Below are 57,671 nucleotides of genomic sequence, written 5' to 3'. Positions count from 1 at the left end.
GGAAATCCATTTTACTTAATTATGCCTGACTGGTTTCAACCAATAGGAATTGTAATCGCAACTCTTGCTGCAGTAATTGCTTCACAAGCATTAATTAGTGGATCTTTTACATTGATCAATGAGGCGATGCGACTGAATTTTTGGCCAAAAGTCAAAATTAAATACCCAACAGAATTAAAGGGACAATTATACATTCCTTCCATCAACTGGCTGCTCTTTATTGGCTGTGTTGGAATTGTACTGCACTTTGAAGAATCAAGTAATATGGAACATGCCTATGGTTTAGCTATCATTTTATGCATGATTATGACCACTATTTTACTTAATTTTTATTTGATAATGAAAAGAGTGAAATTATATTTTATTGTGCCTTTAATCACTATTTATTTAATTATCGAATTTAGTTTTCTTGCTGCACTCATTACGAAGTTCGCTGAAGGCGGTTATGTAACGCTATTTATTGCATTATCGCTGATATCAGTGATGACAATTTGGTATTTAGCCAAGAAGATTAATAAAAGTTACACCAAAATTGTTAAAATTGAAGACTATAAAAAAGTACTTGTTGAGTTGAGTGCTGATCTATCTATACCAAAATATGCGACGCACCTAGTATACATGACTAATGCAAGTAGAACAGATGAAATCGAGGAAAAAGTAATGTATTCTATACTGCAAAAAAGACCAAAGAGAGCCGATATATATTGGTTTGTTCACGTAAATATTTTGACTGAACCCTACAAAACAGAATATAAAGTGACAGAAATTGTTAAAGATGACTTGTACCGAGTAGACTTTAATTTAGGATTTAGAGAACCTACAAAAATCAACTTGATGTTCAAGGAAGTTATCAAAGACATGGTACAAAAAGGTGAAATGGATATTACCAGTAGGTATGAATCTTTAAATAAAAACAATATTATAGGAGATTTTAAATTTGTGTTATCCGAAAAATTCCTTTCAAACGATAGTGACTTAAGATGGCATGAAAAAATAATTATGAACTCTTATTTCTTAATCAAAAAATTAAGTTTATCCGAAGAAAGAGCGTTTGGTTTGGATAGTAGCTCTGTAAAAATTGAGAAATTCCCAATGGTGCTCCATGCCCCTGAAAAAATTGGTTTGACCAGAGTAAAATAAAAATCGGATGATTAAAAACTAAAAACATTGTATTTATACAGTGTTTTTTTTTACTTATAAAATTTAAAAACAACATTCATTATTTAAAATATAGCATTCAAATCAATTAATAGTACCTTTGCACCTCAATTATTTAAAATGAGATTACACAGAAATTTAGTTTACACCACAATAGACGCATTAAATGCCATTTTTAACGAAGGTGAATATGCAGATAAAGTTGTTGCCCGATCCTTAAAAAAAGACAAACGCTGGGGAAGCTCAGACAGAAAGTTTGTTGCCGAAACCATCTACGAAATTGTTCGTTGGAAAAGATTATATGCAGAAATAGCCGAAGTAAAAGAACCTTTTGACAGAGATAATCTTTGGAGAATGTTTTCTGTTTGGGCAGTATTAAGAGGATACCCAATTCCTGATTGGCGCCAGTTAGAAGGAACACCGGAACGAAAAATAAAAGGTCGTTTTGATGAACTTTCTAAAGTAAGAGCTTTGAAAGAATCTATTCCAGACTGGATGGATGAATTAGGAGTTAAAGAATTAGGAGAAAAAATTTGGGCAACTGAAATAGCAGCTCAAAACCAACCAGCACGCGTAATTCTGAGAGTAAATACGCTTAAGACAACCAGAGAAGCGTTACGTGCTATTTTAATGGACTTAAATATTGAAACCGAAACCTTAAAAAACCAGCCGGATGCTTTGGTTTTAAAAGAAAGAGCTAATGTTTTCTTGACCGATGCTTTTAAACAAGGTTTCTTTGAAGTTCAAGATGCAAATTCACAACTAGTTGCCGCTTTCCTTGATGTTAAACCCGGGATGCGTGTAGTAGATACCTGCGCAGGTGCAGGGGGGAAAACCTTGCATATTGCTTCTTTAATGGAAAATAAAGGACAATTGATTGCTATGGATTTATACGAAAGTAAATTAAAGCAATTAAAAATAAGAGCTAAAAGAGACGGTGCTTTCAACATTGAATACCGCATTATAGACTCTACAAAAGTGATTAAAAAACTTCATGAAAGAGCCGATAGAGTTTTGATTGATGCACCATGTAGTGGATTGGGAGTTCTAAAAAGAAACCCTGATGCTAAGTGGAAATTAAAGCCTGAATTTATTGACAACATTCGTAAAGTACAATCGGAAGTCTTAGAAAGTTATTCTAAAATTGTAAAACCAGGTGGGAAATTAGTGTACGCAACTTGTTCTATATTACCCTCCGAAAATCAAGAACAAGTACAGCGATTTTTAACAACTGAAATTGGTCAACAATTCAATTTTATTAAAGATCAAAAGATTTTGGCTTCAGAAAGTGGTTTTGATGGATTTTATATGGCTTTGCTCGAGAGAAAAGAATAGTTATAAATTCAATTAGAAAAAATAATTCCAATTGATAAACACAAAAAACTCGAATTTTCATATTGAAAATTGGAGTTTTTTATGTTTTTAACCAAATCAAAAAATTGATTTTTGGAATTTAAATTGCTATTTCATTAATCATTCATAGAAATCAAGAACTCCTCATTAGTTCTCGTTTGTTTGAAACGATCATTTATTAAAGTCATTGCCTCTACTGGATTCATATCCGAAAGCATTTTACGCATAATCCACATGCGTTGCAAGGTTTTCTGATCCAATAACATATCATCACGTCTAGTACTTGAAGAAGTTAAATCAATAGCAGGGAAAATACGTTTGTTTGCAATTTTTCTGTCTAATTGCAATTCCATATTACCAGTACCTTTGAATTCCTCAAAAATAACTTCATCCATTTTAGAACCTGTTTCTGTCAATGCAGTAGCAATAATACTTAATGAACCGCCATTTTCTACATTACGAGCAGCTCCAAAGAAACGTTTTGGTTTTTGCAAAGCATTGGCATCCACACCTCCACTTAATACTTTCCCAGAAGCTGGCTGAACGGTGTTGTACGCTCTGGCCAAACGTGTAATTGAATCGAGTAAGATCACTACATCATGACCACATTCAACCAAACGTTTTGCTTTTTCAAGAACGATATTCGCAATTTTCACATGCTCTTGTGGTTCTCTATCAAAAGTAGAAGCGATTACTTCGCCACGCACACTGCGTTGCATATCAGTAACTTCCTCTGGACGTTCGTCAATCAATAAAACAATTAAATACACTTCAGGATGGTTGGCAGCAATTGCATTTGCAATTTCCTTCAGCAACATCGTTTTACCTGTTTTTGGTTGTGCCACAATCATTCCGCGCTGTCCTTTTCCTATTGGTGAGAACAAATCGATGATTCTGGTGGAAATAGTACTTTGTTTTTCGGCTAATCTAAATTTTTCAGAAGGAAAAACAGGAGTCAAATGCTCGAATGAAACTCTATCACGTACCACTTGAGGATCGTGTCCGTTTATTTTTAAAACTCTAACTAATGGAAAAAATTTCTCTCCTTCTTTTGGTGGACGAACCACTCCTTTAACGGTGTCTCCAGTTTTAAGACCAAATAATCTAATTTGAGATGTCGATAAGTAAATATCATCTGGAGATGCCAAATAATTATAATCCGAAGAACGCAAGAAACCATAACCATCAGGCATCATTTCAAGAACACCTTCACTTTCTATAATTCCGTCAAATTCAAAATCAGAAGCTGCAAAATTACTTTTCTTATTTTTAAAATTTGGATTTTGATTCCCGTTACCATTTCCGTTTTGATTTGGATTTGGATTTTGGTTCGGATTCTGATTTGGATTTTGCTTGTGTAATTGGTTTGGATTTATCTTTTTTACTGGAGCTGCAGGAGCCTCAGTTTTTTCTTCAGTTGCTATGTCTGCAACAATCACAGTATCCGTGTTTGCTTCATTCACCTCTTCTTTATCCTTTTTTAAAGCAATTTTCTTCTCATAAGCTGATTTATTAAACTTAATAACTTTGCCTACTTTCTTTTCATTTACATTCGATTCCGCTTTTGGAGCAGCTTCTTCATTTGAAATAGGCTCAATTACAGCATTATTTTCAACTAAATCAGTTGTTTCGATTTCGTCTTTTTCAAAAAGAGTATTTGTTGTTTTTTTCTGAATCAATGCTTTTTTGACGGGAACTATTCTAACTCTTTTGGGCTTGTCGTCATCAAGACTCTCGTCCTTTTTTGTATTTGATGCAGCATCGACGGCAACCACTTGATGTTCTAAAATTTGACTAATTAAAGTCTCTTTTTTTACACCATTAAATTTTATGGTTTTAGCGGACTTAGCTATTTCTTGAAGCTCAGAAAGCTTCATTTCTTTTAATGCAGAAATATCAAACATGAATGTTCTATGAGTTTAATTAATTTTTGGGAAATAATGTAAAGATGGGTAGTGAACTTTATTTTGAATCAACCGCAGTATGAAGTGCTTACGGTATTGTGATGCAATAATACGAATAAAATTTTATCAGACAATAGTATTTATTAAAAAGAAAATATATTTTTGTAAAAGATATTTAACAAATGATACAACGAATTCAGACCCTATATTTATTACTTGCTTTTGTTTCAACTAGCATTTTACTTTTTTTTATTCCGCTTTGGATTTTAAAAGATGGTACAGAATTCTATTTCATGCAAAGCCAAGTGTATACCATAATATTAGGTTTAAGTACTGCATTGACCTTGTTAAGTGTTGTTTCCTATAAAAAAAGACAAAATCAGTTTGTCGTTGGCAGATTGAATATCATATTAAATTTGATTTTATTAGGATTGTTTGTATATCGTTCACTAAATCTATCTGGAGAGACACCTGCTGTTTCGGAGAAAGGTATTGGGATGTTTCTACCTGTACTTGCTATCGTATTTTTAGTCTTGGCTAACAAAGCGATCAAAAAGGATGAAGATCTTGTAAAATCTGTGGACAGATTGAGGTAAACCTATAAACTTTAGTTTATTAGTGCGAAGGAAACCCGAATGTAAAAATTCGGGTTTTTTTGTGTTTATTTTTTATTTTTTTTAAACAGAATAAAAATCTTATAAAATGTTATTATTCAATTTTTTTCATAACTTTGAATGACGAACAATGATATGCTACAAAAAACTAGAATTCACCTTGCCGATGATCATCAAATACTTATTGATGGCATTCGTACACTTCTAAACACCGTCACCGATTTTGAAGTAGTAGGCCACTCTCTCAACGGAAGCACTATTTTTAAAGAAGTCACACAAAACAAATCGGATATATTAATTTTGGATATAAACATGCCAGAAAAAGATGGTATTGAAGTGATCAAGGAATTTGTAGCAAAGGGATTTCCTTGTAAAGTCCTGATTTTATCCAGTCATGATGATTTAAGAATCATAAAGGAAGTCATGAAATTAGGTTGCAGTGGCTATTTGACAAAAAAATGCGCTGGTGAAAACATCGTTGAAGCCATACATGCTGTTTCCCGAGGTGAAGAATATTTTTGTAAAGCGGTTCGAGAAAAAATATTTAATTCCGTTACAAAAGACAACTCAAAATTAATTAAAAATATTACAACAGCGCATCCAATTTTAACGGATCGAGAGCTGGAAATCATTAAACTAATAGCACTTGAATACAGCGGTAAAGAAATAAGTGACCAACTGTTTATAAGCATGAATACCGTAGAAACGCACCGTAAAAATATAATGAAAAAGCTTGATGCAAAAAACTCAATTAGTTTGGTTAAATACGCACTAAAAAACAAATTAATAAAATCATAAACATACTATTATGAAATGCTTTAAAATGCTAACCTTATCAAGACATAACTAGCAAAAAATTACAGTATTTATGCCATACAAATCTATTTTTATAGTTTTAATTTTAGTGCTTAATTTATTTGGAACTGTCGTTCTAAAATCAGAAAAACTGCCTAAAAAAGCTGCAGCAGTTCTACTTGCCAAAGAGGCCAATGAGCTTATGAAAGTAGGTGATTATGAAAAATCACTAATTAAATCAAGACTTGCCCTACAGCAAGCTATCGAATTAAAAGACGATAATTTAATAGCAGGAACTTACAATACTATTGCAGCAAATTTTGACCAACTAGCTGAATGTGATAAAGCGTATTTTTATTATTTAAAAGCATTAACGTACTGCAACAAAACCAATAACAATGTTTTAAAAAATTGGATTAATAATAATCTGGGAAACATCTATTGTTTTGATAAAAAACAATACGAAAAGGGCATTTACCACTACAAAAAATCACTAGAGTACAGCACAAAAATTCATGATTCCATCCAAATAGTTTTTACAAAACTAAATATAACTTGGGCTTACTTTGATATTGGTCGCTACGATGAAGGATATCCGTATTTACAGTACGTTAATAAATATCATGAAAAATACGGAGATAAATCTACCATTGTAGCACTAAACATGCTAAATGGCATGTACCACAATCACAAAAATAACATACAAAAAGCATCTTTTTTTTTCCAAAATGCAATCAAACTAGGAAAAGAAGGAGATGAAAAATCAGACTTATCATATTCGTACTACGAATATTCAAAATTTTTACAAAAAAATAAAGTCTATAAAGATGCGTATCAAAATCTTGCACTTTTCAACGAGTTAACCACTGCGTTAAACATCGAGGAAAAGTTAAATAAGGCAAAAGTAGCAGGAATAAATCTTGAAATAGATGAATATAAAAGAGAAATAGATAAAATAGGAAACGAGTACAAAACTAAAGAATCTTTGCTACTACGGGAGCAATCAAAAAATAAAAAAATTTTAATATTGTTAATTGTTATTTTATTCTTTTTCTTTTTCCTTTTTTATATATTCTCAGAGAACTTAAAGCTTAAACAAAAAAACAAGATTAAAAATATACAGAATCAATTACAGCAACATACGATTAATGCCTCCATCAACGGGCAAGAATTAGAGCGAAAAAAAATTGCATCATTTTTACATGACAACATAAGTGCATTGCTGTCCTCTGCAGGACTACATCTAAATGCGTTTACCTCTACTCATAAGACTGATGCTGAGGAAATTACAAAAACTAAATCTATTTTAAAAGAAGCACACGATCAAATTAGAGATTTATCACATGAATTAATGCCAACGCTTTTATCTCGTTTTGGTTTATTTTATGCTTTACAAGATTTATGCGAAAAAAATTCTAATTCTGTACTTCAATTTAAATGTACGATGGTAGTGCCTGCAACAACGCGCTACAATGAAAATTTTGAGATGAAAATGTATTTTATTACTATGGAACTTATCAATAACATCCTAAAACATAGTGGTGCAACTCAAGGATGTTTAACGATTCAAGAAAACAATAAAATACTCCAAATCACTATTGAGGATAACGGAAAAGGATTCGACACTGCTACGTTTTATATTTTAGAAGGTTTTGGAATTAACCAAATTAAAGCTCGCATCAAAGCGTTAAAAGGAACTATTAAAATCAATTCCCAAATCAATTTAGGAACAACTGTTGTTCTTAATGTGCCAATCAATTATCAGCAAAAAAGAACTACGTCCGCTTTTCCATCTCAATAATTTCCATATCCTTTATTTTGTCGCCATCAATTACAAATCGGAGCATCGTACGCACTTGGTGAAAACCACTTTTACCTGCCGCTCCAGGATTCATATGCAACAAATTATGCTTTTTATCAAACATCACTTTCAAGATGTGCGAATGCCCGCAAATAAATAACTTGGGAGGATTTGTCTCCATCTCTGTCCTAATATTTGGATTGTATTTCCCCGGATAACCGCCAATATGAGTAATCCAAACATCGACTCCTTCACACATAAAACGATTGTGCAACGGAAATTCCATTCGGGCCGTAGCATCGTCAATATTCCCATACACACAACGCAACGGTTTTAGCTTTTTTATCGCATCGGTCACGGCCAAATTGCCAATATCACCTGCATGCCAAACCTCATCAGCTTGAGCTACATATTTCAAAATCGTTTCGTCAATATGACTGTGCGTATCAGAAAGCAGAAGTATTTTTTTCAAAGTGTTTTTTTTAGGAGCAATTTCCAGCTATCCGTTTCAATCTGTATTGTTTTTAAAATAAAAACAATACAGGATTTCCACTGCTATCTGGGCTAGGGTTTTGCGGTAAAAATAAACATTCGAATTCCAAATAAAAAATGAAATCGAAACTTAACAAAGTTTGCACCTGCGCGACTTCGTGGCAAAAAAATTAATAAGTATCTTTGTGACTTCAAAAAAAGACAGTTGAGATATTTCATAAAATTAGCATACAACGGGACCCAATATCACGGTTGGCAATACCAGCCAAACGCTGCGTCTATTCAGGAAACAATGAACAAAGCGTTTTCGGTGCTATTAAATACAACTATCAACCTTATGGGAGCCGGTAGAACCGATACCGGAGTTCATGCAAAGGAAATGTATGCCCATTTTGATTTTAAAAAGTCTATCGACTTGGCACGTTTAGTACATAAACTAAACTCCTACTTGCCAAAAGACATTGTGGTTTATGACATTATTCCAGTTCATGACCAAGCACACTCCCGTTTTGATGCAACCAAAAGAACCTACGAATATCATATCAATACTTTTAAGGATACTTTCAGACAGGAACACAGTTGGTATTTCCATCAACCATTAGATATGAATTTAATGAATGAAGCGGCCCAACTATTATTTAAACACACTGATTTTCAGTGTTTCTCTAAAGTAAACACCGATGTCAATACTTTTGACTGTACTATCTTTGAGGCCTATTGGAAGCGAGATAACGGTAATTTGATTTTTACCATTTCGGCCAATCGTTTTTTGCGCAATATGGTACGTGCCATTGTCGGAACTTTAGTCAACATAGGATTACACAAGATTACATTAGAAGATTTTTCAGCAATTATAGAAAGTAAAAACAGAGATAAAGCAGGTTTTTCGGTACCGGCACATGGTTTATATTTAACCAAAATAGAATACGATTATTTATAGCCGCAGGCTGTAAGCTTAACGCATTATGCCTAAAGCATAAGGCTTAAAGAAAAAATATGAAAGCAAAAGCATTTGATACACGATTATTCAAACGAATTTTAAAATTCACAAAACCCTATAAATGGCGTTTTAATGGTGTGATTATTTTCGCCATTTCATTGTCAATATTTGCTGCTTTACGTCCTTATTTATTGAAACAAACTGTAGATGGATACATTGCCACCGAAGATAAACAAGGATTGTTATTGTACGTGGTTTTGATGGGAATCGTACTTTTATTCGAGGTATTTTCTCAATTTTACTTTGTGTTTTGGGCAAACTGGCTCGGTCAGGATATTGTAAAGGACATACGAACGAAACTGTTTCAGCACATTTTAAGTTTCCGAATGAAATATTTTGATCACGTTCCGGTGGGTCAACTTGTAACACGATCGGTTTCGGATATCGAATCTATTGCTCGAATTTTCAGTCAAGGTTTATTCATGATTATTAGTGATTTGATGAAAATGGTTGTGGTTCTGGCATTCATGTTTTATATGAACTGGACCTTAACCTGGATTGTAATTGTGGCTATGCCTATCCTGGTCTTTTTCACCCGAATCTTTCAAAAGAAAATGCAAGTTGCTTTTGAGGAAGTGCGTACGCAAATTGCCAATATGAACTCCTTTGTGCAGGAACGAGTAACCGGAATGAAGATTGTGCAACTCTTTAATCGTGAAAAAATTGAATACGAAAAGTTCAAACAAATCAACAATAAACACAAAACTGCTTGGATTAAAACAATTCTTTATAACTCCATATTTTTTCCTATTGCTGATATTATTTCGTCTTTAACACTTGGTTTTATAGTGCTTTATGGTGGAATAAAAATATTAAACGGAGATACTTTTACCACTTTTGGAGATTTATTTTCGTACACCATGTTCATCGGAATGTTGTTCAACCCTTTGCGTCAAATTGCAGATAAGTTCAACGAAATGCAACTGGGCATGATTGCAGCAAACCGCGTTTTTGATATTTTAGACACCGAAGATCAAATTCAAGATACAGGAATTATTGAAGCACCTATCTTTAAAGGAGATATCCGATTTGAAAAAGTCCGTTTTGGATATATTCCGGATGAAGAGGTAATAAAAGGAATTGATTTAGAGGTAAATGCTGGTCAAACAATTGCCATTGTAGGTTCGACAGGTGCTGGTAAATCAACAATTATAAACTTACTAAACCGTTTTTATGAAATTAACAGTGGGTCTATTTTTATTGACAATCAAAATATTGAGAATTATACATTAAGTTCCTTACGAAAACAAATTGCAGTTGTCCTGCAGGATGTTTTCCTTTTTGCAGACACCATTTTTAACAATATTACTTTAAATAATAATGAAATTAGTAGAGAACAAGTCTTGGCTGCAGCCAAAAAAATAGGCGTGCACGATTTCATCATGAGCTTACCTGATAATTATGATTTTGATGTAAAAGAACGCGGAGTTATGCTCTCATCTGGGCAACGCCAGTTGATCGCTTTTTTGAGAGCGTATGTAAGCAATCCAAGTATTTTAATTTTAGATGAAGCCACTTCATCAATTGATACCTATTCTGAGGAATTAATTCAACGTGCAACCGAAACAATTACTAAAGGCAGGACATCGATTGTAATTGCGCATCGATTGGCAACTATTGTGAATGCTGATAAAATTGTGGTAATGGATAAGGGCCTTGTCGTAGAACAAGGAACGCATCAAGAATTGATAAACCGTGAAAACGGGTATTATAAGAATTTATATGACTCTCAGTTTTCGGTAGCGAACTAAAAATTAATTAAACGAACCTATTAATACAATCAAATTAACTTTTCCGTTTATGAAAAAAATTTGTTTTTGTCTATTAATCCTGATGGCTCACTCTTGCATTCCAGTAAAAATTGCGCCGATTATCAAAGGAGAAAAAATAGCAAATGCAAAAAAATTTAAAAAGGATCTTCCAAATTGTAATGGATTCATTTTTGAAGACACAAAAAATGCTGCTGAGTTTTACAATTTTATGAATGCAAAATATGATTTGAATCATACAAATGTTGAGTCGAATATTCCAATTACTATCAATAATAGAATCTACTATTTATCCTTTTTTGAACGAGAGAGAACCACAAAAACAGTAAATTTAATACCCTTTGCAGTTGATGCAGCATTAAGCGCCAAGGGCAATAATCCTATCCTTGATGGCCTTTATACCTCCAGAAATGGCTATTGGTACATCATTATGAGCGTTAGAGACGCCGAGCTTAAAGATTGTTTGGATTCTAATTATCCGCAGCAACAAGATGTATTTCTTCATTTAAAAAAATTAAAAGAGGAGTATTTTTCAACTAGCAATTATATCGAAGCTTATTTAAAAATGAAATAATACTTCAGCACAACTTATGCTTTCTAATAAACTAGACAAACGGCATTTTTTTTTAAAATAAATCCTTAATTTTGCTACAGAAAAACTAAAAATAACAACCTCTAAAATAACAATAATAGGATTAATTGCATTTTACTAAAAATAAAAAACAAATAAAATTAAAAAATGAAATACGACATTATAGTTTTAGGAAGTGGTCCAGGCGGATATGTTACAGCGATTAGAGCATCACAATTAGGCTTTAAAGTAGCCGTAATAGAGAAAGAAAACTTAGGAGGTGTATGCTTAAATTGGGGATGTATCCCAACGAAAGCGTTACTAAAATCAGCTCAAGTTTTTGATTATTTAAAACACGCTTCTGATTATGGATTGACTGTTTCATCATTTGACAAAGATTTCTCAGCTGTAGTACAACGCAGTCGTTCTGTTGCTGATGGAATGAGCAAAGGAGTTCAGTTCCTAATGAAAAAAAATAAAATTGACGTAATTGATGGTTTTGGAAAACTAAAACCAGGAAAGAAAATTGATGTTACTGCCAAAGACAATACCGTTACAGAATATAGTGCAGACCATATTATAATTGCTACTGGAGCTCGTTCTCGTGAATTGCCAAATTTACCTCAAGATGATGTAAAAGTGATTGGTTATAGAAAAGCAATGACACTGGCAACCCAACCAAAATCAATGATTATTGTAGGTTCTGGCGCTATTGGAGTTGAGTTTGCACACTTCTACAATTCTATGGGAACTGAAGTAACCATTGTAGAATTTATGCCAAATATAGTTCCCGTTGAAGACGAAGACATTTCGAAACAAATGGAGCGTTCTTTGAAAAAAGCAGGTATCAAAATTATGACAAACTCGTCTGTTGAGAGAATTGATACTGCAGGAGCAGGTGTAAAAGCATTTGTGAAAACGGCAAAAGGAGAAGAAGTTCTAGAAGCAGAGATCTTACTTTCGGCTGTTGGAATCAAAACCAACATTGAAAACATTGGATTAGAAGAAGTAGGAATCGCTACTGATAAAGATAAAATTTTGGTAAATGCCTACAACCAAACAAACATTCCAGGATATTACGCTATTGGTGATGTTACGCCAGGACAAGCGCTAGCACACGTAGCATCTGCAGAAGGAATTAATTGTGTAGAAAAAATCGCGGGACTTCATGTAGAACCTATCGACTACGGAAACGTACCCGGTTGTACGTATGCAACTCCAGAAATTGCATCAGTTGGTTTGACTGAAAAACAAGCTAAAGAAAAAGGATACGAATTAAAGATTGGTAAATTCCCATTCTCGGCATCTGGAAAAGCAAAAGCCTCAGGAACACCTGATGGTTTTGTAAAAGTAATTTTTGATGCAAAATATGGTGAATGGTTGGGTTGTCACATGATTGGAGCAGGAGTTACAGATATGATTGCTGAAGCAGTTGTAGCGCGTAAACTGGAAACTACAGGACATGAAATCCTAAAATCAATTCACCCACACCCTACCATGAGCGAAGCAGTTATGGAAGCTGTTGCGGATGCGTATGGCGAAGTTATACATTTATAGATTTCAACTTTTGGATTACTTGGCCAATTCTATCTTTTAGGCTCAGTAAATATTTTTGATTTCAGATTTATTAATCCGATTGGTGTACACCAATCGGATTTTTTTATGGCATTTAAATAAGAATACAGTATTTATTCTTTTCAAATCCAATATGGCGAAGTATCAATACTTAGTATATTATTAAGCTTTAATTCTTAATTTAAGTATTGATTTTCAAACTGTTAATCTAAAAATTATGTAACTTTTTTACAGAATTACATAACAACATAAGTCCTTATAATTCAGTAATTTGACTAAATGAAAATAGTAAAACAAACACAGAAAAATTTCTTTATCTAACTATTTAAATAAAAGTCTATGAAAAATATTTATTTGAATGCTGAAACAATTAGCGATGTTTTTAACGGACTTGAAAATTCATTTAGTGCTATTTTAAATTCAACTGATAACGATTTTAAACTAAACTTAAATACTAATTTAATAAAAGGGCAAATTCAAGGAATTACTTTTATAAATGGCATTACTGCTGTTCAGGTTGAGATGACATTTTTTGATGATGTAATGCTAAGCATGGAATCTTTAGGCACTTCATCAATTGTATTTGCTTACTGTGATGGCGATCATTTCAAACACAGTTTTGGCAGTTCAGGTCAGCATATAAGCATTAGAAAACACCATTCTGCTGTAATCAATAGCAATCGAAGTATCAATACGGTCTTCCATTTTCATAAAAATTCAACTGTTCAGTTCTCACTAATTAAAGTTGAAATTGGAAATGTTGGAAAAACAGTCAAAGATTCTTTACTTTATAATTTGAAAAAAACTTTTTTGAATAAACAAACCAATTACTGCTATAATGGACTACAAAACATTAAAATTGCAGAAAAATTAAGATTTTTAAAAACTATTACAGCTCCAGGAATGGTGGGACATATTCTAAAAAAAGACTGTATTCAATCGATATTAGAAATGGAAATAAATGACAATACTGCTGCGTTGCAAAAGTTATCAATTTCCATCAATCGTTCGGCTTTGAACCAAATTAATGAAATAAAAAAAATATATAATTTTATCAAACCCTATGCTATTGGTTCTGTATATCATAAACTAATGCCATCTAAAAATAAAATTTTGATCAAATCCATTTTAGAAGAAAATTAGATACTTGGTTCACCTTTTGTCAATAAAAAAAATCTACTTGTAATATTTTATTCTCCAACCTATATTGATTAGTTTCTCATCACGATATCTAAATAAAAATTTATTTTAAACACAAAGAACTCATTTTGTGGGAATTTAACATATTAACATTTATTTACAAATCAGGGTTTTGAACGTATTCAATTCTACTCTATCTTTGTTTTTAAGTGATTTTACTAGTTTAATTCTGAATTTATTTTACCATCAATGAATATTGAATCCAACCGTTTTTCGAATATATTACATAAAAACCAAAATGAAAATTGGGTACGAGCGATTGACTCTTCAAAAATTATCAATTGGATTGATGATTTGTTCAAAATATTATTTCCCGAGAAGGCTCTTGAAACTATCCATATCGAATTACTATTGGATCAAAATAAAGCCAACTTTATTGCAATTCTTTCAGAAATTGTAAAAGATAAAACGGCTAATGAAATTTTAGATGATGCCGACGCTTTTTACACAAGGTTACCCAGTTTGTATAATGCTATGCAAAAAGATGCGCAAGCGATTCTAGATACTGATCCTGCAGCAGACTGTATTCAGGAAATAATCAACTCCTATCCTGGTTTTTTTGCTATAGAAGTCTATCGCATTGCCAATGCTATTGCATCTCGAACAGCATGCCTGCTACCGCGAATACTTACAGAATACGCACATAGCAAAACTGGAATTGACATTCACCCCAGTGCAACCATTGATGTTCCGTTCATGATAGATCATGGGACCGGAATTGTTATTGGTGAAACCACAATTATTGGGAAGTATGTCAGTATTTATCAAGGTGTTACTTTGGGAGCTTTGCAAGTAGAAAAGAGCATGCAGGAGAAAAAACGCCATCCTACAGTTGAGGATCATGTTATTATTTATGCCAATGCAACGATTTTAGGCGGAAGTACCATTATAGGCAATCACAGTATTGTAGGCGGAAATACGTTTATTACCAAGAGTGTCAATCCGTACTCCTTTGTGATGCAATCCAATAAAAATACGGTTTTGAATCAACAAGAAATTAAAGACATCAATTTTTTCTCAATATAAATACTATGAAATACAACAACATACTCGAAACAATTGGCAATACGCCACATGTAAAAATTAATCGCTTATTTGGGGCCAACCATAATGTGTGGATTAAGCTCGAACGTGCTAATCCTGGCGCTAGTATCAAGGATAGAATTGCTCTAGCCATGATCGAAGATGCCGAAGAAAAAGGGCTACTAAAAAAAGGTGGAACCATCATTGAAGCTACTTCAGGGAATACAGGAATTGGACTAGCAATGGTAGCGGCAGTAAAAGGATATACCTTAATACTAGTTATGCCAGAATCGATGTCTATTGAACGTCGCCGACTCATGAGTTTGTACGGTGCAGAATTTGTTTTGACACCCCGAGAAAAAGGAATGAAAGGTGCTTTAGAAAAAGCTAAAGAATTAGTAAGCGATATGCCTAATGCGTGGTCTCCGCTACAATTTGAAAATCCTGTCAATATCGAAATTCATAAAAAAACAACCGCATTAGAAATTATAAAAGCATTTCCAGACGGTTTAGATTATATGATTACTGGCGTAGGAACTGGAGGTCATATTACGGGTTGTGCTGCAATTTTGAAACAACATTACCCCAACTTAAAAGTATTTGCAGTAGAACCTGAAGCGTCACCAGTTATTAGTGGTGGTGATCCCGCTCCACACCAAATACAGGGAATTGGCGCTGGATTTATACCTGTAAACCTGCATATAGATTTACTTGATGGAACCATACAAGTGAGCAAGGACGAAGCCTTTGCCTATGCACAAAGAGCAGCTAAAGAGGAAGGAATGTTTATTGGAATCTCATCTGGGGCATCACTGGCTGCCGTGGCTAAAAAACTACCAGAAATCCCAGAAAATGCTAAGGTATTAACCTTTTGTTACGATACTGGAGAACATTATTTAAGCATTGAAGGTTTGTTTGTTTAAACGAAGAATTTATTAAACACCAATAACTAGCTTGTAATTTAATTCATCTCGCTAAATGTTACTAAATTACCCTAATTAAAAGCAATTTTATGTGAACCTAAAGGATTTATAATCCTGTAAAGTCAAATTATTAAAAATTACAATATTACTATTTGTTTAATTTATTGTTAAAAAAATTAAACAAATTAAATTTATGTTTATATTTGATAATCTTAATTTAAACAAAAATAATATTATGAAATTAGTAAAAACAATTAGCGCATTTGTACTTTTAGGAGCAATCGCAACTTCTTGTGGAGAGAAGAAACAAGCTGAATCAACAGAAATGGCAGACACTACTGCTGTCGCAGTAGACACAACAGTTGTTGAAGAAACTCCAAACATCGTAGGTGTCGCAGCTGGAAATGCTGATTTTTCAACACTTGTGGCAGCAGTTAAAGCAGCTGGATTGGTAGAAACTTTAAGCAGCGAAGGGCCTTTCACAGTATTTGCACCGAATAATGCAGCATTCGACAAACTACCTGCTGGAACTGTAGATGGTTTATTGAAACCAGAGAGTCTTGAAAAATTAAAAGCAGTTTTAACGTATCACGTAGTATCTGGTAAATTTGACGCTGCAACTGTAATTGATGCTATCAACAAAAACAACGGAAAATATACCGTTACTACTGTACAAGGTGGTAAAATTGTTTTAAGTTTGATGGATGGTAAAGTAATGCTAACGGATGCTAATGGTGGATCTGCAATGGTAGTACTTGCTGATGTAGCTGCTTCAAACGGAGTAATACATGCTATTGATACAGTGGTTATGCCTAAATAATTTATTGCTTAATCGAAAAACGCCGTTGCTTGATAGCAACGGCGTTTTTTTTTACAATTATGTCCCGTCCTGAAATAACGATACACAATAAGTATCCTATTAGAAAACGACTTTGAAACAATTATTTTAAATGCTTTTCAAAGCCTCAATCAGCACATCAATATCCTCTTTTGTGTTGAAATGACTAAACGAAATGCGTAAACTTGGCTTTTTTAAATCATCGTCAGAAAGCATTTCGGCTAGAACATGTGATGGTTTTATGCTACCGGACTGACAAGCACTTCCGCGAGAAACCGCAATTCCTTTCATGTCTAAATGAAACAGTAGCATCGCTGTTTTTGCTGGAGCAAAAGGTAATAGAACATTCAATACAGTATAAAATCCGTTTGGAGTTCCATTGATTTTGAAATCAGGAAATTCAGTTTTGAGTTGGATGATCAAATAATTTTTTAACTCTGTAATATGATTCTGCTCCACTTCTAAGTTGGCATAGGAAAGTTCCAATGCTTTTGCCATACCCGCAATTTGGTGTAAGGCTTCGGTTCCAGCTCGCAGTCCTTTTTCTTGTTCCCCACCAAAAAACAACGGTTGTAAACCGGAATTTTTTCGAATGTAAGCAAAACCAACTCCTTTTGGTCCATGAAATTTATGGGCGCTCGCCACAATAAAATCAACGGAAATCGATTGCAAATCAATACTCATTTTACCAATAGATTGAACGGTATCTGAATGAAACAAAACCTTATGCTCTTGACAAATACGACCAATTCGCTCTAAATCTAAGATAGTGCCAGTTTCATTATTAACGTGCATCAGACTTACAAGGGTTTTTATATCCTTTGAAAGTAACTCTACTAAATGCGTAATGTCTATTTCGCCATTGGGTTTGACATTCACATAATCAATCTGGATCCCAAAGTCTTTCTCTAAAACTAACGCCGCGTATAAAACCGCATGATGTTCTATTTTACTGGTAATAATTCGTTTTACCTGTAAATCTTTTACAGCAGAACGAAGAATCCAATTGTTGGCTTCTGTTCCACATGAAGTAAAAATAATCTCCTGAGCAGTCGCATTGAGATTCTTTGCTATCGATTTTCTAGAAAGTTCCAATATATTTTTAGCGGCACGACCTAAACTATGAGTCGAAGATGGATTACCATACTCCTCTGTCATAACTTTGCTCATTTCTTGGATCACTTCGGCACGAATAGCAGTTGTTGAAGCGTTATCGAGATATACTTTTTTCATACTTTTAAAATTAAAAAATTACTTTAAGACCTCTATTTCTGAAGAGACGACCTTAGACTTCCTGTGGAAAATAAACTTCTCATTAAAGATAATTATCGAAATGATTATCAGCCCATAGGAAAACAACTGAAGTGAAGTTACATCTTCATGATAATAAAATAGCGCTAATAGAAATCCAATAATGGGATTAATATAAATCATAATACCAACTGCAGACGAATTTATTCCCTTTAATGCGTACAAATTCAAAAACAATGGAATGATTGTAAAAAAGACTACAATTACTAATAAACAGCCATAAAATAATGGCTCTACAGGCAACAAGCCACTATGACTAGGATAAAATGGCAGCAAAATGACCGCAGTAAAAACCAATTGAATCGTTAGAACTAGAAATTTATCCAACGCCGTATTTTTTCTTTGGCTTACTAAATAAAGTGCATAAGTAGTTGCCGTAATCAAGCTGTAAAATAGATCTTCGAAATGATTGATAGACGATAAAATACAGCTAAAAAAGCTAATTAATACCGCAAACCATTGCCATTTACTCAATTTTTCTTTCAAAATGACAAAAGCAAATATAGTTGTCAAAATTGGACAAATCATGTAAGCCAGCGAAGCTGCTTTCACACTTATATGATTCATGACATAAATAAAAACAAACCAGTTTGAAGACAGTAGCACACCACCCCCAAGCGTTAAAAAGACAACACTTTGTTTTTGTTTGATAGACAAACTCTTGAAATGATTCCAATTTTGCAACATTACACTACTCCTAAAAACTCCATTGATGAATACCATGAGTGCAACACTAAAAAAAACACGGTAAAATAAAATATCCAACGAAGCGTAATTATGTAGCGGTTTTAACGCTAAACTAAAAAAACCCCAGATAAAAAAAGCAGAAAAGGCAGCAAGATAATATTTGTTTATTCTCATTTAATATTAAAATTTATGCAAAGATAATGATTTATATGCGCTTTGAATTCGACCAATCGCTACAAAACAAGAACGCTAACGCTATTTTTTTTAACATTTTAAAAAAAATTAAAAACCCAAAATCCTGTTAAAAAATCTAATTTTAAAGTAGAATTCAATTGGAACAAATTAAAAATTCTATTTTTGTTACAAATAGTATAAAAATGAAAAGAGTTGTAAGTATATTAATTTTGGCCATGTTTCTAAATGGTTGTGATGATGGAGATTTAATTCAAGAAGACATAAATTTTGAAAATGCAACCGCACAAAAATGCTCCGCCAATAACATAATTTATAAACTTAAAGATAGTGAAGCCCTTATTCTTGATGCCACAGGAATTATTTTTCCCGCTGAGACTACAATTCAAGAATTAGACATTAGCACAACCAACCGCGTGATCTATCGTTTTTATAACGGGACAGTTACGGCAGCTACACTTTGTGAATCAATACCACCAGCAACTCCAGTAGTTAGCAATCAATGGTCAGCTGTTAGCGGAAAAATAGTAATCACAACCACTGCTGTAAAAACCACGAATCAAACTGATAACAGTACTAAAATTACTGGTTACAATCATAATATCACCTTTAAAAACATCACGTTCGATAAAGGGAATGGCACCCAAGTGTATGAGACATTTGCTTTTGGCGACTACGCAACCAGTACTAATTCATTGCCATTTGCTTTTACCAAAGTGCTAAAGCAATGTGCTACTTCCAAACAATTGTATGACAAGAACAGTAGTGAAGCGCTTATTCTTGACATTGAACCCAACCTAATTGTGAATGAAGCAACACCACTAAATACCCCAAGAACAGGTTTAATAGGCGAAACTAAAAACAAACTTACCTACCGATTATTTTCTGGTTTATTGACTGATGATTACTTTTGCAAGACTACTTATCCTGCAACTCCAGCAATAACAGAAGAATGGATTGGAGTAACGGGTGTGGCAAATACGAGCGGAATAATTGAAGTTACAACTACTACTTTTGGAACAGGATTTAAGCATACCGTTGTACTTAAAAAAGTAAAAATGAAGAAAGGAAATAGCGATTTTATTTTAGGAGACAACTACATTTATGGCGAATTATTGACCACAAATTAACCTAAAAAAAAAGCCAAATTTTTAATCCAAAATCAACAGATTTTTGTGCAAAAAAAAGGTCTAATTTTTAAGTGATTTAATCCATTAAATCACTTAAAAATTAGACCTTTTTTTGTGTTGTAAAGACGTTAAATTTGATTTACATCGCACTTTGTTTGATAAAAACTTCTGTTGCACCTTGACCATATTTTTGATAATTACCTTCTTGAAAAGCGATATTATCATAACGGCCTAATAAGAAATCCAACTCTGCTTTCAGAATTCCTTCCCCCACACCGTGGATAAAAACAATCTTTGGAATGCGATTGCGAATGGCAAATTCTATATGTCGTTTGGCCGTTTCCGTTTGTAATGTTAGAATATCATAATTCGACATTCCGCGTTTGTTGGGCACTAACTTTTCGATGTGTAAATCAAACTCTGGGGCTGCAATTTCGTGCTTTGATTTCTTTTCTTTGACAAAATTACGTGGTTTTGGAATCTCTTTTTCTTTTGCAATTTCATCTACATTGATTCTTCTAATAGAATCTAGTAAGTTACTGGAATCGTTTATTTTAATTAACTCGTTGACAAGAAATGTCATCGTAAATCCATCTTCTGTTTCTACGGTAACATGCTTGTCATTGACTGACAACACTACTCCATTTATTGCTTCGTCAAGCACAGATACTTTATCTCCTTTATTAAACATTTTCGTCTTCTTTATCTTGATTTTTACTCGGTGTTTTGGCACTCAATTGCATCATTCCCATCATGAAAACAACAATAGCAATTACCATAATGAACACATTTTTTTTGGCACTCACCTGCTCATATAAAGCAATTGTAATCGCCACAACCATTATTGGAATTATAAACTTTCTCATCTTTTTACTTATCAGTTTTCAAAAGTAATGAATTTAAAATTGCATCAATTAGTATAGCAACCGTTTCTTATTTTTTTTGTAAAATTGTAAAAAGAAAAACCATTGAATTTAGATAAATACATGTTGCCCTGTTTAAGCAAAACGCTTTTCGGAATAGAGTGTTTGGGTTGTGGTTTTCAAAGAAGTTTTTTGCTCCTCATACAAGGAGATTTTGAAGGAGCTTTCAAGATGTATCCTGCCATTTTTACCACGCTTTTTTTTCTAGGAATTTTGGCTTTGAATTGGATTGATTCCAACCGAAATTACAAAAAATTGATTATCGGTTCAGCACTACTAAATAGTGTTATAATGATTGTGGGGTATTATTTTAAACACTACTATTCCTAACTTTTTTTACAAACGTATTTATTTGATACGTGATAAAATATCATTCATCTTTTCGATTTGTACTTTTTGAATTTCAATTAATTCTTCTTGTTGGCGCATAATTAAATGATCCAGTTTTTCATGAAGCATTCTAATTTCAAGTTCTGATTTCAAATTTATCATATAATCTTTTTTGGCTCTTTCCCTATCTTTTTCTTCCTGACGATTTTGACTCATCATAATCACCGGAGCCTGCAATGCAGCAAGACATGATAATATCAAATTCAATAAAATAAAAGGATACGGATCAAACCCTTTATTCAGCAGTAAATAAATATTAGCCAAAATCCACAAAAAGATAAAAACACCAAAAAGGATTATGAATTTCCAGCTTCCGCCAAAAGCAGCTACCTGATCTGCTACTTTTTGACCTACAGTTCGAACACCAATTTCATCTTCAACTGTATTTACTAGAGACTTGTCCTCGTTTAGCGATCCAATTACTTTGGCTTCAAAATTAGACAACTCCCCTATTTCGACAACGAGGTAATTCGAAATATACTTTTCACGAAACATATTCAATTCTGAGATGGATAAAAACTTACTTTCATCAAAATCAGGATACTCATTTTGAATTAGTGTCAAAATTGGATTTCGTATCGATTTTGCTGTAATTCTATCCACTAAAGGAAATTCTTTTTTTGAAATGTCGCTGATGAAGGAAGTTTTGGATTTCATGAGATATGTTTACGGCTAAAGTAAAAAAACAGTTTCATCCAAACTAATTATCGGCTCCTACATATTGAAAATAAAACAGATACAACTTTACTTTCAAATTTCAATGGTATATAAGCTGTATCTCAAATCTTTTTTCTAATTCATTTATTTAACAAAAATGTCAAAAAATGCCCAATAGCTTTTAGAAGAAGATCTAAATATTTAGAAATACTTCAATACCTTTGCATTTCGTTTTAAAGCTCTAAAAATGTTATTTTATTTCCAAAATATTCACTGCTATTATTGTTGTTGCTGTTTTTAAAATACGCGCTTCATCAAACAATCTTGAATCTTGAATATCAATTGTAAACCTAAAATCTGAGGTTTGCGCCTTAAGTTACTATACCGCATGAAATCACAAAAAATATTAGACCTAATTGGCAATACACCACTAGTAGAAGCTACTAACTTGGTACAAAACAAGCATGTAAAACTTTTATTAAAGCTCGAAGGCAACAACCCAGGAGGTAGTGTAAAAGATCGTGCCGCATACAACATGATCGCTGCTGCCATAGAACGAGGGGATATCAAAAAAGGAGACAAGCTAATTGAGGCCACAAGTGGCAATACCGGAATTGCTTTGGCAATGATTGCACAATTGTTCCATATCGAAATTGAATTGGTTTTACCAGAAGATTCTACTAAAGAACGTACGCAAACAATGCGTGCATATGGAGCTACTGTGATTTTAACTCCTGCGGCAACGGGAATTATTGGATCACGAGATTATGCCGACAAAAAAGTAGCCGAAGGCGGTTACGTGATGCTCAATCAGTTTGCAAATGAAGACAACTGGAAAGCGCATTACAAAACAACTGGACCAGAAATCTGGAACGATACCGAAGGAACTGTAACGCACTTTATTGCAGCTATGGGAACCACGGGAACCATAATCGGCACTTCAAGTTATTTAAAAGAAAAGAATCCAGCCATTCAGATTGTGGGCGCTCAACCCAGCGATGGATCTCAAATACCGGGAATTAGAAAATGGCCACAGGAATATTTACCAAAAATATTTGATGCTGATAAAGTTGATCGAATCATTGAAGTTTCAGAAGAAGAAGCAAGAGCCATGACCAAACGTTTGGCGCTAGAGGAAGGAATTTTTGCGGGAATGAGTAGCGGTGGTTCAGTTGCAACTGCGGTTAAAATTGCCGAAGAATTAGATTCTGGTGTAATTGTAGCCATTATTTGTGACCGAGGCGATCGGTATTTATCTTCGGATTTATTCGATTAGTGTTAATAGGATTGTACAAACAACTTTATCTTTATTTCAATTTTAGAAAAAGTGTCTTGACTCAGGAAGACAATTCTTTATGTGATTACTATGGGAAGACAATTAGCTCAAGATTGGCCAAATTTAAAAAAATACCAAAACGAAAATACGACACTGCAAAAAGCAACTTCTAGCAAAGAAAGAGTAGTTTTTATGGGTGATTCAATAACCGAATTTTGGAGTATTTCGGATCCTCATTTTTTTACTAAAAATCTTTATATCAATCGCGGCATCAGCGGTCAAACAACACCTCAAATGCTTGTTCGTTTTAGAGCGGATGTTGTTGCGTTGCAGCCAGCCGTTGTGCATATTCTGGCAGGAATCAATGACATTGCTGGTAATACAGGCCCCACGGCTTTAGAAATGATAGCCAACAATATCTTTTCGATGGCTGAATTGGCAAAAGCAAACCAAATTAAAGTGATTTTATGTTCTGTTTTACCAGCGTATGATTTCCCTTGGAATCCCAATCAAAATCCAGCTGAAAAAGTAGTTGCTTTAAATAAAATGATAAAAAATTATGCTGACGCCAATGACATTCTTTATCTCGATTATTTTTCGGCTATGAAAGATAAACACAACGGATTGCGTGCAGACTATTCCGGAGACGGCGTACATCCCAACAAATTAGGGTATCAAATAATGGCACCTCTTGCTGAAAAAGCAATCGTGGAAATCTTGGGACAAAATAATTAGATTAATAGGAGAGAAATTCATAATTTCTAAGCACAAAATAAAAAGGCTCGATTTGCATTAAATCGAGCCTTTTTACAATGTAAAATTTTGATTATCCTAAAGTGGCTGTACTTGAAATTGCTGCATTCAATACTTTAGAAATAGGACAATTTTTCTCAGCTTTAGTGACCAATTGCTGAAAAGCATCATCAGTTATTCCAGTGACTTTTGCCTGAACCGTTAAATGTGACGTTAAAATTGTTCCGTCGACCAAATCAATATCGCATTTGGTTTCGATACTTTCAATTTCAAAACCAGCTTCGGTAATGTATGCCGAAAGTTGCATTGTAAAACAACCTGAATGAGCCGCTGCAATCAGTTCTTCGGGATTTGTCCCTACGCCTTCTTCAAAACGAGATTTAAAGGAATATTGCGTATCGTTTAGAGTGGTACTTTGTGTGGTTAATTTTCCGGTTCCTTCTTTGAGTGAACCATTCCAGACTGCTGTTGCGTTTCTTTTCATAATATCTATTTTTTATATACTCAAATTTAAGCTTTTTAAAAAAGAAACCCTTTCAAGAGCTTGACATTTAACGTTAATTTAAAAAATCATTAAACGAAACGACATCAATAGCATGCGGATTCGGTATATTGACTTTAAAAGTTTCTAGAAGTGTCCACATAAACTATAATCCTTTCGTTTTAAACTGCATTACAAATAAATTTACATATGCGAGTAGATCTATTTTATAAAATTACGAAGTTGTACTACAGTTATAAATAAAATAAGTATAAACTGCAAAAGAATAATACAACAGTATTTGGTTTGGTATGAATAAATAAAAAATCGGTAAGAATTAAACCACTATTAGGTCAATATATACCGATTTGATATTCAATTCAATACTATGTGATGTGTTTTTTAGTTACTGCTTTTACCTCTTAATAGCGCAACTATAATAATTATGAAAACGGCAGCGCCTACAACTAAAACCCATGGTTCTGCATACCAATCATTTCCTCCATCGTTTAAATTCAAATTTACATCTACTTCTTTATCTTGCGCCTGTGCGATCCCTTGAAATAAGAAAAGTGAAGCTATTGCTAAAGTTTTTTTAAAATTTGTGCTGCTGTTTTGTATTTGTTTCATGTTAATTGTTTTTAAATTAATGACAAAAATTATGTTAATAATGATATTAAAACAAATTTATTAATACAACTGAATGGAATTGTTATTCAATTAAATTAAAACATTACATAATTTACATAATCTACTTGAGAACCTACACCGCTGCATATTAATAAAATGTTGATAAGTATTGAAAGGCGTTCGTGAATCTGGGTTGTAAAAAAACGAACCATAGTTGAATCTATAGCATGTTTTGCCAGTCAAAATTTATAGTGAAAAACAACAAAAAAAGTAGCGCCTTGATTGATTCCACTAGTCACACGCTGCCCCTGATTGTAGTGAAAATCTCGAAGCAGCGGGAGCGTAAAAAACCGTGCGAGAAAAGAGCGACCGCAGCAAGCTCCTTTTACCGCCGGTTTTGAGCTCCTAAAACGAGGATTTGCAACGAAAAGCAGGAAAAGGCACAAATAAAACTAGGTGAATTTAAAAAAAATTCTCAATTTGAATTTATAAAACCATTCAAACGCTTATTTTTGCGCTATGGCTAAGAAAAATACAGACAAAGTTGTCTTTCATCAAATAAAAGTCCTTGATGCTGGTGCAAAAGGCGTATCGGTAGCAAAGGCGCCGGATGGTAAAGTAATTTTTATACCAAATGTCGTTCCTGGAGATGTGGTTGATGTGCAAACGTTCAAGAAACGTAAGGCGTACTACGAAGGAAAAGCAGTTCACTTTCATGAATTTTCTGAACATAGAATTGAACCAATTTGCGAGCATTTTGGTGTTTGTGGTGGTTGTAAATGGCAGAATATGAAGTACAGCCAACAGTTGTATTACAAGCAAAATGAGGTGCTGAATCATTTACAACGCATTGGAAAAGTGGAACTTCCAGAATTTGAATCGATTCTAGGTTCAGAGAAACAGTTTTTTTACAGAAACAAAATGGAATTTTCGTTTTCTAACAGTCGCTGGTTGACCGAAAAGGAAATTAGTAGCACTGAAGATTTAGGAAACAGAAACGCACTTGGTTTCCATATTCCGAAAATGTGGGATAAAATTCTGGATATTAACAAATGTCATTTGCAAGAAGATCCATCAAATGCGATTAGAAACGAAGTAAGGGATTTTGCAAATGAAAACGGATTGACGTTTTTTAACCCGAGAGAACATTCTGGATTATTGCGAACGCTGATGTTGCGTACGGCATCAACAGGAGAAATTATGGTTTTGATTCAGTTTTTTGAAAACGACAAAGCCAGTAGAGAATTAATTTTGGACCATCTTTACGAAAAATTCCCTCAAATAACTTCCTTGCAATTCGTTATCAATAATAAAGCAAACGATACTTTATACGATACGGATATCAAATTATACAAAGGAAGAGATTATATTTTGGAGGAAATGGAAGGTTTGAAATTTAGCATTAATGCCAAATCTTTTTACCAAACTAATTCTGATCAAGCGTATGAATTGTATAAAATCACTAGAGATTTTGCAGGATTAACCGGAAATGAAATTGTGTATGATTTATACACAGGAACGGGTACTATTGCACAGTTTGTTTCGAAAAAAGCGAAAAAAGTAATTGGTGTAGAAAGTGTTCCCGATGCGATAAAAGATGCTAAAGCAAATGCTGTACGCAATGAAATTACAAATTGTGAATTCTTTGTAGGAGATATGAAAGTGGTGTTTAATGATGCATTTATTGCACAACACGGTCATCCTGATGTGATAATCACAGATCCACCAAGAGATGGAATGCACAAAGATGTAATTGAACAAATAATGAAAATTGCACCTGCAAAAGTGGTTTATGTAAGTTGCAATTCGGCTACACAAGCACGTGATTTGGCCTTAATGGACGAGAAGTATAAAGTGACCCGAGTGCGTCCTGTAGATATGTTTCCGCAAACGCATCACGTGGAAAATGTTGTACTTTTAGAAAGAAGATAAGCCCCCTAACCCCCAAAGGGGGAACAATATGAAGGATATGAAAAAAATAATTTTAGTCGTATTTGCAGTAGCACTATCCTTCTCCAGTTGCGAGAAAGATGATATATGCGATGCAAATACACCAACAACACCGCGAATTGTGATTGGTTTTTACGATTTTTCGAATCCTTCGGTTTTAAAAAACGTAACGAATCTAAAAGTGGTAGGTGAAGGCATGACGGATGGAATAGTTTTTAATGGTAGTCCAACTACAAGTGGCAATACCATTTCGATTCCGTTAAAAACAGTAGGAACCAGCACTAGCTATAGTTTGACTTTGAATTCTGGCAATACAAATGCGGCCTTAGTAAACGTAGATAATTTAAAATTTGATTATGCAACTCAGGAAATATTTGTTTCCAGAGCTTGCGGTTACAAAACGACTTTTACATTAGACGCAACCAATCCCTACACGCATACAGATGGCCCAGCAGCAGATCAAAAATGGATTAAATTTATCTCGGTGGAAAAAAATATTATAGAAAACGAAAATGAAACACACATTAAGATCTTTTTTTAGTTTTTGTCTTCTATTGTGGCTGACTCTTGCACAATCACAAGAAACAACGCCTGCTAAAAGTACTCCAATAAGTCCCGTGAATAACGAAAGGATTCCCGAAGCCCCTTTACCACTCGTGAAAATTAATCCTGACATTAAAAAGAATGATTCGATTCCCGTAAAAACCAATCGCTACGGCGTACGTGTAGGAATAGATTTGTACAAGCTGACTCGTGCTTTATATGACAAAGATTATAAAGGAATTGAGTTTGTGGGAGATTACAGATTGACTAAAAAATATTTTTTGACAGCCGAACTTGGAAACGAAAATAAAACTACCGATGACGACCGCCTTAATTTTACTACTAAAGGTTCTTATATTAAAGCAGGTTTTGATTACAATGCATATGAAAACTGGCTGGACATGGAAAATATTATTTCCATAGGAATGCGATATGGTTTCAGTACTTTTAACCAGCAATTAAACAGTTATCGCATCTACAATGCAAATCCTTATTTTGGTGAAGCACCAGTTATTGCATCCGGTCAGAAATACGATGGGTTAACGGCCAGTTGGATAGAAGTTGTAGCTGGAGTAAAAGCAAAAGTATTTAATAATGTCTTTTTGGGCTTTAGTCTTCGACTGAATAGATTGGTAACTAATAAAGAACCTGAGAATTTCTCCAATTTATACATTCCTGGATTCAATAGAACCTACGATGGAAGTTTTGGTGTAGGTTTTAACTACACGGTAACTTATTTTGTTCCCATTTACAAGAAAAAAGTAAAACCTGTTGCGGTTGTTAAAAAAACTAAGGAAAAATAATTACGAATTATGAACAAAAAAAATCGCAAAGAAATAATACTCTCTGCGATTTTTTTGTTGTTAGAATAAACATATATTATCCTATTTCCTTAATTCCTTTCATGAAAATCCATTTCATAAATAATTTTTCTCCGTCTTTGGTTTTTACAGCTTGGAATTTAGGAGCTATAATAGTCCCAATGATAAAGGCGGTCAATGGAATCCAGAAACTGGTTAAATTAGTATAATGCGCTACGATGTAGCGAACAGAGATAAACAATATGGCAAAGCATCCCAATTGGTAAAGAAAAGCTCGTATTTGTAGTTTGGTCATTTTTTTAGTCTTAAAGTTGTAAAGTCAAAAGGTCGAAAGTAAAAATTTGAATAATGCCTATTCAACACTATCAGTTACTACCTGAAACTTTGTTCTCTTGCTTCCTTCGTACATTTCATATTTTACCAAACGAGCTTCTAAACCAGCATTAAAAAGTTTGATTTTTCTCGAAGGTTTTAATCCCACATATTTCAATGCTTCTAGATTGGCTGTAATCATCCAGGCATTAGTACCAGGATAATTTTTCTTTAAAGTATCCCCAATATTTTTGTAGAATTCTTCCATATGAATGTCCAATCGCTCATCATACGGCGGATTGAAAACGACATGTAACTTCCCTTCTGAAGTTTTTTCGGTATCAAAGAAGTTTTGTTCTTCGATAGAAATATACTCGTCCAAATTAGCATTTTTGATGTTGTCCTTGGCTTTCTGAACCGCACTAGGTGCTTTATCGTAGCCTTTTATGGTGTAATGAAATTCTCGAACACGCTTCAATAAACTATCTGAAATTGCATCGAACAAATCATTGTCCCAATCATTCCATTTTTCGAACGCAAATTCTTTACGGTTAATATTTGCTGGGATATTGCAGGCAATCATGGCTGCTTCGGCTAAGAATGTTCCCGAACCACACATTGGATCTAAGAAATCTGTTTGGCCATCCCAACCCGAAAGCAATAAAATTCCGGCAGCCAATACTTCGTTTATAGGAGCAATATTAGTAGCCGTTCTATACCCACGTTGGTTCAAGGCATTTCCGGAAGTATCCAAAGCTACCGATACTTGGTCTTTATCAATATGGACGTTAATTCTTAAATCTGGATGCACTTTATCGATACTCGGACGTTGCCCAGTTCGTTCTCTGAACTGATCTACGATAGCATCTTTACATTTTTGAGATACAAATTCAGAGTGATTAAAATATTCTGAATGAACAGTAGTGTCTATTACAAATGTTTGATTGGCTCCAATCAATTTTGACCAATTCACACTAGAAATCCCTTTATACAAAGCCTGTTCGTTATTGGCTTTAAAAAAGTAAATCGGTTTTAAAATTTTCAATGCGGTACGTAACGACAAATTTGCTTTGTACATAAACCCTTTGTCACCCTTAAAACTAACCATTCTTACTCCTTGCTCCACGTTTTGAGCGCCCAGCATTTGCAATTCTTTTGCTAATATTTCTTCAAAACCAAAAAAGGTTTTGGCAACCATTTTATAATTATTTTCCATTGTAAAATCAAGTATTCGTTGCAAAAATACACTAAATTTGCCTGAATCGAATTAATTGAAAAAGAATAAATGTCTGCAGCGCAAAATCCTCCTATTGAAAATCAATTGAAATCAACAGAAAACTGGTATACCTCTTGGTTTGACAGCCCGTATTATCACATCCTTTACAAAGATAGAAATTACAGAGAAGCTCAGGTTTTCATGGATAACCTTACCCATTATCTCAATCTTCCAGAAAAGGCAAACGTGCTGGATCTAGCTTGTGGCAAAGGCCGTCATTCTATTTACTTAAATCAATTGGGTTTTACGGTACTAGGAGCAGATTTATCAGAGAACAGCATTCTTGAAGCTGCTAAAAACACAAATGATAGCCTTCACTTCAAAGTGCATGATATGCGAGAACCATTTGAAGAAAAGTTCGATGCTATTTTTAATTTATTTACCAGCTTTGGTTATTTTGAAAACGATGAAGACAATCTTACTACGCTAAAATCTATAAAAGAAAGCTTATCTGAATATGGATTTGCAGTTATCGATTTTATGAATGTTGCCCAAGTGCTCGAAACATTAGTTCCCGAGGAGACCAAAACAGTTGAAGGCATCGACTTTCATATTAAACGTTATTTGAAAGACGGTCATATTTACAAAGAAATTGATTTTGAAGACAAAGAACAAAAATTTCATTTTACCGAAAAAGTAAAAGCCCTGACCCTAAAAGATTTTGAGGAGTTAATGGAGGAAGCTGGAATTTATCTATTAGACATTTTTGGCGATTATAAACTGAAAAAATTCCATAAAACCGCGAGCGAACGCCTAATCATGATTTTTAAATAATAATGAATTACCTTTTACCATTACTTTCTGTAATCATAGGTTATATAGCCGCATTGATTATAAGACCAAAGAATAAAAGTAACCTCAAATTGCTATTGGCTTTTAGTGGCTCTTTCCTGCTTTCCTTAACGGTTATGCATTTATTACCTGAAATTTACGAAAGTAAAAATTCACACATTGGGCTCTTTATCATGTTGGGAATTTTGTTTCAAATTATCTTGGAATTTTTTTCCAAAGGAGCAGAACACGGACATGTACACGGACACGAAAAAATGATGCAAATTCCATGGTTACTTTTTTTTAGCCTCTGTATTCATGCGTTTCTAGAAGGATTTCCTGTAAGCCATCATAAGGATTTAGCCATAGGAATAGCCATCCATCATTTGCCTATTGCTATTATTTTGACTACTTTTTTTATCAATGCTAGTCTCGATAAAAAAGCTATTTTTTTCTTTATGACCACCTTTGCCGTAATGACTCCGTTGGGAACTTTTTTATCTGATTATTTGCCAATATTAAAGGTGTATTATACTGAAATCACTGCCATCGTAATAGGAATATTATTTCACATTTCATCAACCATTATTTTCGAAAGCAGCGAAGGACATAAGTTCAATATTGCCAAAGTTTCTATGATTGTGATAGGAATTGCATTGGCGTATTATATATAAAAAATGAAAAATTTAAATCTGCCAAAAGTAATCATTATTTCTATTTTCTCATTTACTTCTTGTGCTTACGTAAAAATGAGGACAATACCAGGGTTCAAATTTGAAAAAGAATCAACTTTTAGCATCACAAGTTTTACAACGGATGCAGATACTAAAACGTTAGCTGAATTAAATTATTTATTACAACAAAAAGGTTTTAATATTGTTTCAAATTCAAACGCAAGTAAAGCGATTCAAAACAAAGACGCATTTAATTTCAAATATAACAATGAAGAAATTAAAGAGATCTTGACAATTAAAGATATAAAATCCGTCTATGAAATAAGAATTCAATATAAATATTATCATGATGTATTTAAATATAACTATAAAGAGTTTAAAGCAACAATAATTGATATGAATAGCAACAAAGTTGTTTCTTATTATATTTCGGGAGACAAACCTATCAGCAGAGTTCTTAGACAGTTTACCGAAAAAATAGCGAAAGACGTTTATCATGAATCTAACTAATTTTAATTAATTTTTTAACCTTGATTTTCAATTAATGACCTTCACAAAAACCACCGAACAATCTTCAAAATACGAACATTTAGAAAAAATGTCGGTTCAAGAATTGTTGTCTAATATCAATCAGGAAGACAAAACCGTTCCGCTTGCTGTAGAAAAAGCGTTGCCACAAATAGAAATTTTAGTGCCTGAAATCGTTGCTAAAATGAAACTAGGTGGTCGATTATTCTACATAGGTGCCGGAACATCAGGACGTATAGGAATACTCGATGCTTCAGAATGTCCGCCTACGTTTGGCGTTCCTTTTGATTTAGTAATCGGAATTATTGCCGGTGGCGATACTGCTATTCGCAAAGCAGTAGAAAATGCAGAGGACAACACCACACAAGCCTGGATTGACTTGAAAGCTTTCAATATAAATGAAAATGACGTAGTTATTGGCATTGCAGCCTCAGGAACCACGCCTTATGTTATTGGTGGCTTGCAAGCTTGTAACGAAAATAACATTACTACGGGAAGCATTTCTTGTAATGCTGGAAGTCCGCTTTCTAAAACTTCAAAATTTCCTGTCGAGGTAATTGTAGGACCAGAATTTGTAACTGGTAGTTCCCGCATGAAAGCAGGAACGGCACAAAAACTAATCCTCAACATGATTAGCACTGCCACGATGATTCAACTAGGAAAAGTAAAAGGCAACAAAATGGTCGACATGCAACTCAGCAACAGCAAACTGGTAGATCGTGGGGTAAAAATGATAATGGAAGAAATTCAAGTGTCTTATGATGAAGCTAGTGAACTGTTACAAAAATACGGCAGCGTAAGGAAAGCTGTTGATTTTTACCAGTCTAAATAATGGTATTCCTTTTTTATTTTGGACTGGCATTGCTACCCATTCTATGGATCATTACACTCTATTTTTTACGAAAATGGAAGTACATCAAGATCTTTTCCATGTTAAATATTTTTTTAATAACAGTATATTTCTTTTTGATTTTTCATTCTATTTTTTACTTTTTTAAAACGGATCTTTTAGGACTAAAAACCATTTTTTTATTCTTATATTTAATGATTTTTCAAACAGTTATGAATTTTATTTTCTCACTTTATTATCAATACAAACATAAATAAATGGCCACGAATAAAGAACTATTATCAAAAGGAATAAAATATCTTGCAGGTGCTTTACCCCTATTATTCTTGGGTCCAGCGGTAATTTATAATGCCTTTATGAATAAAGAAAACAACTGGCATTACCTCGTTTTGGCAATTGGTATTCTTGCTTGTGGTGCTGCCATGTATTTAATGTATGCCGGTTTAAAATTTATTATGAAAAGTTTATTTAACGACTGATGGAAGATCTCATTCACATTCAAAAAACATTTGATAAAGTCATCTGGGTTGGAAAAAGAATTAACAATCGCGAATTTGAAGATTGTATATTTAAGAATTGCGATTTCTCGAGCAGTAATTTTTCGAACAATACTTTTATGGATTGCGAGTTTATCGATTGCAATTTATCTATGACTGATTTAACGGGAACTAGCCTAAAAACCGTTAGTTTCAAAAACTGTAAATTACTTGGCATCCATTTCAATACGTGTACTGATTTCTTGTTCGCAGTACATTTTAAACAATGTGTTTTAGATTTCGCTTCGTTTGCGAATAAAAAAATACAGAAAACAAAGTTCAATTCCTGTTCTTTGAAAGAGGTTACTTTTAGCGGTGCTAATCTTACGAATTCAGTGTTTCAAGAATGTAATTTAATAACGCAATTTTTAATGAAACGCAATTGGCAGGAGTTGATTTTACATCAGCTTACAATTATAAAATTGATCCGGAATTTAATCCGATGAAAAAAGCGAAGTTTTCGACAGCAGGAATTATTGGTCTTTTAGACAAATATGATATTAAAATAGTTTAATCCTAAAAACAAATAAACAATAACTTGACTGTATAAAAAAGCAATTTCAATACCAAATATAAATTAGCCCTGATAGCAGTGGAAATCCTTTTTTGAGGCTTTTTAGCCGATGAAAAGATTGCAACGAATAGCAGGAAATAGCTCCAAAAAAAATGAAAAAAATAATTTTACTTCCCGCACTACTGCTCTTACTATCGTGTTACGATGCAGAACGCAACTGTAAGGACTTTAAAACCGGAAAATTCAAGTTTGATTACGAGGTCGAAGGTGTCAAGAAAACTACTCTTTTTGAGCGCAACGACAGCATCGAAATTGAAACTTTTGAAGGAAAGACAGATACTGCATCCATACGATGGGTAAATGATTGTGAATATGTTTTGCTTAAATTACACCCAAAAAATAGGGCGGAAGAAAAAGCTATTGGAATGAAAATCTTGACAACTACAAAAAATTCCTATACCTTTGAGTTTGGAATGGTTGGCTCTGATGCAAAACAAAGAGGCACCGTTACCAAAATAACCGATTAAATTGTATCACCTATAACGCTCTAACATGGAAGTATTTTTAAATCCTGATGCTTGGATAGCCCTTTTAACATTGACATTTCTTGAAATCGTACTGGGAATAGACAACATCATTTTCATATCAATTGCAACAGGAAAATTACCTGTAGAGCAACGAAAAAGAGCAACGAAAATAGGAATGTTCCTAGCTATGTTTATGAGAATAGCGCTTTTGTTTGGTATTAATTTATTGATACAAATGAAAGAGCCTTGGTTTCATATTGATTTGAGTTGGTTTTCTGCTGGAATAACTGGACAAAGTCTCATTTTATTAAGTGGTGGATTGTTCTTAATTTATAAGAGCACCAATGAGATTCGGGAAAAAGTAGATGAGAAAGGACACGAAGAAAAAGAATTAGGAAAAGCGGCAACAAAATCGTTTCAAAATGTAATTTTTCAAATTATCTTGATTGATTTGGTTTTTTCTTTCGATAGTATTTTGACAGCCGTTGGAATGACAAATGGAGTTGAAGGAGCTCTTTATATTATGATCACTGCTGTAGTTATTTCGGTATTAATCATGATGCAGTTTGCTGTACCGGTTGGGAATTTCGTCAACAAACATCCTTCTATTCAAATTCTGGGTTTATCTTTTTTGATATTAATAGGTATGATGTTGCTTACAGAAAGCGCTCATTTATCGAATGCTTTAATCTTTGGAAGCCACGTAACACCTGTTCCAAAAGGTTATTTGTATTTTGCTATTAGCTTCTCCTTACTAGTAGAAGTGCTGAATATGAAAATGACAAAAAATAAAAAAGTAAAGTAATCAACTTTAAAATTCATAAAAAAAGCTTCCAAATTTGGAAGCTTTTTTTTATTCTAACGTTAAGGTTATTTGACCATCATCGTCTAACTGAATCGATGAATCATCTGCATTTGTCTCTCCTCTCACCTCTAAATCTTCTGGAATAACTTCTACAGGAATATCATAAGGCAAAGGCTCTAGTAAGTTTACTTGTTTCAACTTATCGGTTGTCAATTGATTTCCCATAGCTTTGAATCCTTTTACCGCAATAAACGATTCTATATCTACCGTTATGGTCTCTTTTTGAAATCCTTTTATTTTTGGGAAAATCAGTTCTGCGACAGGACGGTAATCTGTGGAAACGATTTCTAATTGAGAATTTGGATGTTCTGTGATAAAACTCTCCTCTTTATTTTCGGTTTCCACCAAAAAACGTTTGATATAATACCGCTCTTTTTCGCCATCATAATAAATGGCTGAAATTGGTTTTTTAGGAATCCATTTTTCTAAAATCACCATATCTTCGTCAAAATGTGTCGATAATTCGGGTGTAATTGCTTTCAATTTTCCAGTTTGCGAAATAATTAAAATTTTGTCGCTTGGTCTAAATTCTCCAAGTAATTCGCCTCGCCCATCTACGTTTAATCGTTGAACAGTCTCGTCAAACCAAACTTTTCGTGGTAATAAAGTAGAAATCCCCTTCTCCTTTAATTCTATTTTTTTGATGGGATATTTGGTTACTAAATTCCCCTTAGAAGCACGTCCTTTTATAGCTAAACTAGCAAAATCAATATCGAATTTTAGTTTTTTAACAGTTCCTACTTGGCGCAGTAAAATAGTAATTACTTCTGCTTCACCATTTGGATTACACGAAAAATATACGACTTGAGAACCTGCAGTTTCATTGGTTAAATCGTATGCTTTGTCTCTGGTAACTCCTGAAACATTGAATCTTTTTATATATGAAGGCCCTGATTTGCCGTCACGATAAATCATGTTGTAAATAGTGCGCTTATCACTTTTGTCAAAAATAGCAATGTGAATAATATCTTTACCCACAAAGGTTTTCGCATCGACTTTGGTAATCATCATTTTTCCATCACGAAGAAAAACAATTACATCATCAATATCAGAACAATCCGTAACGTATTCGTCTTTTTTCAAGCTGGTTCCCACGAAACCTTCCTCTTTATTGACGTATAATTTAGTGTTTCTTAAAACCACTTTCGTAGCTTCAATATCATCAAAAATTCGCAGCTCTGTTTGTCGTTCGCGTCCTTTTCCGTACTTCTCTTTTAATTTGGTAAAATAGGCAATCGCAAAATCAATCAGATGTTCTAGATTGTGTTTTACTTGCTCGATATCACCTTCCAGCGATTCTATTTTATCTTGTGCTTTATTGCTATCAAATTTGGAAATACGCATAATTCGAATATCCAACAAACGCAGAATATCTTCTTCGGTAACGGCACGTTTTAAGTGTTTTGTATGTGGTTTTAAACCATCATCAACGGCTTTAATTACTGTTTCTTTAGTCGTCATTTCTTCGATGTCCCGATAGATTTTATTTTCTATAAAAATACGTTCCAAAGAAAGAAAATGCCATTGTTCCTCTAGTTCACTCAATTGAATTTCGAGTTCACTTTTTAACAATTCAACGGTTCTGTTCGTAGATATTTTCAACATTTCAGAAACCCCAATAAACAACGGTTTATTATCTTCAATTACACAACCTAATGGCGCTACCGAAGTTTCACAAGCCGTAAAAGCAAACAAGGCATCGATAGTCTTATCTGGAGACACACCTGGAAAAAGGTGAATTAATATCTCTACCTCAGCCGCAGTATTATCTTCAATTTTCTTGATTTTGATTTTACCTTTTTCATTCGCTTTCAAAATACTATCAATCAAAGTTGTCGTATTTGTAGAAAACGGAATTTGGGTAATCACCAACGTGTTTTTATCGAGTTGACCAATTTTGGCACGTACGCGAATACGTCCGCCACGCAATCCATCATTGTAATTCGACACATCAGCAATACCTTGTGTCATAAAATCCGGATACAGTGTAAAAGGTTTTCCCTTTAATATTTTGATTGAAGAATCGATTAATTCATTGAAATTATGAGGCAACACTTTTGTCGAAAGACCTACCGCAATACCTTCAGCTCCTTGTGCTAAAAGCAACGGAAACTTCACCGGAAGATTGTTCGGTTCCGCTCTTCGTCCATCATACGAAACGCCCCAATCGGTAATTTTTGGACTGTAAATAACTTCCAAAGCAAATTTAGACAAACGCGCTTCAATGTAACGAGAAGCTGCAGCACCATCTCCTGTTAGGATATTACCCCAGTTTCCTTGACAGTCTATCAGCAATTCTTTTTGACCAATTTGCACCATGGCATCACCAATACTCTGGTCTCCGTGAGGATGATACTGCATGGTGTGCCCAACTACATTGGCCACTTTATTATAACGACCATCATCTAATTCTTTCAAAGAGTGCATGATACGACGTTGCACCGGTTTAAAACCGTCTTCAATCGCCGGAACGGCGCGCTCCAAAATTACATACGAAGCATAATCCAGAAACCAGTCTTTATACATTCCTGTAACTTTGGTAATAGTATCGTTTCCGTCTTCTTGATTATCGTAAAAATGTTGGCTTCCAGAGGAAATTACATCGTCAAAACCCTCCTCAGCGCTTGTATTCTGATCGTCTTGACCTTCTGGTACTATGTTCTCGTCTTCTTCGTCTTTCATTATATTGATTCCGAAATTAATTGTATTAAATCCTCTCTGCTTGGCAGAATTGTTTTGTATTTACTGGCAAAAATTTGCTCGTTATTTTCTGGTAAAGTGTATTCTACAACCAAATCACTTTTGTTTTGGCAAAGAACAATTCCTATTGTTTTATTTTCGTCTTCCAAACGCATTTCTCTGTCGTAATAATTGACATACATTTGCATTTGTCCTAAATCTTGGTGTTTCAATTCTCCTATTTTTAAGTCAATCAGCACAAAACATCTAAGAATTCTGTTGTAAAAAACTAAATCGATTCGAAAATGTTTATCGTCAAAAGTAATTCTGTTTTGTCTTGCGACAAAAGTAAATCCGTGACCTAATTCTAGTAAAAAATGTTCAAGTTTATTGATAATTTCCTCCTCTAATTCCGATTCCGAATACTGATGTAATTCTGGTAAACCTAAAAATTCTAAAATATAAGGGTCTTTAATAAGGTCTTTTGGTTTCTCAATAATCTGTCCTTGTTCCGACAGTTTCAAAACTCCTGCAACATCTCGACTTAAAGCCAATCGTGTATAAAGAGCTGAATCATATTGTCGTTTTAATTCCCGAACACTCCAGTTGTATTTCTCAGATTCTATTTCGTAAAAACGTCTTTCTTTGTCATCGTCAATTCGCATTAAGAATGAATAATGAGACCATGTCAATTTAAAAATCGAAATCAGCGATTGCATAATTTCATTTTTAGAATTCATAGACTGTGTTGAGGAATTTGAATTCTCAAAATCCCTAAACATTGTCTCTGAATTATGAATTTGCAAAATCCTAGACACTGTCTCGGAAATTGAGTAAGCTAAATAAAACTTTCTTATATTCTCTAAATTTGCCACAGAAAACCCTTTTCCAAACTCAATTGTCAACTGCTCCGAAAGTCCTTTTAGTAATTGTTTTCCGTATTGAGCTCGTTCTTTTCCGCTTTGCTCTTCTACGACAATCATTCTTCCTATTTCAAAATAGGTATACACCATTGTTGAATTTACGGTACGCAAAACCTGTTGACGAGCATTTTGCAATAACGCGACTACTTGAGAAAATAAAATTTTATTTTGAGAATTATTTGAAACAGCATTTTCTTCGTCTTTCATTACATATTTTCTATTGAATAGTAATCATCTCAAATTTTGCGCTAAAAATGCTAAAAAGAATATTTTTCTTTACAAACATGCTCTTCCTTTGTAACCTCAATTCCATTTTTATCCATCTCTTTCTTTATAACTACACCACATTCTTTGTGATCATTACTCCTCATAATAAAAAAGGTAGTTGAAAAACTAATCACAAATAGTAAAGCGATAAGTAGTAGTGTTTTTTTTGTAGGCATCTTATAATTATTTAAACTTTCTCAATTACATCCAACTCCACCTTCAAATTCTTAATGATAAACTCTTGTCTGTCTGGCGTATTTTTACCCATATAGAAAGACAATAATTGCTCAATCGAAGTGTTTTTGTCCATCATAATTGGATCCAAACGAATAGTTTCTCCAATAAAATTCTTAAACTCATCTGGAGATATTTCCCCTAATCCCTTGAATCGGGTAATTTCAGGTTTTGGTTTTAATTTTTCTATTGCGTCTTTACGCTCTTCATCCGAATAGCAATAAATGGTTTCTTTCTTGTTACGTACTCTGAAAAGTGGTGTTTGCAAAATATATAAATGTCCTTCTTTTATCAATTCAGGAAAAAACTGAAGAAAAAACGTAATCAATAACAGTCGAATGTGCATTCCATCGACATCGGCATCGGTTGCAATTACAATGTTGTTGTAACGTAATTTTTCCAATCCGTCTTCTATATCTAAAGCGGCTTGTAATAAGTTGAATTCTTCATTTTCATACACAATTTTCTTGCTCATTCCATACGAATTCAAAGGCTTACCACGCAAACTAAAAACCGCTTGTGTATTTACATCGCGCGATTTGGTAATAGATCCAGAAGCCGAATCTCCCTCTGTGATAAAAAGCGTACTTTCTAAATTCCTAGGATTTTTAGTGTCTGGAAGATGCGCTCGGCAATCTCTTAATTTCTTGTTGTGTAAATTCGCTTTTTTAGCGCGATCAGTTGCTAATTTTCGAATACCAGAAAGCTCTTTACGTTCTCTTTCAGCTTGAAGAATTTTTCGCAACAGCGCCTCTGCCGTTGGAGGATTCTTGTGCAAGTAATTATCTAATTTCGTTTTCACAAAATCATTAACAAAAGTACGTACCGAAGGCATTCCAGGTTCAGAACCCATATCTGTCGAACCTAATTTGGTTTTAGTCTGCGACTCAAAAACTGGTTCCATTACTTTAATGCTAACGGCCGTTACAATTGATTTTCGAACATCCGATGCTTCAAAACTTTTATTATAAAACTCCCGAATGGTTTTTACAATCGCTTCTCTGTAAGCCGCTAGGTGCGTTCCTCCTTGAGTGGTATTTTGTCCGTTAACAAAGGAGTGATATTCTTCGGAATATTGCGTTTTGCTATGCGTTAGGGCGATTTCAATATCACCTTCTTTGAGATGAATGATAGGATATTCTAAATCCTCAACATTTATAGTAGCTTCTAGTAAATCTTTAAGACCGTTTTCAGAAAAATATTTTTCGCCATTAAAAATGATGGTTAAACCATTGTTTAGATAACAATAATTTTGAATCATCTTCACTACATATTCCATACGGAATTTGTAATTCTTGAAAATGGTTTCATCAGGAGTAAAAATAACCTTAGTCCCTTTTCGTTTGGTAGTGTCTATAATGTCTTCTTCGAGAACCAAATTTCCTGCGGAGAACTCGGCTGCTTTTTGTTTTTCATCTCGAACAGACTCTACTCGGAAATAATTAGATAGCGCATTGACCGCTTTAGTACCTACTCCGTTTAGACCAACTGATTTCTGGAAAGCTTTTGAATCATATTTTCCTCCAGTATTCATTTTTGACACTACGTCAACCACTTTTCCTAGCGGAATTCCACGTCCATAATCCCGAACAGTAACCGTTTTGTCCTTAATTGTCACCTCAATAGTTTTTCCGGCGCCCATTGCAAATTCATCGATACAGTTATCGAGAACCTCTTTGACCAAAATATAAATACCATCATCTGCTGAAGAACCATCTCCCAGTTTTCCGATGTACATTCCGGGACGCATGCGAATGTGTTCTTTCCAGTCGAGTGACCGAATGTTGTCTTCGGTATATTGATTTTGTTCGGACATTTTAGAATTTGTGGATTTTAACTTCGTTCAGTTCGGTCTTTACGATACGCAAAGCTCTCGAGTGTGCTAATGTAATGTAATTCGATAAAATTTAAAATAGGAAGCCACCAAAGTTATCAAGAATAATATTGACATTTTCTATTGAAAGATTGAAAAATTAAAAGATTGAAAAAATTAAAAAGTCTTAACAAGCTCTTTCAACTGATTATCAAATTCCGTCTTGGAAATTGCACCTTTTTCTGTATCAAAATTAGCCTCGAAACTTGGTAATAAAAACGTTGCTTTTACATTCCCTCCATAAAAAGGAAAGGCTTTTTTAGCGATTTCTAAAACGTTCGCACCACCTCTTGCGCCTGGTGAAGTTGCCATCAATAACATTGATTTTTCCTGAAAAACCTTAGCATTTATCCTAGAGCACCAGTCAAAAATATTCTTGAAAGCTGCTGAATAATTTCCGTTATTTTCTGCCATTGAAACTACTAAAATACCTGCTGTGGAAATTTTATCTAGAAATGCTTTTGCTAAGTCGTGTTGACCAATTTCTTTTTCGATATCAACCGTAAATATCGGCATTTGGAAATCATTTAAATCCAACACCTCAACCTCAGCATTTTCAAATAAATGCGCTGCGTAAGTTGCTAATTTTTTATTGATGGAATTTTTACTGGGGCTTGCGCCAAAGGCTATAATTTTCATGACGATTAGTTTTTCTTAAAAGTAGTGAAAATAAAATAGCAACAACATAATTAGCCACAGATTCCCAGATCTCAAAAACTGTGTAAAAACTAAAATCTAATATCATATTTTAATATTGAACTAAATTTATTTGCCGCAGATTTAACAGATTAGCGCAGATTAATTCGTTAGGTAATTTTAAAAATCTTTTAATCCTTGCAATCTGTGGCAAAAACTCTTTTTACTATTTGCGACAAAATATCTTTAGTATTACTTAAAAATAAAAAACGAAATTTTATTTTTCCTAGATCGATTTCTACCCCAGATTGCAAAGGCAAGCTGGATTAGGTACAAAAAAAGTCGAAAGCTATTGCTAACTTTCGACTTTAAGACTTTCGGCTTTAGGACTATTTTACTTAGACATTAAATCTAAAGTGCATTACATCACCATCCTTAACGATATATTCTTTCCCTTCTACTTTGAATTTTCCGGCTTCCTTGCATTTAGCTTCAGAACCGTACTGAACGAAATCCTCGTACGCAATAACTTCGGCACGGATGAATCCTTTTTCGAAATCAGTATGAATTACTCCTGCAGCTTGTGGCGCAGTAGAACCCACATTGATGGTCCAAGCTCTAACCTCTTTGACACCAGCGGTAAAATAAGTTTGTTGCTTCAATAATTTATAAGCTGCGCGTATCAAAACAGATGCTCCCGGCTCCGTCAATCCCATATCTTCAAGGAAAACCTGACGCTCTTCATAGCTTTCTAATTCTGTTATATCAGCCTCAGCACCTACAGAGAGTACAATAACCTCAGCATCCTCATCTTTTACTAATTCGCGAACTTGGTCTACATATTTATTTCCGTTTACTGCTGAATTTTCATCTACATTACAAACGTATAATACTGGTTTTGCTGTAATCAATTGAAACCCTTCCATCAAAACTTCCTCGTCATTGTTTTGAGGCGTAATTGTTCTAACAGATTTTGCTTGCAATAACGTTTCTCTAATTCTGTTCAACAATGTTTCTTCAACAATTGCTTCTTTATTACCAGTTTTAGCAGCACGTTTTACTTTTTCTAAACGTTTTTCAACATTTTCTAAATCTTTTAACTGCAACTCGATATCGATGGTTTCTTTATCACGAATAGGATTTACATTTCCATCAACGTGAACTATGTTATCGTTATCAAAACAACGTAAAACGTGAATAATCGCATTACATTCTCTAATGTTTCCTAAAAACTGGTTCCCTAAACCTTCTCCTTTACTAGCTCCTTTTACCAGTCCTGCAATATCTACAATATCAACAGTAGCCATTTGTACGCGCTCTGGCTTTACTAATTCTTCCAATTTTTCTATTCTGGAATCTGGAACATTTACGACACCTATATTAGGTTCGATGGTGCAAAAAGGAAAATTGGCACTTTGCGCTTTGGCATTAGATAAACAATTGAACAATGTTGATTTTCCAACATTAGGTAATCCTACAATTCCTGCTTTCATATGTAGTTGGTATTTATTTTAATGAAATAATATCACTTAAACTCCATGTTGTATTCATTAAGAATAAGAATATATAAATTTTTGTTCTAGTATACGTAACTAAAAACATCTTACTATTTGTTCTAAAAATCTGCAAATATACCATTTTTATACTGTTTTAAAATGTAAAAACCATAGTTTAAAATAGGCTGAAATATTTTTTGTAAAAAATTGTACGAAGCGCCAATATTGTGTTAAAAAACAATTATATTGCAATTAATTATAAAGCAAACAAAAAACCAAACTCAACTTATTATGAAAAAAATTGCATTATTATTAATTTTACTCAACTCTTCGTTTCTTTTTGCACAAAAAGATGTCTCGGGTGTTGTAAAAGACAATACCGGTAACCCTTTACCCGGTGTAAACATTATTGAAAAAGGAACTCGAAACGGAGTTTCTACTGATTCTGATGGATCGTACAAGATTAAAGTGAAGGAAGGCGCTACTTTAGTCTTCAGTTATGTAGGTTTTTCTAAACTAGAAAAAGCTGTTACTGCTGCAGTGATGAATGTTAGCTTATCTGAAGAAGGCGGACAAAACCTAAACGAAGTTTTTGTTACAGGAACCAGAACGGCACCAAGAAGTAACACTACATCAGCACTTCCAATAGATGTATTGTCTTCAAAGGATCTGACTTCGACTGGTCAAGCTACCTTTGACAAGGCGTTACAGTACAAAATACCGTCTTTTAACACGGTACAAACTCCTGTTAATGATGCTACATCTTTATTAGATCCTTATGAAATAAGAAATATGGGACCAAGTAGAACATTAATTCTTATCAACGGGAAGCGTAAAAACATGAGTTCTTTACTCTACACGCAAACGTCTCCTGGACGAGGTGAAACTGGATCAGACATTTCTGCGATTCCTACCGATGCTATCGAAAGAGTAGAGATTCTTCGTGATGGAGCATCTGCTCAATACGGTTCTGATGCTATTGCAGGGGTAATGAATATTATCTTAAAAAAGAATACTAATTATGGATCTGCAACATTAAGATCTGGAATAACTTCTGAAGGTGATGGTGAAATGATTGGAGTAAGCTTAAATAATGGTTCTACTGTAGGCGATAGAGGCTTTGTAAACTATACTATCGATTTCTCTAAAGTTAGCCTAGCAAACAGACCCGGAAAAGTAGATGGAGGAACAACAAATTTAGGATCTGATGATGAGTCTCCATCTGGTGGAGAATATATGGATTTTGTTTATGTAAATCCAAATGATCCTGATAATTACGTCAATGGTGCAACACAAGCATCTATCTTAGCAGACAATGCTGCTGGACGTCAACAAATTAATAGCTTTTTAACAAGATCCCCAGATGCCGGAAACGTCAATGGATCTCCAGAAACCGCAGCAGCTAAATTTTTAGTAAATGGTGGTATCAATTATACCGAAAACACACAACTTTACTACAATGCGGCTTATGTATACAAGAAAGTGAATTCTTTTGCAAACTATAGAACTCCTTATTGGAGAACTTTAAATGATTTCCCATACTTACTAAATTTATTTGGAGATGGTGTAAACGCAAGTTCTTATGTAGGATATGTACCTACGTTTACCGGAGATTTAAACGATTACAATGCAACAATAGGTTACAAATCAGTAAAAAATGATTGGAATACCGATGTAAGTTTAACAACTGGTGGAAATAAGCAGACTTATACGGTAAGTAATTCTCATAACAGATCTAAAGATGCAAATGGTGATTTTATTTACGGTGGTTCTACTCCAATTACTTTTAGACCAGGTGGAACATCGTTTAATCACATCGTGGGTAACATAGATATTTCAAAGGTATTATCCGACAAAGTAAGTATTGGTTTTGGATCTGAATTCAGAACAGAAAATTTTGAAATCATAGCTGGAGACGAAGCCTCGTACGTAGGAATTGGTGCAGATTCATTTCAAGGAAATACTCCTGAGAATTCAGGTAAATTTAATCGTTATAACTTAGGTGGTTATTTTGATCTAGCTTACGATGTTACTGAAGATTTCTTAATCAATGGAACCGTTCGTTATGAAGATTATAGCGATTTTGGTGGAGCTACAGTTTGGAAATTAAGCTCGAGATATAAGTTTTTAGAAGATAAAATAACACTTAGGGGTTCTCTTTCTACAGGATTTAGAGCACCTTCATTACACCAAATTTATACCCAAAAATCTCAATCTTCTTTCCAAGCAGGTGGAGCAATCGTTGTAACTGGATTAATAAATAACGTTTCATCTGCAGCCAGACAAAATGGAATACAAAAACTTGATTCCGAGAAATCCAAAAATTTAACTTTAGGATTTGGTTTAAAACCATCTAAAGATTTTTCTTTTACTTTAGATTATTACAATATCAAAGTTAAAGACAGAGTGTTATTGAGTAATGAAATTGCTTTTGAAGATACATTTGATTCAGATAAGGGAATTTATGTACCAACAAATCAGCAAAGTTTTTTTGTAAACGGTATGGATACTAAAACTTCAGGATTGGACATAGTTGCTAGTTACAAAAACATAGTGCTTGGCGCAGGAAAACTGGCTCTTAATTTCTCTGGAAATTATACATTTGTAAATGAAAGAGACGGAGCGGTAAAAGATCCCGAGAGTGTTAAAAATCTAAAAGGGAATTCTAACATTATAGATGGTAAAGAAGTTTTTGTTTTAGAAGGCCAAACCATCATTGATGCAACTCAAGAAGCGTTACTTTTCACTTCTAGACCAAAATTTAAATATATTTTAGGTGGAGATTATGAAATAGGTAAATTTGGTTTTTCTTTGAATAATACTGTTTTTGGACCTACAAAATTCAAAAACGCAGGTATGAGCGACGATTTAAGAATCGAATTTTTAACTAAAGTAGTTACCGATTTAGGAGTTACTTTCTCTGCAACTGAAAAATTAACCTTGGCATTGAATGTAAACAACTTATTGAATGTACTTCCTGAATGGAATTTCAAAGCAGAAAATGCAGCTGGGACAGCTATTTTAAACGACCCTGCTCAAGTAAAAAATCAATCTAACTTAATTACTTTTAACCAGCGTTATTCTCAAATGACGTATGATGGATACCACTTTAGTCAATTAGGAACTATGTTTAATTTATCTTTAAACTATAAATTCTAATAGCGTTATATAATGAATTTAAAAGGACTGTTTCACAACAGTCCTTTTTTTTTTTGGATAATTTTTATTAATTTTAGATACAAATACACCATTATCATGGCAAATCTTTATGACGAAAAAATGGCGCCAATTTTTGATGCCATGTACCAAACCTTTATTAATTACGATGAAGAATACCAATTCTACAATCACCTGATTACGCAGCTTAATTGTAAAACTGTATTAGAAATTGGCAGTGGTACTGGAAATCTCGCCAAAAGATTCCTTGAAAATAATCAAGAGTATATCGGATTAGATTTAAGTGAAAACATGATAGCTCTTGCCCAAAAGAGAAATAAAAACGGAATTTTCATGCGGGGCGACATGAGAGAATTTAAACTAGATACTAAAGTGGATTGCGCACTCATTACGGGACGCTCCACCAGTTATTTAATAACAAATGATGATGTACAAGCTGCCTTTCGATCTATTTCTAAAAACCTAAACAAAGGAGGAATACTCATTTTTGATTTTATTGATGCCAATAGATTTATTCCTTTCATAAAAGAAAACGAAATCATACTTCAAGAAGCAGAGCATGAAAAGGTTAAATATTTTCGAAATAGTAACTGGAAAACTACCTCGGCAGAGAACTTTATGCTGGAATGGACCGCACAATATTACACATTGAAAAACAATAAAAAAGAAGTAATTGCCGATGATTTTTCTATAGTGCGCGTTTTTACTCTAAATGAAATACAATTATTTTTATTTTTAAATGGTTTCGAAATTATCCAGACTATTGACCGCAAAACCTATGCCTATGACACCTATGTTATTGTAGCAAAACAGATTTAAAAACATAGTATTACTTCTCTTTGTGGTAATTATATAATTTTAGACCATAATTCCATAACAAGCTAAAGCTAATGAAGGTGTACATTTGAAATATATTAATCTTATAATTATCTATTATGAAAACTATAATTCTCGGAATGGTTGCTTTTTTATTTTCAATAAATAGTCAAGCTCAAATTAAAAACGTAAAGTCTGAAGTAAAAACAACAGTTACGACTGTGAAAAATTCTGATGGACAAAAAAAATCAATAAAAACACAAGAAATAAAAGAAGTTCAAAAAATTGAATTAAAAGATGCTGGATCGAATGCTTTAAACAAAGAAATTAAGGCAACACCAGTTGAAGTTACTGCAATTACTAGTGTTACCACTAATGGAGTTACAAATATTGTAGATGTTGATAGATCTGCTTATTACGATTTTAATGGGGTGAAATACCAAGTAAAGTCAGCTGAGAGTGGTTATAATTTGTACCTACCTAACGCGGAAAAGGCTGCTGTATTAAGAAAAACATCCAACAACAACTATATTTATAATTCTAATACTAAAACCTCATACGGATACTTTGATGGAAATGGTAATTTAGTACTCGAATCTTATGATGCAAAAACAGATACTATAACAATAGAAACTTTTAACATCATCAAAAAATAAATAGATTCATATTAAAAAAAAATCCTGTTCAACTACTTTATAGCTGAACAGGATTTTTTGTTTTAAAATTAAATCTTACAATTATTCGTTGTGTAAAAAAGCCTGTCTATTTAGTAAAGTTTCTTCACTTTCAACATGATTATCATCTGGTATACAGCAATCTACTGGACACACAGCAGCACATTGTGGTTCATCATGAAAACCTTTACACTCGGTGCATTTTCCTGGTACGATGTAATAGACTTCGTCCGAAATTGGAGTTTGAGCTTCATCGGAGTCAACTTCAGTACCATCAGGTAAAATTATTTTGCCTTTCAGTTTGGTTCCATCTTTGTATCTCCAATCATCAGCTCCCTCATATATTGCTGTGTTTGGACACTCTGGTTCACAAGCACCACAATTGATACATTCATCTGTTATTATTATTGCCATTTTGTTGTAGTATTTGATATTGAAACTAAAAAAAACCGAACTCAGTAACTTTTGACTTTAAGACTTTTGACTTTCGGCTTATTAAAGCTTATTTTTGTACAAAATTACAATCAAAACTATTGATAAGCAAACATTATGACATTAGAAACAAAAAAAAGTGTTTTTGTTGAATTAGGTAGATTCTTAAGTCAATTTTCAGAAGATAAAACTATCAAAAATCCAAGTGTTTTGCATAATGAGGCGTTTTTTGATGATTTTACTGCATTAATAAAATTATCTCAATCGCATAATGGCTGGTATACTCCTGATAACGTCTATTTCTCCATACAATCTTGGGCAGAAGCACTGACAGAAGAAAGCTTAAATCAATGGCTTACAAGCTATACAATTCCAATTCAAGAGTCTAAAAAAGTCGCTTTAATTCTTGCCGGAAATATTCCGTTAGTAGGTTTTCACGATTTCCTTTCGGTTTTGATAACTGGAAATAGTGTGTTGGTAAAAACATCCTCAAACGACCAACATTTATTGCCTTTTTTAGCAAAATACATCATTGCGGTTCAACCAGAATTAGCTAGCAATATTACGTTTGTAGAGGGAAAATTAGAAAATTTTGATGCAGTCATTGCTACTGGAAGTAATAATACAGCGCGTTATTTTGAATATTATTTTAAAGATAAGCCTGCTATTATTCGAAAAAGCAGAAACTCTATTGCGATTTTAAATGGAAACGAAACTACCGAGCAATTAACTGCTTTGGGAGAAGATATATTTCGCTATTTTGGACTAGGCTGTCGTAATGTTTCGAAAATTTTTGTTCCAAAAGGATATTCTTTTACTTCCTTTTTTGAAGCTATATTTATATATCAAGATATCATACATTACGAAAAATACGCTAACAATTACGATTACAATAAAGCCGTTTTCTTGATGAGCAATTTTAAGTTATTAGATAATGGTTTTTTAACGATAAAGGAGGACAACAGTCATGCGTCTCCTATTTCAAGTGTTTTTTATGAGTTTTATGATGATATCAATGCTTTGAAAACAAGACTACAATCCGAAAGCGACCAGATTCAGTGCATTGTAAGTGATGGCATTATAGAGAACAGCATTGGTTTTGGAGAAACACAAAAACCTAAATTGTGGAGTTACGCAGATAACATCGATACAATTGAGTTTTTGTTAACAATTTAGTAGAAAGAACTGCGATTATTTCGAATTAATTAACGCCTTTTAAATTACTATTCCCGAAATTTGCTTTTTAATTTTTGGATTCAAACTACACCATGAAAAAACACAACTACAGCGCAGGACCTTGTATTTTACCACAAGAAGTTTTCGAAAAATCAGCACAAGCAATTTTAAATTTTAACGATTCTGGTTTATCACTTTTAGAAATGTCGCACCGCAGCAAGGACTTTGTTGCCGTAATGGAAGAAGCACGAACAATTGTTCTTGAACTTCTAGGACTTGAAGGGAAAGGTTATCAAGCCTTATTCCTATCTGGAGGAGCAAGTTTAGAATTTATTATGGCACCCTATAACCTAATGAAAGAAGGTGGTAAAGCTGCCTATCTTGATACAGGAACTTGGGCAGCCGCGGCAATAAAAGAAGCTAAACTTTTTGGAGAAACCATTGTCGTTGCTTCGTCAGCAGCTGAAAACTACAATCATATTCCAAAAGGATATGCAATACCTACAGATGCTGATTATTTTCATTGCACGAGCAACAATACCATTTTTGGTACTCAAATGAAAGAGTTTCCAGCAACTAGCATACCTGTTGTATGCGACATGAGTTCTGATATATTTTCAAGAGTTTTAGATTTTTCAAAATTTGATTTAATATACGCTGGAGCTCAAAAAAATATGGGACCAGCAGGTACTACTCTAATTGTTGTAAAAGAAGAAATACTAGGCAAAACCGGTAGAATGATCCCCAGTATGTTGGATTACACCAAACATATTAAGGCCGAAAGTATGTACAACACACCTCCTGTTTTTCCGGTTTACGCATCATTATTGACCTTGCAGTGGTTGAAAAATCTAGGTGGAATTGCCGCTATTGAAAAAATAAACGATGCAAAAGCAGCGTTACTTTATACCGAAATAGATAGAAATCCTTTGTTTAAAGGCGCTGCAGCTGTTGAAGATCGTTCTAATATGAATGCTACTTTTTTATTAAATGATGAAACGCATGCCGCAACTTTTGATGCAATGTGGAAAGCCGCAGGAATATCTGGATTACCAGGTCACCGTTCTGTGGGCGGTTATAGAGCGTCTATGTATAATGCATTACCGCTAGAAAGTGTTCAGGTTTTAGTAGATGTGATGCAAGAACTAGAACGTACCGTTTAGTTGTGAATGCACTGTTTCAAAAAAAATAACTCCAGAATCCTGAATCGCTAGCCCCGATTGAAATGAAAATCCTTTTCTGTTTTTTCTTTAAAAACATAAAAGATTGAAGTGGAAAGCGGGAAATAGCTCCTAAAAAAAATAAAATAATAGAAGGATCTTTTTGGTTCTTCAAAATGATATAAAAAAATGAAAGTATTAGCCAACGATGGAATTTCAAAAAGTGGAATTCTAGCTTTAGAAAAAGGTGGATTTGAAGTGATCACTACAAAAGTTGCTCAGGAACAAGTTGCTAATTTTGTGAATGAAAACAGCGTTTCTGTGGTTTTAGTTCGTAGTGCAACCAAAGTGCGTCAGGATATTATTGATGCTTGCCCAGGGTTAAAAATCATAGGTCGTGGCGGTGTAGGAATGGATAATATTGATGTGGATTATGCTAAAAGCAAAGGCATTCATGTAATTAATACTCCTGCTTCTTCATCAGAATCTGTTGCAGAATTGGTATTTGCTCATTTATTCTCAGGTGTTCGTTTCTTGCATGATTCTAACAGAAATATGCCTTTAGAAGGCGATACTAATTTTGAAGGTTTGAAAAAAGCCTATGCTAATGGGATCGAGTTAAGAGGAAAAACCCTTGGTATAGTAGGAATTGGCCGTATTGGTCAAGCTACCGCTAAAATGGCCCTAGGTTTAGGCATGAAAGTAATTGCTGCAGATAGTTTTATTCCGCAAGTTGATGTAACGGTTACATTTTTTGACGGGCAGTCTATTACAACCACTATCGTTTCTCAATCTTTAGAATCTCTATTTAAGGAAGCGGATTTCATTACTTTACATGTGCCTGCTCAAGACGGTTATATTATTGGTGAGAAAGAACTTGCGATAATGAAAGACGGAGTAGGAATTGTAAACTGTGCTCGTGGCGGAGTTATAGACGAAGTGGCCTTAGTAAAAGCACTCGATAGCGGAAAAGTATTATTTGCAGGATTGGATGTTTTCGAGAACGAACCAGCTCCAGAAATGGCTATTTTGATGAATCATAAAATCTCATTAACACCGCATATTGGTGCTGCAACTGGAGAAGCTCAAGATAGAATTGGCATTGAACTAGCCCAACAAATTATTAGTATTTTGGGCTAATGTTTTAATGAAATAAAATGTAGTAAAGGGATTTATTTTTAAGGAATAAATCCCTTTTTTTATTAGATTTGGTATCTAAACAAAACCAAATCCTATGTTAGAACAATTAGCACAATTAGCACAACAGTTTGGAGTCGAGTCGGTTGTTAAAAACAACGCCATTCCAAACGAACAAAATGAAGCAGTTATAGAAGAAGCTGGAAGCTCCATTTTTTCTGGTTTACAGAAAATTGCAGCAGAAGGCGGTGTAGAACAATTGGCTTCTTTGTTTCAAGGAGATAATGCTCAAAACGCTTCAAATCCTGTAGTTCAAAAGCTTACTGAACAACTTACAGGTAGTCTTGGAGAAAAATTTGGTATTAATGCAGATGCGGCATCGGGTGTTGCAGGAAGTTTGATTCCTAAAATCTTGGGTTCCTTAGTAAACAAAGCAAAAGACCCAAATGATAGTAGCTTTCAAATCTCGGATATCATTGCAGCTATATCTGGTGGAGGAGCACAAGGCTTTGGAATTATGGATGCTATTTCAAAATATGGTGGACAGCTTGGTTTGGATCAAAATGCCGACGGTAAAGTTGATATCAGCGATGCAATGTCAGCGGTTACAAATAAAGGAGGCGGATTAGCAAGTATTCTTGGAAAACTTTTTGGAAAATAAAAACACTCCGATTACATAAAAATCACCTACCACAATAGGTGATTTTTTATGTTAAAACGCTTTTAGTAAGCCATTTAAATCTGTAACTTTATATTCAAATTTTTGATTATGAAAAATAGCCTTTATCTCCTAACCATTATTGTTGTTGTTACTTTTTTTAGTTGTAATACGCCAAAATCTGCAGTTCCGAGTATGGATAAATCTATCGCTACAAAAGGTGATACAATACGAATTGCAAACGATGCTCTCGAGTATGAGGTAATTATTATTGATGCAGGATTTAATTCTTGGCTAGTTTCAAGAGCTTTGCCTAGAAACTATCATTCGCAATCTTTTTTGGAAAACAAAAATAGATTTTATATCACCTAATGGAATAATCGCGTTTTGCAACCACAACGTTTCGATCCTAATTTATATGAAATGACAATCAATTATGACCCAACTGTTGATTATGGATATGAAGTGAATTATTTGATTTATAATTATATGATTTATTTTCAAAACACATTTAATCAAAAACTTTTTGGTTTTGTCCCGATCAGATAATGTTACTATATTTGTAATCATTATAAATAAAAATGGACAAACTAAAACAGCGTTGGGGCATTGAAACTAATTTTCAACTCACCATCATCTTTATTGTTTTTGCGCTAACCGGGTCGGCATCGGCATGGTTATCAAAACCGTTTTGCATTTGGCTCGGCATTACAAAAGGCGATCTAGGCTACTGGTTTACGCCCGTTCGATTGCTTCTAATTTTTCCTATTTATCAACTTCTTTTGGTTCTGATAGGTTTTCTATTTGGGCAATTTAAATTCTTTTGGGCTTTTGAAAAAAAAATGTTGAAACGATTCGGATTTGGATTTCTTTTCAAATCATAAAAAACGCCTCGATCAAGAGGCGTTTTTGTTTTTTATGAGGTAGTTGTAAATCCAGGTTAGGGTAAAAGTTGGAATAAAATCTGAAAAGGGTAAAATCTCTTCTAGAAAAGTTACTACTCCGCCTATTTTCCCCAGAGTTCCTTTATACATCCAAGTCATCAAGTAACCGGCTAAAGGAGCCCAAATAACATCTGAAAACTCACCAAGAAACGGAACGGTAAAGGAAAGAATTCCAATCATGTCAAACAGAATGCCTAAAAAAAGGTTTCTTGATTTGTTATTTACTTCACCAACGGATATTTGTTCTGCCATAGTATTTAGATTATTAGTTCAAATCTACGTGCAAATCTAATGCCAATTATTTCTTGAGTTTATCTTGATATACTTTTTTAAGTTTGTCAATTTTTGGTGTTATGACATAACTGCAATACCCTTGTGATTTGTTCTGATTGTAATAGTTTTGATGATATTCTTCGGCTGTATAAAATATGCTTGCTGCCGAAATCTTAGTTACAATAGGTTTGCCAAATGTATTCTCACTAGTCATTAGAGCAATATAATCCTCAGAGATTTGTTTTTGCACAGCGTTATGAAAGAAAATTTCACTTCTATACTGCGTACCAACATCAGCTCCTTGACGGTTTAAAGTAGTGGGATCATGAGTTGCAAAAAATATCTCCAAAAGTTCTCCAAAAGTGATTTTTTTAGGATCAAAAGTAATTTCAATAGCTTCGGCATGACCCGTATCACCATTACAAATTTCTTTGTATGTTGGATTTAATGTTTTTCCTCCAATATACCCTGAAACTACTTTAGTAACTCCATCCAATTCTAAAAAAACTGCTTCTGTACACCAAAAACATCCCCCTGCAAAGGTGGCAACTTCCAATTCGTTTTGTAATTCCATAGTTATTATTTCTTTACTTTTTGGTAACATACCATGATTTGCCTTTGCAAAAAATGAAAAAGGCAATAGGGCCAAAAAAACTCCAATTATTTTTTTCATACCGTATTAATTAAATTCAAATTTATTCATAAAATCAGTGTGGCAAGATCCTCTTAACTAAAGTTTATAGTTTGTCAAAGCAAAATAATAGGAGTTCCATTTTATAATCATTAAAATCTTTGTTTCTTTGTGAAAATAGTCCCAAATGATACAGGCCAAAAACTTACATAAATATTACGATCAACTTCATGTTTTAAAAGGAGTTGATTTACACATTCAAAAAGGAGAAATTGTCTCTATCGTGGGTGCCTCCGGAGCAGGTAAAACTACGCTATTGCAAATTTTAGGAACTTTAGACAAACCCACTCTTGAAAGCGGAATTGAGTTGCGCATCAACAATGAGGATATTTTGACCATGAATGACAAGACCTTGTCTAAATTTAGAAATCTAAATTTGGGTTTTATATTTCAATTTCATCAGTTGTTACCTGAATTTACCGCTCTAGAAAACGTGTGTATCCCCGCTTTTATTGCAAACAAACCTAAGGAAGAAACAGAAGTAGAAGCAAAAAAATTATTAACGTATCTTGGTCTTTCGCACCGTATGAATCACAAACCCAATGAACTTTCTGGAGGTGAGCAACAGCGCGTAGCCGTGGCACGAGCACTAATTAACAAGCCAGCAATCATTTTTGCAGATGAACCATCAGGAAATCTGGATACTGCATCGGCCGAAAATTTGCATCAACTCTTTTTCAAATTACGAGATGAGCTCGGACAAACTTTTGTAATTGTAACCCACAACGAGGAACTAGCCAATATGGCCGACCGAAAGCTAGTCATGGTAGATGGTTTAATTAGTAATTAGGAGCTATTTCCAGCTATCCACTCTATCTTTTTATTTTTGAAAATAAAAATAAAAAGGATGCCGTTCCTATCTGGGCTACAACCTAAAATAAACAGAAAAATCGTTTTAAATTACATAGGTACCAAAGTCCTTTCCTGTATGAATCCATCAGATCTTAAAGATTTTCTTGACGAAAAAGTCCTGCAATACAACACACTCGATTTCATAGAAAGTGATCCCGTTCAAATTCCGCATTTATTTACACAAAAAGAAGATGTTGAAATTGCTGGTTTTCTGAGTGCAACCATTGCCTGGGGAAATCGCAAAATGATCATCAAAAACTCTCATAAAATGATGGATTTAATGGGAAATGCACCATATGATTTTGTTATGTCGCATTCTGATGCGGATCTGCAACGCTTGGATACTTTTGTTCACCGAACTTTTAACGGAATCGATTTTGCTACTTTTATTAGGAGTTTAAAAAATATTTACGAAAACCATAATGGCTTAGAATCTGTATTTGCCCAAAATAAAGAATCTGCAACTATGCAAAAAAGCATTACCGAATTTAAAAAGATATTTTTTGAAATTCCCCATGAATATCGGACTCAAAAACACGTTTCAGACCCTTTGAACAATTCAGCAGCCAAGCGAATCAACATGTATTTAAGATGGATGGTCCGTCAAGATACCACTGGCGTCGATTTAGGAATTTGGAAAAGCATCTCTCCTGCTGCCTTGTCTTGCCCCTTAGATGTACATTCTGGAAATGTAGCTCGGAAACTAGGATTGCTAACAAGAAAACAAAATGATGGTAAAGCATTAACCGAATTGGACTTAAAACTTCGGCAGTTCGAATCTTCGGATCCTGTAAAATATGATTTTGCTTTATTTGGATTAGGTGTATTTGAAGGTTTTTAAAAACTAATTCTGATACAAAAATAAGAAGTGCTGTTGTAGTAAATTGACACCGATTATAGCCTGTTTTTTAATCTTTCAATCTAATTGTAATAAGCAGTTCCTCATTAAATACAGTAGCTCAGACTCTTTCGAAAACAACAATCCCAGCAACGAATGCCAGTATCCTCATAAAAAACGTATCTTTGCACAAAATTTAAGCAAATGAGTACTTTCGAACAATTCAATCTCCCTAAATCTGTCCAAAAAGCAATTGACGATTTAGGATTTACTTCTCCAACTCCTATCCAAGAAAAAACTTTTTCTGTGATAATGTCAGGAAGGGATATGATGGGAATTGCGCAAACTGGAACTGGAAAAACATTTGCCTACCTTTTGCCTTTATTGAAATTATACAAATTTACTTTAGGACACACGCCTAAAATAGTAATTCTAGTTCCTACACGCGAACTTGTAGTGCAAGTTGTAGAGGAAGTAGAAAAATTGACAAAATACATGTCAGTTCGAACTATTGGGATTTTTGGTGGTGTTAATATCAACACGCAAAAAACTACTGTTTATCAAGGATGTGACATACTGGTGGGAACTCCGGGAAGAATCATGGATTTAACATTAGACAATGTGATTCGTTTTGAAGACATGCAAAAGTTAGTAATTGATGAGTTTGATGAAATGCTGAATTTAGGGTTTAGAACCCAATTGACCGCTATCCTGGCTATGATGCCAAAAAAGCGTCAAAATATTCTTTTCTCAGCTACAATGACAGATGAAGTAGATGCTATTTTGAATGATTATTTTGATTATCCCGAAGAAGTTACCCTTTCGGCTTCTGGAACACCATTAGAAAACATCAAGCAAATCACCTATAATGTTCCCAATTTCAATACCAAAGTTAATCTTTTAAAACACTTATTAGAATCGAACGAAGACATGAGTCGCGTTTTGGTTTTTGTTAATAACAAGAAGATTTCAGATATGCTTCACGAGCGCATCGAAGAGGATTTTGATGGTCAATTTGGTGTCATTCACTCCAATAAATCACAAAATTATCGTTTGAGTACGATGGCATCCTTCCAAGAAGGAAATCTTCGTGGTTTGATTACTACAGATATTATGGCGAGA

At 33.9% G+C, this 57,671-nt stretch carries 59 protein-coding genes and 2 pseudogenes (2 of these 61 cut by a window edge); 41 read left to right on the top strand and 20 right to left on the bottom strand.

Annotation, left to right across the window (positions count from 1 at the left end):
- Nucleotides 1-1,140, top strand: partial view of a KUP/HAK/KT family potassium transporter gene (locus ACNQGB_RS09000; RefSeq protein WP_417943391.1) — the 3' portion only. 822 nt of this gene lie to the left of the window's left edge; only the last 1,140 of its 1,962 coding nucleotides appear in the window; the start codon falls outside the window, past its left edge; its stop codon occupies nt 1,138-1,140.
- Between the two features lie 138 nt (nt 1,141-1,278).
- The gene (locus ACNQGB_RS08995) at nt 1,279-2,493 is read left to right on the top strand and encodes an RsmB/NOP family class I SAM-dependent RNA methyltransferase (protein ID WP_417943392.1); all 1,215 of its coding nucleotides are present in this window, start codon (nt 1,279-1,281) and stop codon (nt 2,491-2,493) included.
- 134 nt (nt 2,494-2,627) lie between these two features.
- On the opposite strand, the gene rho is transcribed toward ACNQGB_RS08995, so the two are convergent.
- Complete coding sequence (rho, locus tag ACNQGB_RS08990; RefSeq protein WP_417943393.1) at nt 2,628-4,415, bottom strand: transcription termination factor Rho; 1,788 nt, start codon at nt 4,413-4,415, stop codon at nt 2,628-2,630.
- Between the two features lie 182 nt (nt 4,416-4,597).
- On the opposite strand from rho, the gene ACNQGB_RS08985 reads away from it, so the two are divergent.
- From ACNQGB_RS08985 to ACNQGB_RS08975, 3 genes are all read left to right on the top strand, one after another.
- Nucleotides 4,598-5,011 carry a DUF4293 domain-containing protein gene (locus ACNQGB_RS08985; protein ID WP_417943394.1) on the top strand — a complete coding sequence of 138 codons (414 nt, stop codon included), beginning with the start codon at nt 4,598-4,600 and terminating at the stop codon, nt 5,009-5,011.
- 153 nt (nt 5,012-5,164) lie between these two features.
- The gene (locus ACNQGB_RS08980) at nt 5,165-5,827 is read left to right on the top strand and encodes a response regulator (RefSeq protein WP_309755760.1); all 663 of its coding nucleotides are present in this window, start codon (nt 5,165-5,167) and stop codon (nt 5,825-5,827) included.
- A 70-nt stretch (nt 5,828-5,897) separates the two neighbouring features.
- Nucleotides 5,898-7,625: a tetratricopeptide repeat-containing sensor histidine kinase gene (locus ACNQGB_RS08975; protein WP_417943395.1), complete on the top strand. Its 1,728-nt coding sequence runs from the start codon at nt 5,898-5,900 to the stop codon at nt 7,623-7,625.
- Here ACNQGB_RS08975 and ACNQGB_RS08970 read toward each other — a convergent pair.
- Complete coding sequence (locus tag ACNQGB_RS08970) at nt 7,600-8,097, bottom strand: metallophosphoesterase family protein (protein WP_417943396.1); 498 nt, start codon at nt 8,095-8,097, stop codon at nt 7,600-7,602. The two genes, ACNQGB_RS08975 and ACNQGB_RS08970, sit on opposite strands and share 26 nt — an antisense overlap.
- 225 nt (nt 8,098-8,322) lie before the next feature.
- Here ACNQGB_RS08970 and truA point away from each other — a divergent pair, with 225 nt between their 5' ends.
- From truA to ACNQGB_RS08930, 8 genes are all read left to right on the top strand, one after another.
- The gene (truA, locus tag ACNQGB_RS08965; protein WP_417943397.1) at nt 8,323-9,057 is read left to right on the top strand and encodes a tRNA pseudouridine(38-40) synthase TruA; all 735 of its coding nucleotides are present in this window, start codon (nt 8,323-8,325) and stop codon (nt 9,055-9,057) included.
- 56 nt (nt 9,058-9,113) lie between these two features.
- Nucleotides 9,114-10,868, top strand: a complete 1,755-nt coding sequence (locus ACNQGB_RS08960; RefSeq protein ID WP_417943398.1) for an ABC transporter ATP-binding protein — start codon at nt 9,114-9,116, stop codon at nt 10,866-10,868.
- Nucleotides 10,869-10,917: 49 nt separating this feature from the next.
- Nucleotides 10,918-11,460 carry a hypothetical protein gene (locus ACNQGB_RS08955; RefSeq protein ID WP_417943399.1) on the top strand — a complete coding sequence of 181 codons (543 nt, stop codon included), beginning with the start codon at nt 10,918-10,920 and terminating at the stop codon, nt 11,458-11,460.
- Between the two features lie 165 nt (nt 11,461-11,625).
- Nucleotides 11,626-13,014, top strand: a complete 1,389-nt coding sequence (gene lpdA / locus ACNQGB_RS08950) for a dihydrolipoyl dehydrogenase (RefSeq protein WP_417943400.1) — start codon at nt 11,626-11,628, stop codon at nt 13,012-13,014.
- Between the two features lie 357 nt (nt 13,015-13,371).
- Nucleotides 13,372-14,175, top strand: coding sequence for a hypothetical protein (locus ACNQGB_RS08945; RefSeq protein WP_417943401.1), 804 nt, complete (start codon nt 13,372-13,374; stop codon nt 14,173-14,175).
- 246 nt (nt 14,176-14,421) lie between these two features.
- On the top strand, nt 14,422-15,258 hold the full coding sequence (locus ACNQGB_RS08940; RefSeq protein ID WP_417943402.1) for a serine O-acetyltransferase: 837 nt from the start codon (nt 14,422-14,424) through the stop codon (nt 15,256-15,258).
- 5 nt (nt 15,259-15,263) lie between these two features.
- Complete coding sequence (cysK, locus tag ACNQGB_RS08935; RefSeq protein ID WP_417943403.1) at nt 15,264-16,178, top strand: cysteine synthase A; 915 nt, start codon at nt 15,264-15,266, stop codon at nt 16,176-16,178.
- A 235-nt stretch (nt 16,179-16,413) separates the two neighbouring features.
- Entirely contained in the window at nt 16,414-16,998 is a 585-nt protein-coding gene (locus tag ACNQGB_RS08930) for a fasciclin domain-containing protein (protein ID WP_417943404.1), read from the top strand.
- Nucleotides 16,999-17,124: 126 nt separating this feature from the next.
- Here the strand turns inward: ACNQGB_RS08930 and ACNQGB_RS08925 are convergent, their stop codons facing one another.
- On the bottom strand, nt 17,125-18,249 hold the full coding sequence (locus ACNQGB_RS08925) for a cysteine desulfurase family protein (RefSeq protein ID WP_417943405.1): 1,125 nt from the start codon (nt 18,247-18,249) through the stop codon (nt 17,125-17,127).
- A gap of 18 nt (nt 18,250-18,267) precedes the next feature.
- Nucleotides 18,268-19,188 (bottom strand): EamA family transporter, encoded by a 921-nt coding sequence (locus tag ACNQGB_RS08920; RefSeq protein ID WP_417943406.1) that lies wholly within the window; start codon nt 19,186-19,188, stop codon nt 18,268-18,270.
- Nucleotides 19,189-19,391: 203 nt separating this feature from the next.
- Here ACNQGB_RS08920 and ACNQGB_RS08915 point away from each other — a divergent pair, with 203 nt between their 5' ends.
- Entirely contained in the window at nt 19,392-20,336 is a 945-nt protein-coding gene (locus ACNQGB_RS08915) for a hypothetical protein (RefSeq protein ID WP_417943407.1), read from the top strand.
- Between the two features lie 139 nt (nt 20,337-20,475).
- Here ACNQGB_RS08915 and ACNQGB_RS08910 read toward each other — a convergent pair whose 3' ends face one another.
- Both ACNQGB_RS08910 and ACNQGB_RS08905 read right to left on the bottom strand, forming a co-directional pair.
- Nucleotides 20,476-21,027 carry a Smr/MutS family protein gene (locus tag ACNQGB_RS08910; protein WP_309757229.1) on the bottom strand — a complete coding sequence of 184 codons (552 nt, stop codon included), beginning with the start codon at nt 21,025-21,027 and terminating at the stop codon, nt 20,476-20,478.
- Nucleotides 21,020-21,202: a hypothetical protein gene (locus ACNQGB_RS08905; protein WP_417943408.1), complete on the bottom strand. Its 183-nt coding sequence runs from the start codon at nt 21,200-21,202 to the stop codon at nt 21,020-21,022. The genes ACNQGB_RS08910 and ACNQGB_RS08905 overlap by 8 nt, the downstream gene beginning before the upstream one ends.
- Nucleotides 21,203-21,304: 102 nt before the next feature.
- Between ACNQGB_RS08905 and ACNQGB_RS08900 the strand changes: the two genes are divergently transcribed.
- Entirely contained in the window at nt 21,305-21,589 is a 285-nt protein-coding gene (locus tag ACNQGB_RS08900) for a DUF2752 domain-containing protein (protein WP_417943409.1), read from the top strand.
- Between the two features lie 18 nt (nt 21,590-21,607).
- Here ACNQGB_RS08900 and ACNQGB_RS08895 read toward each other — a convergent pair whose 3' ends face one another.
- Nucleotides 21,608-22,306, bottom strand: coding sequence for a DUF1003 domain-containing protein (locus tag ACNQGB_RS08895; RefSeq protein ID WP_309757223.1), 699 nt, complete (start codon nt 22,304-22,306; stop codon nt 21,608-21,610).
- 388 nt (nt 22,307-22,694) lie between these two features.
- Between ACNQGB_RS08895 and cysM the strand changes: the two genes are divergently transcribed.
- Together cysM and ACNQGB_RS08885 are read left to right on the top strand one after the other, a co-directional pair.
- Nucleotides 22,695-23,582 carry a cysteine synthase CysM gene (gene cysM, locus ACNQGB_RS08890; RefSeq protein ID WP_309757222.1) on the top strand — a complete coding sequence of 296 codons (888 nt, stop codon included), beginning with the start codon at nt 22,695-22,697 and terminating at the stop codon, nt 23,580-23,582.
- 90 nt (nt 23,583-23,672) lie between these two features.
- Nucleotides 23,673-24,317: an SGNH/GDSL hydrolase family protein gene (locus tag ACNQGB_RS08885; RefSeq protein WP_417943410.1), complete on the top strand. Its 645-nt coding sequence runs from the start codon at nt 23,673-23,675 to the stop codon at nt 24,315-24,317.
- A gap of 91 nt (nt 24,318-24,408) precedes the next feature.
- Here the strand turns inward: ACNQGB_RS08885 and ACNQGB_RS08880 are convergent, their stop codons facing one another.
- Together ACNQGB_RS08880 and ACNQGB_RS08875 are read right to left on the bottom strand one after the other, a co-directional pair.
- Complete coding sequence (locus ACNQGB_RS08880; protein WP_417943411.1) at nt 24,409-24,819, bottom strand: OsmC family protein; 411 nt, start codon at nt 24,817-24,819, stop codon at nt 24,409-24,411.
- 399 nt (nt 24,820-25,218) lie between these two features.
- Nucleotides 25,219-25,446, bottom strand: coding sequence for a hypothetical protein (locus ACNQGB_RS08875; RefSeq protein ID WP_417943412.1), 228 nt, complete (start codon nt 25,444-25,446; stop codon nt 25,219-25,221).
- Nucleotides 25,447-25,965: 519 nt separating this feature from the next.
- Between ACNQGB_RS08875 and rlmD the strand changes: the two genes are divergently transcribed.
- The 3 genes from rlmD to ACNQGB_RS08860 are packed head-to-tail and all read left to right on the top strand — an operon-like array spanning nt 25,966 to nt 28,742.
- Nucleotides 25,966-27,378 carry a 23S rRNA (uracil(1939)-C(5))-methyltransferase RlmD gene (gene rlmD, locus ACNQGB_RS08870; protein ID WP_417943413.1) on the top strand — a complete coding sequence of 471 codons (1,413 nt, stop codon included), beginning with the start codon at nt 25,966-25,968 and terminating at the stop codon, nt 27,376-27,378.
- A gap of 37 nt (nt 27,379-27,415) precedes the next feature.
- A complete protein-coding gene (locus tag ACNQGB_RS08865; protein WP_417943414.1) occupies nt 27,416-27,937 on the top strand; it encodes a DUF6452 family protein in 522 nt (173 codons plus the stop codon).
- Nucleotides 27,909-28,742 (top strand): DUF6048 family protein, encoded by an 834-nt coding sequence (locus tag ACNQGB_RS08860; RefSeq protein WP_417943415.1) that lies wholly within the window; start codon nt 27,909-27,911, stop codon nt 28,740-28,742. Before ACNQGB_RS08865 ends, ACNQGB_RS08860 begins: the two co-directional genes overlap by 29 nt.
- A 76-nt stretch (nt 28,743-28,818) precedes the next feature.
- On the opposite strand, the gene ACNQGB_RS08855 is transcribed toward ACNQGB_RS08860, so the two are convergent.
- Nucleotides 28,819-29,055: a hypothetical protein gene (locus tag ACNQGB_RS08855; protein WP_309757211.1), complete on the bottom strand. Its 237-nt coding sequence runs from the start codon at nt 29,053-29,055 to the stop codon at nt 28,819-28,821.
- A 57-nt stretch (nt 29,056-29,112) separates the two neighbouring features.
- Nucleotides 29,113-30,288 (bottom strand): THUMP domain-containing class I SAM-dependent RNA methyltransferase, encoded by a 1,176-nt coding sequence (locus ACNQGB_RS08850; RefSeq protein ID WP_417943416.1) that lies wholly within the window; start codon nt 30,286-30,288, stop codon nt 29,113-29,115.
- A gap of 69 nt (nt 30,289-30,357) precedes the next feature.
- Here ACNQGB_RS08850 and ACNQGB_RS08845 point away from each other — a divergent pair, with 69 nt between their 5' ends.
- The 9 genes and pseudogenes from ACNQGB_RS08845 (at nt 30,358) to ACNQGB_RS08805 (ending at nt 35,553) form a co-directional block, all read left to right on the top strand.
- Entirely contained in the window at nt 30,358-31,122 is a 765-nt protein-coding gene (locus ACNQGB_RS08845; protein ID WP_417943417.1) for a class I SAM-dependent DNA methyltransferase, read from the top strand.
- Between the two features lie 2 nt (nt 31,123-31,124).
- A complete protein-coding gene (locus tag ACNQGB_RS08840; protein WP_417943418.1) occupies nt 31,125-31,793 on the top strand; it encodes a ZIP family metal transporter in 669 nt (222 codons plus the stop codon).
- Between the two features lie 3 nt (nt 31,794-31,796).
- On the top strand, nt 31,797-32,303 hold the full coding sequence (locus ACNQGB_RS08835; protein WP_417943419.1) for a hypothetical protein: 507 nt from the start codon (nt 31,797-31,799) through the stop codon (nt 32,301-32,303).
- Between the two features lie 34 nt (nt 32,304-32,337).
- Nucleotides 32,338-33,153 carry an N-acetylmuramic acid 6-phosphate etherase gene (murQ, locus tag ACNQGB_RS08830; RefSeq protein WP_417943420.1) on the top strand — a complete coding sequence of 272 codons (816 nt, stop codon included), beginning with the start codon at nt 32,338-32,340 and terminating at the stop codon, nt 33,151-33,153.
- Between the two features lie 275 nt (nt 33,154-33,428).
- Nucleotides 33,429-33,650 (top strand): DUF6095 family protein, encoded by a 222-nt coding sequence (locus tag ACNQGB_RS08825; protein ID WP_309756781.1) that lies wholly within the window; start codon nt 33,429-33,431, stop codon nt 33,648-33,650.
- A pseudogene (locus ACNQGB_RS08820) lies at nt 33,650-34,027 on the top strand (pentapeptide repeat-containing protein); the annotation flags it as partial. The gene ACNQGB_RS08825 and the pseudogene ACNQGB_RS08820, both read left to right, overlap by 1 nt.
- Before the next feature lie 62 nt (nt 34,028-34,089).
- Nucleotides 34,090-34,221, top strand: a complete 132-nt coding sequence (locus ACNQGB_RS08815) for a hypothetical protein (RefSeq protein WP_417943474.1) — start codon at nt 34,090-34,092, stop codon at nt 34,219-34,221.
- A 152-nt stretch (nt 34,222-34,373) separates the two neighbouring features.
- Complete coding sequence (locus ACNQGB_RS08810; RefSeq protein WP_309756784.1) at nt 34,374-34,748, top strand: DNA topoisomerase IV; 375 nt, start codon at nt 34,374-34,376, stop codon at nt 34,746-34,748.
- A gap of 25 nt (nt 34,749-34,773) precedes the next feature.
- A complete protein-coding gene (locus tag ACNQGB_RS08805) occupies nt 34,774-35,553 on the top strand; it encodes a TerC family protein (RefSeq protein WP_417943421.1) in 780 nt (259 codons plus the stop codon).
- A gap of 48 nt (nt 35,554-35,601) precedes the next feature.
- Here ACNQGB_RS08805 and ACNQGB_RS08800 read toward each other — a convergent pair whose 3' ends face one another.
- From ACNQGB_RS08800 to ychF, 6 genes are all read right to left on the bottom strand, one after another.
- Nucleotides 35,602-38,295: a DNA gyrase/topoisomerase IV subunit A gene (locus tag ACNQGB_RS08800; protein WP_417943422.1), complete on the bottom strand. Its 2,694-nt coding sequence runs from the start codon at nt 38,293-38,295 to the stop codon at nt 35,602-35,604.
- Nucleotides 38,295-39,422, bottom strand: coding sequence for a PDDEXK nuclease domain-containing protein (locus tag ACNQGB_RS08795; RefSeq protein WP_417943423.1), 1,128 nt, complete (start codon nt 39,420-39,422; stop codon nt 38,295-38,297). The genes ACNQGB_RS08800 and ACNQGB_RS08795 overlap by 1 nt, the downstream gene beginning before the upstream one ends.
- 50 nt (nt 39,423-39,472) lie before the next feature.
- Nucleotides 39,473-39,658 (bottom strand): hypothetical protein, encoded by a 186-nt coding sequence (locus ACNQGB_RS08790; protein ID WP_417943424.1) that lies wholly within the window; start codon nt 39,656-39,658, stop codon nt 39,473-39,475.
- Between the two features lie 11 nt (nt 39,659-39,669).
- Nucleotides 39,670-41,532, bottom strand: a complete 1,863-nt coding sequence (locus tag ACNQGB_RS08785) for a DNA topoisomerase IV subunit B (RefSeq protein WP_417943425.1) — start codon at nt 41,530-41,532, stop codon at nt 39,670-39,672.
- A 174-nt stretch (nt 41,533-41,706) separates the two neighbouring features.
- On the bottom strand, nt 41,707-42,228 hold the full coding sequence (locus ACNQGB_RS08780; RefSeq protein ID WP_417943426.1) for an NADPH-dependent FMN reductase: 522 nt from the start codon (nt 42,226-42,228) through the stop codon (nt 41,707-41,709).
- A 395-nt stretch (nt 42,229-42,623) separates the two neighbouring features.
- Nucleotides 42,624-43,718 (bottom strand): redox-regulated ATPase YchF, encoded by a 1,095-nt coding sequence (gene ychF / locus ACNQGB_RS08775; protein ID WP_309755885.1) that lies wholly within the window; start codon nt 43,716-43,718, stop codon nt 42,624-42,626.
- A gap of 294 nt (nt 43,719-44,012) precedes the next feature.
- Here ychF and ACNQGB_RS08770 point away from each other — a divergent pair, with 294 nt between their 5' ends.
- From ACNQGB_RS08770 to ACNQGB_RS08760, 3 genes are all read left to right on the top strand, one after another.
- Entirely contained in the window at nt 44,013-46,880 is a 2,868-nt protein-coding gene (locus tag ACNQGB_RS08770; RefSeq protein WP_417943427.1) for a TonB-dependent receptor, read from the top strand.
- 96 nt (nt 46,881-46,976) lie between these two features.
- Entirely contained in the window at nt 46,977-47,717 is a 741-nt protein-coding gene (locus ACNQGB_RS08765) for a class I SAM-dependent DNA methyltransferase (RefSeq protein WP_417943428.1), read from the top strand.
- A gap of 116 nt (nt 47,718-47,833) precedes the next feature.
- Nucleotides 47,834-48,370 carry a hypothetical protein gene (locus ACNQGB_RS08760; protein WP_417943429.1) on the top strand — a complete coding sequence of 179 codons (537 nt, stop codon included), beginning with the start codon at nt 47,834-47,836 and terminating at the stop codon, nt 48,368-48,370.
- A gap of 81 nt (nt 48,371-48,451) precedes the next feature.
- On the opposite strand, the gene ACNQGB_RS08755 is transcribed toward ACNQGB_RS08760, so the two are convergent.
- Nucleotides 48,452-48,802: a 4Fe-4S dicluster domain-containing protein gene (locus tag ACNQGB_RS08755; RefSeq protein WP_121925579.1), complete on the bottom strand. Its 351-nt coding sequence runs from the start codon at nt 48,800-48,802 to the stop codon at nt 48,452-48,454.
- Between the two features lie 135 nt (nt 48,803-48,937).
- On the opposite strand from ACNQGB_RS08755, the gene ACNQGB_RS08750 reads away from it, so the two are divergent.
- From ACNQGB_RS08750 to ACNQGB_RS08725, 6 genes and pseudogenes are all read left to right on the top strand, one after another.
- Complete coding sequence (locus tag ACNQGB_RS08750) at nt 48,938-49,996, top strand: acyl-CoA reductase (protein WP_417943430.1); 1,059 nt, start codon at nt 48,938-48,940, stop codon at nt 49,994-49,996.
- 92 nt (nt 49,997-50,088) lie between these two features.
- Nucleotides 50,089-51,159 (top strand): 3-phosphoserine/phosphohydroxythreonine transaminase, encoded by a 1,071-nt coding sequence (gene serC / locus ACNQGB_RS08745; protein WP_417943431.1) that lies wholly within the window; start codon nt 50,089-50,091, stop codon nt 51,157-51,159.
- A gap of 186 nt (nt 51,160-51,345) precedes the next feature.
- Nucleotides 51,346-52,296 carry a D-2-hydroxyacid dehydrogenase gene (locus ACNQGB_RS08740; RefSeq protein ID WP_417943432.1) on the top strand — a complete coding sequence of 317 codons (951 nt, stop codon included), beginning with the start codon at nt 51,346-51,348 and terminating at the stop codon, nt 52,294-52,296.
- A 94-nt stretch (nt 52,297-52,390) separates the two neighbouring features.
- A complete protein-coding gene (locus ACNQGB_RS08735; protein WP_417943433.1) occupies nt 52,391-52,954 on the top strand; it encodes a DUF937 domain-containing protein in 564 nt (187 codons plus the stop codon).
- 108 nt (nt 52,955-53,062) lie between these two features.
- A pseudogene (locus ACNQGB_RS08730) lies at nt 53,063-53,500 on the top strand (DUF6146 family protein).
- Between the two features lie 32 nt (nt 53,501-53,532).
- Nucleotides 53,533-53,835 (top strand): DUF6787 family protein, encoded by a 303-nt coding sequence (locus ACNQGB_RS08725; protein WP_417943434.1) that lies wholly within the window; start codon nt 53,533-53,535, stop codon nt 53,833-53,835.
- Between the two features lie 12 nt (nt 53,836-53,847).
- On the opposite strand, the gene ACNQGB_RS08720 is transcribed toward ACNQGB_RS08725, so the two are convergent.
- Both ACNQGB_RS08720 and msrA read right to left on the bottom strand, forming a co-directional pair.
- Nucleotides 53,848-54,147 carry a hypothetical protein gene (locus ACNQGB_RS08720; RefSeq protein WP_417943435.1) on the bottom strand — a complete coding sequence of 100 codons (300 nt, stop codon included), beginning with the start codon at nt 54,145-54,147 and terminating at the stop codon, nt 53,848-53,850.
- A gap of 46 nt (nt 54,148-54,193) precedes the next feature.
- Complete coding sequence (gene msrA, locus ACNQGB_RS08715) at nt 54,194-54,742, bottom strand: peptide-methionine (S)-S-oxide reductase MsrA (RefSeq protein WP_417943472.1); 549 nt, start codon at nt 54,740-54,742, stop codon at nt 54,194-54,196.
- A 244-nt stretch (nt 54,743-54,986) separates the two neighbouring features.
- Here msrA and ACNQGB_RS08710 point away from each other — a divergent pair, with 244 nt between their 5' ends.
- The 3 genes from ACNQGB_RS08710 to ACNQGB_RS08700 all read left to right on the top strand — a co-directional run.
- Nucleotides 54,987-55,649 (top strand): ABC transporter ATP-binding protein, encoded by a 663-nt coding sequence (locus ACNQGB_RS08710; protein ID WP_417943436.1) that lies wholly within the window; start codon nt 54,987-54,989, stop codon nt 55,647-55,649.
- Between the two features lie 138 nt (nt 55,650-55,787).
- Entirely contained in the window at nt 55,788-56,552 is a 765-nt protein-coding gene (locus tag ACNQGB_RS08705; RefSeq protein ID WP_417943473.1) for a TIGR02757 family protein, read from the top strand.
- Nucleotides 56,553-56,753: 201 nt separating this feature from the next.
- Nucleotides 56,754-57,671, top strand: the 5' portion of a protein-coding gene (locus ACNQGB_RS08700) for a DEAD/DEAH box helicase (RefSeq protein ID WP_417943437.1). Its footprint extends 435 nt past the window's final position; 918 of the gene's 1,353 nt are visible here — the first part of the coding sequence; its start codon is at nt 56,754-56,756; its stop codon lies off the right edge, out of view.

The organism is Flavobacterium frigidum (assembly GCF_048286795.2).
The sequence above is the reverse complement of the archived record's forward strand: the minus strand, read 5'-3'. Positions and strand labels throughout refer to the sequence as shown.

Excerpts from the sequence above, each read along its gene's own strand:
- ACNQGB_RS08995 (WP_417943392.1), top strand. The coding sequence starts at position 1,279 with ATGAGATTACACAGAAATTTAGTTTACACCACAATAGACGCATTAAAT.
- rho (WP_417943393.1), bottom strand. The coding sequence starts at position 4,415 with ATGTTTGATATTTCTGCATTAAAAGAAATGAAGCTTTCTGAGCTTCAA.
- ACNQGB_RS08985 (WP_417943394.1), top strand. The coding sequence starts at position 4,598 with ATGATACAACGAATTCAGACCCTATATTTATTACTTGCTTTTGTTTCA.
- ACNQGB_RS08980 (WP_309755760.1), top strand. The coding sequence starts at position 5,165 with ATGCTACAAAAAACTAGAATTCACCTTGCCGATGATCATCAAATACTT.
- ACNQGB_RS08975 (WP_417943395.1), top strand. The coding sequence starts at position 5,898 with ATGCCATACAAATCTATTTTTATAGTTTTAATTTTAGTGCTTAATTTA.
- ACNQGB_RS08960 (WP_417943398.1), top strand. The coding sequence starts at position 9,114 with ATGAAAGCAAAAGCATTTGATACACGATTATTCAAACGAATTTTAAAA.
- ACNQGB_RS08955 (WP_417943399.1), top strand. The coding sequence starts at position 10,918 with ATGAAAAAAATTTGTTTTTGTCTATTAATCCTGATGGCTCACTCTTGC.
- lpdA (WP_417943400.1), top strand. The coding sequence starts at position 11,626 with ATGAAATACGACATTATAGTTTTAGGAAGTGGTCCAGGCGGATATGTT.
- ACNQGB_RS08945 (WP_417943401.1), top strand. The coding sequence starts at position 13,372 with ATGAAAAATATTTATTTGAATGCTGAAACAATTAGCGATGTTTTTAAC.
- ACNQGB_RS08940 (WP_417943402.1), top strand. The coding sequence starts at position 14,422 with ATGAATATTGAATCCAACCGTTTTTCGAATATATTACATAAAAACCAA.
- cysK (WP_417943403.1), top strand. The coding sequence starts at position 15,264 with ATGAAATACAACAACATACTCGAAACAATTGGCAATACGCCACATGTA.
- ACNQGB_RS08930 (WP_417943404.1), top strand. The coding sequence starts at position 16,414 with ATGAAATTAGTAAAAACAATTAGCGCATTTGTACTTTTAGGAGCAATC.
- ACNQGB_RS08925 (WP_417943405.1), bottom strand. The coding sequence starts at position 18,249 with ATGAAAAAAGTATATCTCGATAACGCTTCAACAACTGCTATTCGTGCC.
- ACNQGB_RS08920 (WP_417943406.1), bottom strand. The coding sequence starts at position 19,188 with ATGAGAATAAACAAATATTATCTTGCTGCCTTTTCTGCTTTTTTTATC.
- ACNQGB_RS08915 (WP_417943407.1), top strand. The coding sequence starts at position 19,392 with ATGAAAAGAGTTGTAAGTATATTAATTTTGGCCATGTTTCTAAATGGT.
- ACNQGB_RS08910 (WP_309757229.1), bottom strand. The coding sequence starts at position 21,027 with ATGTTTAATAAAGGAGATAAAGTATCTGTGCTTGACGAAGCAATAAAT.
- ACNQGB_RS08905 (WP_417943408.1), bottom strand. The coding sequence starts at position 21,202 with ATGAGAAAGTTTATAATTCCAATAATGGTTGTGGCGATTACAATTGCT.
- ACNQGB_RS08895 (WP_309757223.1), bottom strand. The coding sequence starts at position 22,306 with ATGAAATCCAAAACTTCCTTCATCAGCGACATTTCAAAAAAAGAATTT.
- cysM (WP_309757222.1), top strand. The coding sequence starts at position 22,695 with ATGAAATCACAAAAAATATTAGACCTAATTGGCAATACACCACTAGTA.
- ACNQGB_RS08885 (WP_417943410.1), top strand. The coding sequence starts at position 23,673 with ATGGGAAGACAATTAGCTCAAGATTGGCCAAATTTAAAAAAATACCAA.
- ACNQGB_RS08880 (WP_417943411.1), bottom strand. The coding sequence starts at position 24,819 with ATGAAAAGAAACGCAACAGCAGTCTGGAATGGTTCACTCAAAGAAGGA.
- ACNQGB_RS08875 (WP_417943412.1), bottom strand. The coding sequence starts at position 25,446 with ATGAAACAAATACAAAACAGCAGCACAAATTTTAAAAAAACTTTAGCA.
- rlmD (WP_417943413.1), top strand. The coding sequence starts at position 25,966 with ATGGCTAAGAAAAATACAGACAAAGTTGTCTTTCATCAAATAAAAGTC.
- ACNQGB_RS08865 (WP_417943414.1), top strand. The coding sequence starts at position 27,416 with ATGAAAAAAATAATTTTAGTCGTATTTGCAGTAGCACTATCCTTCTCC.
- ACNQGB_RS08860 (WP_417943415.1), top strand. The coding sequence starts at position 27,909 with ATGAAACACACATTAAGATCTTTTTTTAGTTTTTGTCTTCTATTGTGG.
- ACNQGB_RS08855 (WP_309757211.1), bottom strand. The coding sequence starts at position 29,055 with ATGACCAAACTACAAATACGAGCTTTTCTTTACCAATTGGGATGCTTT.
- ACNQGB_RS08850 (WP_417943416.1), bottom strand. The coding sequence starts at position 30,288 with ATGGAAAATAATTATAAAATGGTTGCCAAAACCTTTTTTGGTTTTGAA.
- ACNQGB_RS08845 (WP_417943417.1), top strand. The coding sequence starts at position 30,358 with ATGTCTGCAGCGCAAAATCCTCCTATTGAAAATCAATTGAAATCAACA.
- ACNQGB_RS08840 (WP_417943418.1), top strand. The coding sequence starts at position 31,125 with ATGAATTACCTTTTACCATTACTTTCTGTAATCATAGGTTATATAGCC.
- ACNQGB_RS08835 (WP_417943419.1), top strand. The coding sequence starts at position 31,797 with ATGAAAAATTTAAATCTGCCAAAAGTAATCATTATTTCTATTTTCTCA.
- murQ (WP_417943420.1), top strand. The coding sequence starts at position 32,338 with ATGACCTTCACAAAAACCACCGAACAATCTTCAAAATACGAACATTTA.
- ACNQGB_RS08825 (WP_309756781.1), top strand. The coding sequence starts at position 33,429 with ATGGCCACGAATAAAGAACTATTATCAAAAGGAATAAAATATCTTGCA.
- ACNQGB_RS08810 (WP_309756784.1), top strand. The coding sequence starts at position 34,374 with ATGAAAAAAATAATTTTACTTCCCGCACTACTGCTCTTACTATCGTGT.
- ACNQGB_RS08805 (WP_417943421.1), top strand. The coding sequence starts at position 34,774 with ATGGAAGTATTTTTAAATCCTGATGCTTGGATAGCCCTTTTAACATTG.
- ACNQGB_RS08800 (WP_417943422.1), bottom strand. The coding sequence starts at position 38,295 with ATGAAAGACGAAGAAGACGAGAACATAGTACCAGAAGGTCAAGACGAT.
- ACNQGB_RS08795 (WP_417943423.1), bottom strand. The coding sequence starts at position 39,422 with ATGAAAGACGAAGAAAATGCTGTTTCAAATAATTCTCAAAATAAAATT.
- ACNQGB_RS08790 (WP_417943424.1), bottom strand. The coding sequence starts at position 39,658 with ATGCCTACAAAAAAAACACTACTACTTATCGCTTTACTATTTGTGATT.
- ACNQGB_RS08785 (WP_417943425.1), bottom strand. The coding sequence starts at position 41,532 with ATGTCCGAACAAAATCAATATACCGAAGACAACATTCGGTCACTCGAC.
- ACNQGB_RS08780 (WP_417943426.1), bottom strand. The coding sequence starts at position 42,228 with ATGAAAATTATAGCCTTTGGCGCAAGCCCCAGTAAAAATTCCATCAAT.
- ychF (WP_309755885.1), bottom strand. The coding sequence starts at position 43,718 with ATGAAAGCAGGAATTGTAGGATTACCTAATGTTGGAAAATCAACATTG.
- ACNQGB_RS08770 (WP_417943427.1), top strand. The coding sequence starts at position 44,013 with ATGAAAAAAATTGCATTATTATTAATTTTACTCAACTCTTCGTTTCTT.
- ACNQGB_RS08765 (WP_417943428.1), top strand. The coding sequence starts at position 46,977 with ATGGCAAATCTTTATGACGAAAAAATGGCGCCAATTTTTGATGCCATG.
- ACNQGB_RS08760 (WP_417943429.1), top strand. The coding sequence starts at position 47,834 with ATGAAAACTATAATTCTCGGAATGGTTGCTTTTTTATTTTCAATAAAT.
- ACNQGB_RS08755 (WP_121925579.1), bottom strand. The coding sequence starts at position 48,802 with ATGGCAATAATAATAACAGATGAATGTATCAATTGTGGTGCTTGTGAA.
- ACNQGB_RS08750 (WP_417943430.1), top strand. The coding sequence starts at position 48,938 with ATGACATTAGAAACAAAAAAAAGTGTTTTTGTTGAATTAGGTAGATTC.
- serC (WP_417943431.1), top strand. The coding sequence starts at position 50,089 with ATGAAAAAACACAACTACAGCGCAGGACCTTGTATTTTACCACAAGAA.
- ACNQGB_RS08740 (WP_417943432.1), top strand. The coding sequence starts at position 51,346 with ATGAAAGTATTAGCCAACGATGGAATTTCAAAAAGTGGAATTCTAGCT.
- ACNQGB_RS08735 (WP_417943433.1), top strand. The coding sequence starts at position 52,391 with ATGTTAGAACAATTAGCACAATTAGCACAACAGTTTGGAGTCGAGTCG.
- ACNQGB_RS08725 (WP_417943434.1), top strand. The coding sequence starts at position 53,533 with ATGGACAAACTAAAACAGCGTTGGGGCATTGAAACTAATTTTCAACTC.
- ACNQGB_RS08720 (WP_417943435.1), bottom strand. The coding sequence starts at position 54,147 with ATGGCAGAACAAATATCCGTTGGTGAAGTAAATAACAAATCAAGAAAC.
- msrA (WP_417943472.1), bottom strand. The coding sequence starts at position 54,742 with ATGGAATTACAAAACGAATTGGAAGTTGCCACCTTTGCAGGGGGATGT.
- ACNQGB_RS08710 (WP_417943436.1), top strand. The coding sequence starts at position 54,987 with ATGATACAGGCCAAAAACTTACATAAATATTACGATCAACTTCATGTT.
- ACNQGB_RS08705 (WP_417943473.1), top strand. The coding sequence starts at position 55,788 with ATGAATCCATCAGATCTTAAAGATTTTCTTGACGAAAAAGTCCTGCAA.